Here is a 56151-nt window from a genome sequence, read left to right as displayed (position 1 = left end):
CGGCCTCGACCGGCCCGAGGGCGCTGGGGGCGGACGCGGCGGCGGCCGGGGCGGCGGGCTCGACGGTCGGCTGCCGACCCGTCACGGGCTCGGGCCAGACGTACTCCCGGGTCGGCTGGGGTCCGGTTCCGCCGGACGTCTCGGTCGCGGAGGGGATCCGCGTGGTCTCGGCGTCGCTGCTCCAGGTCACCCGGACAGCATAGGCACGCCTTCCGCCGCGCCCGGTGCGCCGCGCGGCTCCCCGTCGACGGGGGACAGCGCCGACCGTCTACTCGAGCGGGTGGAGGAGGCGGTGCAGGAACTGCCGTGTGCGCGGCTCGCGCGGCTCCCGGAGGATCTCCGCAGGGGCGCCCCGCTCGACGACCACGCCGTCGGCCATGAAGACGACCTCCGAGGCCACCTGCCGGGCGAACTCGAGCTCGTGCGTCACGACGAGCATGGTCCAGCCCTCCCCCGCCAGCTCCCGCATCAGCGAGAGCACGTCGCCGACCAGCTCCGGGTCCAGCGCCGAGGTGGGCTCGTCGAAGAGGAGCAGATCGGGCCGCAGCGCGAGCGCCCGGACGATGCCCACGCGCTGCTGCTGACCGCCGGAGAGCTCGAAGGGGTAGGCGCTCCCCCGGCCGCCGAGGCCGACGCGCTCGAGCAGGCGCTCCGCCTCCGGGACCACCTCGGACGCGGGACGGCGCTGCACTCGCAGCGGCCCCTCCGTCACGTTCTGGAGGACGGTCAGGTGCGGGAAGAGGTTGAAGTGCTGGAAGACCATCGCGGAGTGGTCGCGCAGCCCGGTCAGCGCCTTCCGTCCGACGCCGCGGTCGAAGTCGAGGACGCTGCCGTCGGCGAGCTCGACCACCCCGCCGTCCGGCACCTCGAGGCTGTTCAGCGAGCGCAGGACGGTGGTCTTGCCCGAGCCCGAGGGCCCGATCAGGGCGACGACCTCGCCGCGGCGGATCTCCAGGTCGATGCCGCGCAGCACCTCCACCCCGCCGAACGACTTGCGGAGGCCGCGGGCCGTGAGCACGGGCCGCGCGTCGGTCGGAGTGTCAGCGGGCGACATAGCGGTCCAATCGCTTCTCGAGCAGGCCCTGGCCGCTGGAGAGCACCAGGCAGATGAGCCAGTAGATCAGAGCGGCCTCGAGGTAGAGGAGCATGAACTCGCTCGACGCGGTGGCGATCTTCTGCGCCTGCCGGAAGAGCTCGGTCACCAGGATGAGGGAGGCCAGCGAGGTGTCCTTCACCAGCGAGATGAAGGTGTTCGACAGCGGGGGGACGGAGACGCGCGCGGCCTGCGGGAGGATGATGCGCCGCAGCGAGAGCGAGCGGCTCATGCCGATCGTGTGCGCCGCCTCCCACTGCCCCTTCGGGACGCTGAGGATCGCCGCGCGGATCACCTCCGCCGCGTAGCCGCCCACGTTGAGGGCGAACGCGATGGTGGCGCTGGGCCAGGGGTCGATCTTCAGTCCGAGGCTCGGCAGCCCGTAGAAGATCACGAACAGCTGCACCAGGAGCGGCGTGCCCCGGATGACGGAGATGTAGGCACGCGCGATCCAGGAGAGGATCCGCACCCGGGAGAGCCTCATCAGGGCGACCGCCAGCGCGAGCACGAGCCCGATGGCGAAGCTCGCCAGCGCGAGCGGGATCGTCCCGACGATGCCCCCGGAGAGGATCGGCCAGAACGACCGGAGGACGAGGTCCATTGTGTTCTCCCGCCTTCGCGGGAGGATCCGCGGTCGGCTCGATCGGGTGGTGGCGTCGGGGGCGGATCGTCTCCGCCTCCTGGGAAATGCTGGCACGCTTCGCGCCGGGGCGGGCGCCCTTGCGGGCGGACCCGCTGCCTGAGCCGCTCCGCCGCTCCCCCGCGCCGGAGCCGCTCACGCACGAGACGGCCCCTCCCGGAAGGGGAGGAGCCGCCTCGGGGTGGGGCTACTGGGAGACGTCGGCTCCGAAGTAGCGCTCGGAGATGGAGGCGAGGGTGCCGTCCTCGCGCAGCTCGTCGAGGGCGGAGTCGACGGCCTCGACGAGGTCGTCCGAGCCCTTCGGGAAGGTGAAGGCGCTCTCGGAGGTGTCGTCGGTGGTGACGGCGACCTTGAGGCCCGCGGCCTGGTCGGGGTAGCTCGTGGACCAGTCGAGCCAGGTGAGGCGGTCGTTCACGGTCGCGTCGACGCGGCCCTGCTCGACGAGGGCGATGGCCTGCGCCCAGCCCTCGACGCCCTCGACCTCGGCGCCGTTCTCCTGCGCGACGGTGTACCAGTTGCTCGAGAGCGACTGCGCGGTGGTCTTGCCGGAGAGGCCGGCGAGGTCGGTGATCGAGGTGTCGCTCGAGGGGACGATCACGACGCCAGGGCTGACCGAGTACGGCTCCGAGAAGTCGTACTTCGCCTCGCGCTCGTCGTTGATCGAGACCTGGTTCGCGATCACGTCGAAGCGCGCTCCGTCCAGGCCCGCGAACATCGCGTCCCACTGCGTCTCCTGGAAGTCGGGCTCGACGCCCAGCTTCTCGGCCACGGCGGTGATCACGTCGACGTCGTAGCCGGTGAGGGCTCCCGTCCCGCCGTCGGCGTGGAAGGAGAAGGGCGGGTAGGTGCCCTCGGTGCCGATGGTGAGCTTCCCCGAGTCCTCGACCTCGGCCAGGGTCAGGCCGGAGCTCGCGGAGGCGGTGCCCTCGCCGCTCGAGCCGGAGACCACGTCGTCGGTCGAGGCGGGCGCGCAGCCGGCGAGGACCAGGGCGGCGGCGGCGGCGGTCGTGCCGAGCAGGACGCGCAGGGAGGTGCGGGCGGAGAGGGTCACGGTGTTGTCCTTCGGTGCATCACGGAGTCGTGGCGGTCCCGCTGCGCCGGATGCGGCGCGGGGATCGACGAGGGGACGGGTCGTCCCGGGGCGGACCGCTGCTCGGCGGAACCGCCCGGAGTGACGATAACCAGTGGAGGGGGCGGCCCTATTCCCGGATGTCGCCGTGTGACGCCGGGAGTCCGGCCAGGAAGTGCTCGGCACCGGCGACCTCGTCGCTCGTGAGGCCCGTCGCCGACTCCGGACGCACCAGGTGGAAGGGGGTGCTCTGCTCGCGGGCCCAGTCGTACGCGTCCTCGTGAAGGTTGTCGTCGATCCACACCACGGCGCCGATCGCGCCGCGCTCGGCGGCCGCCTCCAGCCACACCGCGACGGGCTGGAGCTTGCCCGTCCGGCCCGGGAACCGCGGGTCGCTCGGGAGGCCGCCGTCGAAGACGATCGCCTCCGTGCCCGCCGGCAGCCCGAGGTCCTGGGCGAGGACCCGCGTCAAGCGCGGCGGCCAGGTCGTGGCCCACACGATCGTGCCGACCGCGGCCAGACGGGCGACGAGCGCCGCCCGCTCCGGCTCGAGCTCCAGGCGGTGCGAGCCCGAGGCGCGATCGCTGCGGACGGAGGGGTTCAGGACGCCGTCGACGTCGAGCAGGATCAGGGCGGCCATGCCTGTCACCGTAGCGGCGGCGGGGCGGATCGCGCGAGGAGCGCTAGCGTGACGGGATGCCTCCGTCCCTCCTGCTGCCGGGAGGCCGCACAGCCGTGCTGGGGCCGGATCCCGTGCGGCCGGAGGCGCTGCTGCTCACGGTCGACGGCGCGGAGCAGTCGCTGATCGATCCGGGCGATCCCCGGGCTCTGCACCTCGAGTACCTCGCGCGCCTCGGCGCGGTGGTCGACGCCGCCGCCCCTCCCGGCGAGCCGCTGCGCGTGCTGCACCTCGGAGCCGGAGCCCTGGCCCTGGCCCGGTACGTCGCCGCGACCCGGCCGGGCTCCGAGCAGCTCGCGGTGGAAAGCGCGGCAGGACTCGTGGAGTTCGTGCTCGAGCACGCGCCGCTCCCCCGCGGCGCGCGCGTCCGACTCCTCACGGCCGACGCCGCAGGGCCCCTGCCGCCCTGGAGCGCCGACCTCGTCGTGCTCGACGTCTACGACGGGGACGAGATCCCGGGGCCGTTCTACCGCGCGTCCGTCCTCGCTCCGCTCGCCGCCCGCGTCGGCGCCGACGGGCTCCTCGCGGTCAACGTCGCCGACGACGCCGACCACCGGAGGCTGGACCGCCTGCGCGGGGTCGTCCGGGAGCTGCTCCCGGTCACCGCAGCGGTCGGATCGACGGCCTTCGTCGAGGGGCGCACCGGCGGGAACGCGATCCTGCTCGCCTCAGGCTCGGCGCTCGCCGACCACGTCGCCGGCCGCCTGCTGCGCGCCGGCCCGCACCCGGTCTCCGCCGCGGCGGATGGCGACGTCGTGGTCGCCGAGGTGGCGGTAGAAGTCGACCCGTGAGTCGAGAGTGACGCCGGTCTCGAGGTACTTGGCGCGGATCCGCTTGATGTAGGTGCGGACGGTGTGCTCGGCGACGCTGAGGTCGACCGCGACGGTGCGGACCGCGGCACCCGCTCCGTAGGCGCGCATCACCCGGCTCTCCTGCGGGCTCAGCACCGGGCGGCGCTCCTCGCGCCCGTGCACGAGCCGGTGGCGGGCGGTGTCCGAGATCCAGGTGCGGCCGGAGGCGACCGAGACGACCGCCGCCGCGAGCTCGCTGGGGTCGTCGCCCTTCCAGACGTACGCCGCCCTCTCCCGTCGCAGCACGGCCCGCACCGGCTCCAGGGAGTCGGAGGAGGAGAGCACGACGAGGCCGACGGTCCAAGCCGCCGCACGCTCGAGGGCGTCGGCCACCTCCTCGCCGGGCACGCCGTCCAGGTCGAGGACCGCGATGCGGTCGACGCCCTCCTCGTCGTGCGAGAACTGCGGCAGCAGCTGCGCGAGCAGCGCCTGCAGCGCGGCACGCTCGATCGCTGGTCCGTCGACGACGGCCAGCGTGAACCGATCGAATCCGGTCACGGGGGTCCCCTAGCAGGGGCAGGTTCGGGTCCGCCCCGGCTGCAACGTAGCGGTCCGCGACGTCGTCGTGCACGTGATGGGACATTCCGTCTCAGTGGGAGGACGCCCCAGAGCACTCCGGATCGGCTCACGGAGCGCGTGGAGGACCACCCGCGGCACCGTCTCCGGCTAGTGTCCCTCTCCATGGACGACAGCGCAGAGGGCTCCCGGCGGGCCCGGAGGATCCCCGCGGAGCAGGTCCGCAGCCGCATGATCGCCACGGCGCGCGACGTCGTCTCGAACCACGGCCTCACGGTGAGCTTCGCGCACCTGCCCATGGAGGAGTACATCCGCCTGGCCGGCGTGCCGCGCAGCTCCGTCTACCGGATCTGGAGCACGCGCGAGGAGTTCGTGGCCGACCTGGTCGGCGAGGTCTTCGTGCGGGACCGGTACGCGGAGGGCGCCGATCCCGAGGCCCAGCAGGAGATGCGCGAAGTCTACGAGCGCTCCACCGATCTGCTCTCCACGGCCGCCGGCCGCCGCCGGGTCGCCTGGGAGACCATCCGCATCGGCGCGCGGGCCAATGCCGAATCGCTCCGCCGCTCCGCCGACTGGTCGTCGTACAACGCGCTGCTCGCCTGCACCTTCTCGATGGAGGAGGGGCCTGCACGCGACGCCGTGCGCGCCACGGCGAAGCGGATCGAGGGCATGCTCACGCGCCGGATGCGCGACTTCTACGAGGAGACGCTGCAGGTCTTCGGCGGGACGATGCGCCCGGGATTCACGACGCTCCAGCTCGCCCACCTCACCGCGATCGTGATCGACGGGCTCGCCCACCGCGGCCGGCTCCTCGACGACGACCTCGACGCTCCGGTGACCGCCCCCGGCCTCGACGGCGAGCCGGTCGAGTGGACCCTGGCGGCCTGGACGATCCGCTCGATCGTCGACGGGATGCTGGAGCCGGTCGCGGAGGACTGAGCGGACCACGCGACCCGGATCACTCGTCCGGTTCGGTGAACCCGTCGATCAGCAGCAGCACCGACACCACCGCCAGTGACGGTCCGTCGGGATCGGCCGGGTCGAGCGGGCCGGTCACCAGCTCCGGTGCCGCGATCCGCGCGATGCACAGACCCTCGATCAGGGCCGAGACGGCGGAGGCGAGAGCGGCGGCGCCGCGGTCCGGGCGCAGCCGGAGCCCCGCCTCGGCGAGGGTGTGCTCGTAGTACTTCGCCATGTTGTCGATGAAGTGCAGCTGGCGGGACCGCAGAGCGGATCCGATGGCGGTCCGCGCCGGCTCCTCGTGCGAGCCCACCGCGCCGGCGAGAGCGATGAAGTTGCGCCAGTGCTGCGACGAGAAGATGTTGTCGACGTTCGCGTCGACGGCGACCCGGACGGAGGCGATCAGGGCCTCGCGGCGCTGCGCCGGGGTCGGCTCGGGGTCGAGGCTGCGGTGGAGGTGGGAGTTCCCGGCCCGCAGGGACGGCTGGTCGAGGCGGGTGGCGAGGACCCGCTCCGGGATCGCGGCGATCAGCTCGTCGTAGAACGACTGGCGAGTGGGCCAGATCCGGTAGACGGTGCTGCGCGGAACACCCGCCGAGCGGATGACGTCCTCGAGGGGCAGGTGGGCGACTCCGACGCGCAGGCCCTCGGCGCGGACGACCGCGAGAGCGGCGTCCAGCAGGCGGGTGCGGACCTGCTCGCGGGTCAGGCGGGGAGGACGCGCCGGCTCCTCCGCATCGAGGGGGTCGTCGCTCATCAGGCCTCCGGCGCCGGGATGCACGGAGGAGCCTCCGACATCTACTGTCCAGCCGAGCGTACCCGGAGGGAGCGCGGAACGTGAGAGGAGATCGGAGACGGGCGCGGCCCGCGCATGCGGCTCGGGTGCCGCGCGGGCCGCGCTGCCTGTCCCCCAGGCGGCCTCCCCATGGGCCGGTCCGACCGTATGCTTCCCGACAGACGTCCGTCAACTGACGCGACATGGTGTCTCCTCGGCGGTGTCCGCCGACCGGTCACGAGGACCGCCTCCGGGACTCCTCCGCCGCCGGGAGCGCCCTCGCCGCGGTCTGCGCTCGAGAGGCGTGCGGAGCGGACAGCTCGCCCGCGACGACGTCCGACACGACGCCGGTGGCGTGCTCGACGAGGTCGACGTTCCGGGTCAGCCGCGCGTGGTGGCACGGGCTCGCGTCGACGTCGACCACGAGCTTCGCGAAGCGCAGAGCGTCGCCGAGCCGCGCGAACGGCGAGAGCTCGGCGACGAGGGACGGCACGTCCGCCGCGGCGAGGTAGGTGTAGCGGCAGGTCGAGACCACGTAGTCGTCGACTCCGGCCGTCGCCGATCCGATTGCGACCATGATGTCGCCGAGGTCGACCGGCGCGGTGGCGAGGCCGAGCGCCACCGCGGCGGTCACCTGGATGTCACCCACCAGTGCCGTCACGTGCACGCCGGCGGGCCAGGGCGGCAGGGAGCCGAGCTCGGTCGATCCCGTCCGCAGGCCCTTGCCCGCCGCCGAGGCGAGGGCGTCGATCATCGGCACTCCCGTGCACTCCCCCGCGTGCTCGGCGTCCTCGGAGACGGCGTCCCCGCAGGAGGCGAGCATCGCCGAGACGCTCAGCCGGCTCTGCGGGTCCAGTCCTGCGATCACCGCGGGGCTGACCTGGCCGGAGTCGTCGACCATTCGTCCGAGGCGCTCCGCGACGTCGGATCCCGTGTTCGGGGTGCCGAAGGTGAGGACGGACGAGACCATCGAGGCGACGGCGGTCCCGTCGACCGAGCCGCTCAGCGCCTGGCGGGCGGCGAGCCCTCCCATCGAGTGCGCGACGACGACGGCGCGGTGCCCGGTCGCGGAGACGAGGCAGGCGATCGAGGAGGCGAGCGCGTCGCTGATCCCCGGGTCGGTGACCCAGCGCGCGGCGAGCCGGCGGTAGTCGAAGGTGTAGACCGCGGCGCCGTCGATCTGCTGCAGCCGGCCGAGGAGGGACGGCTCGGGAGCGTCGAGCGGAGCGGTCGCCGACTCCGACGACACCATGTCGACGAGATGGGAGAAGGCCCCTGTGCGGTCGGCGTCGTGCGTCGCCGTGCCCAGCCAGCCGTGCAGCATCACGATGGGGACCAGCGCGGCGGCGGAGCGCGGCCGGACGTCGTCGCCCGCGAGCACGGGAGCCAGCTCCGCGACGCCACAGGACGAGGGTGCGACCGCCTCTGCCGCCTCCGCCCGCACCGCGGGCACCACGACGACGCCGACCACCACGAGCAGTGCAGCCAGCACGACGATCACGAGTCTCATCCGCGCGTTTCCTCACGTGCCGCGACCAGGACGGGGAACGGGTACAGGCTCGACCCGACGAGCACCCATCGAGTCAATCACCCCGCTCCTGCGGGGAAGGCCGCTCGTCGCGAACGGGCGGCCCCCCGTGCGGGTGACCGCGGGTCGGGGACGCCGAAGGCCCCGCCGGTGTCCCGACGGGGCCTTCGATCGTTCAGCTCACCTGGATCAGCTGTAGTTGCCCGGCTCGTAGCCGTCGCTCGAGAACGAGTCGAAGTCGACGAACGAGAGGTCGGCGTCGCTGAACGCGGCGTCGTCCGCGAAGATGCGGTTGGGGTACCGCTCGGCCTTCGCCTCCTCGGTCGCCTCGACCGACACGTTCCGGTACTTGGGCAGACCGGTTCCCGCCGGGATCAGCTTTCCGATGATCACGTTCTCCTTCAGGCCCATCAGCGGGTCGCGCTTGCCCTCCATGGCCGCCTGCGTCAGGACGCGGGTGGTCTCCTGGAAGGACGCGGCCGACAGCCACGACTCGGTCGCGAGCGAGGCCTTGGTGATGCCCATGACCTCCTGGCGGGCGGACGCGGTCCGCTTGCCCTCGGTCAGAGCCGCACGGTTGACCTCGCTGTAGCGCGAGCGGTCGACGAGCTCGCCCGGCAGCAGCTCCGTGTCGCCGTGGTCGACCACGGTGACCTTGCGGAGCATCTGACGCACGATGACCTCGATGTGCTTGTCGTGGATCGGCACACCCTGCGAGCGGTAGACGCCCTGGACGCCGCCCACCAGGTGCTTCTGGACCTCGCGGACGCCCAGCACGCGCAGGACCTCCTTGGGGTCGACCGTTCCGACGTGCAGCTGCTGCCCGAGCTCGACGTGCTGGCCGTCCTCGATGAGGAGCTGCGAGCGCTTGAGCACCGGGTAGATGACCGCCTCGTCGCCGTTGTCCGGCTGGAGGATGACGCGGCGGGCACGGTCGGTGTCCTCGATGGTGATCCGGCCGGCGGCCTCCGCGATCGGCGACGCGCCCTTGGGGGTGCGGGCCTCGAAGAGCTCCTGCACGCGGGGAAGACCCTGCGTGATGTCGTCGGCCGAGGCCGATCCACCGGTGTGGAAGGTGCGCATCGTGAGCTGCGTGCCGGGCTCGCCGATCGACTGGGCCGCGATGATGCCGACGGCCTCTCCGATGTCGACGAGCTTGCCGGTGGCGAGCGAGCGGCCGTAGCAGGCCGCGCAGACGCCGACGGCGGACTCGCAGGTCAGGACGGAGCGCACCTTGATGTGGCGCACGCCCGCTCCGACCAGCTTCTCGATGAGCACGTCGCCCACGTCCTCGCCGGCCTCGGCGACGAGCTCGCCGGCCTCGTTCGACGCCGGGGTGGCGAGCGAACGGGCGTAGACGGAGTTCTCGACGTTGGAGTCCTTGATCCAGGCGCCGGTGGCGTCCTGGAGCATGATCGGCAGGTCGAGGCCCTTCGAGGTGCCGCAGTCCTCCTCGCGGATGATGACGTCCTGCGAGACGTCGACGAGTCGACGCGTCAGGTAGCCCGAGTCCGCGGTGCGGAGCGCGGTGTCGGCCAGGCCCTTGCGGGCACCGTGCGTGGCGATGAAGTACTCGGCGACCGACAGGCCCTCGCGGTACGAGGAGATGATCGGTCGGGCGATGATCTCGCCCTTCGGGTTGTTCACCAGGCCTCGCATGCCGGCGATGTTGCGCACCTGCAGCCAGTTGCCGCGGGCACCGGAGGTGACCATGCGGTTGATGGTGTTGTCCGTCGGGAAGTTCGCGCGCATGGCCTTGGCGACCTCGTCGGTCGCCTCGGTCCAGATCTTCACGAGCTCCTGGCGGCGCTCGGCCTGAGTGGTCAGACCCTTGTCGTACTCGGACTCGACCTTCGCGGCCTTCTTCTCGTAGCCCGCGATGATCTCGGGCTTCGACGGAGGCGTGAGGATGTCGGACAGCGCCACGGTGACACCCGAGCGGGTGGCCCAGTAGAAGCCGGCGTCCTTGATCCGGTCGAGGGAGGCGGCGACCTCCACCTTCGGGTAGCGCTCCGCGAGGTCGTTGACGATCCCGGAGATGGTCGTCTTGTCGGCGACCTGCTCGAAGTAGGGGTAGTCGACCGGCAGCGCCTCGTTGAAGAGGGCGCGGCCGAGCGTGGTCTCGAGGAGGACCGGCGCGATGACCTTGCCGTTCTCGTCGATCTCGACGCCCTCGGGTGCCTGACCCTGCGCGAAGTACACGTCCGACATGCGGATCCTGACCTTCGAGTTCAGGTGCAGCGAGCCCTGGTCCTTCGCGAGGATCGCCTCCGAGACGGAGGAGAACGCGCGGCCCTCGCCGGCGGCGCCCTCGCGGATCGTCGTCAGGTGGTGGAGGCCGATGATCATGTCCTGCGTGGGCAGGGTGACCGGACGGCCGTCCGAGGGCTTGAGGATGTTGTTCGACGCGAGCATCAGGATGCGCGCCTCGGCCTGGGCCTCGACGGACAGCGGCAGGTGGACGGCCATCTGGTCGCCGTCGAAGTCCGCGTTGAACGCGGCGCAGACGAGCGGGTGCAGCTGGATCGCCTTGCCCTCGACCAGCTGGGGCTCGAAGGCCTGGATGCCGAGACGGTGCAGCGTGGGCGCACGGTTCAGCAGGACGGGGCGCTCGCGGATGATCTCCTCGAGCACGTCCCACACCTGCGGGCGCGAGCGCTCCACCATGCGCTTGGCGGCCTTGATGTTCTGCGCGTGCGACAGGTCGATCAGGCGCTTGATCACGAACGGCTTGAACAGCTCCAGCGCCATCTGCTTGGGCAGACCGCACTGGTGCAGCTTGAGCTGCGGGCCGACGATGATGACCGAGCGGCCCGAGTAGTCGACGCGCTTGCCCAGCAGGTTCTGGCGGAAGCGACCCTGCTTTCCCTTGAGCATGTCGCTCAGGGACTTGAGGGCGCGGTTGCCGGTTCCGGTGACGGGGCGGCCGCGGCGGCCGTTGTCGAAGAGGGCGTCGACCGCCTCCTGGAGCATGCGCTTCTCGTTGTTCACGATGATCTCGGGGGCACCGAGGTCGAGCAGGCGGCGGAGTCGGTTGTTGCGGTTGATCACGCGACGGTAGAGGTCGTTCAGGTCGCTGGTCGCGAACCGGCCTCCGTCGAGCTGCACCATCGGGCGCAGCTCCGGCGGGATGACCGGGACGACGTCGAGGACCATCGCGGCCGGCGAGTTGCCGGTGGCGAGGAACGAGTTGACGACGCGCAGGCGCTTGATGGCGCGGATCTTCTTCTGACCCTTGCCCTCGGCGATCTGCAGGTGCAGCGTCTCGGCCTCGGCCTGGAGGTCGAACTGCTCGAGGCGCTTCTTGATCGCCTCGGCGCCCATGTAGGCCTCGAAGTAGACGCCGTACCGGTCGACGAGCTCGTTGAAGACCGCGTCCTCGGGCTTGAGGTCGCCGACCTTGAGGGTGCGGAACTGCTCCCACACACTCTCGAGCCGCGCGATGTCCTCGTCGAAGGACTTGCGGATCTGGCCCATCTCCTTCTCGGCGCCGTCCTTGGTGCGGCGCTTCTGGTCGCTCTTGGCGCCCTCCGCCTCCAGGGCGGCGAGGTCGGTCTCCAGGCGAGCCAGTCGGTCCGCGATGCGGGAGTCGCGCTGGTCCGAGAGGGTCTTGATCTCGAGCCGGAGCTCGTTCTCGAGGCCGGGCATGTCGGCGTGACGGCCGTCGTCGTCCACGTCGATGATCATGTACGCCGCGAAGTAGATGACCTTCTCGAGGTCCTTCGGCGCCATGTCCAGCAGGTATCCGAGGCGCGAGGGGACGCCCTTGAAGTACCAGATGTGGGTGACGGGGGCGGCGAGCTCGATGTGGCCCATCCGCTCGCGGCGGACCGAGGACTTGGTGACCTCGACGCCGCAGCGCTCGCAGACGATGCCCTTGAAGCGGACTCGCTTGTACTTGCCGCAGGAGCACTCCCAGTCGCGAGAGGGTCCGAAGATCTGCTCGCCGAACAGGCCGTCCTTCTCGGGCTTCAGGGTGCGGTAGTTGATGGTCTCGGGCTTCTTCACTTCACCGTGCGACCAGCGACGGATGTCATCGGCCGTTGCGAGGCCGATGCGCAGCTCATCGAAAGTGGTTACGTCGAGCAATGTTTTCTCCTTGTCGGAAAACAGGGTGTCTCGTCAGAGACGGGAGGTCGTCAGATGCTGGCGCGGATCAGATGTCGTCGACGGAGGACGACTCGAACCGGGAGGAGATGTTGATGCCGAGCTCTTCCGCGGCGCGGTAGACCTCGTCATCGGTGTCGCGCAGGCTGACCGCGGTGCCGTCGGCCGAGAGGACCTCGACGTTCAGGCACAGGGACTGCATCTCCTTGATGAGGACCTTGAAGGACTCCGGGATGCCGGGCTCCTGGATGTTCTCACCCTTGACGATGGCCTCGTACACCTTCACTCGGCCGAGGATGTCGTCCGACTTGATGGTGAGGAGCTCCTGGAGGGCGTAGGCGGCGCCGTAGGCCTCGAGGGCCCACACCTCCATCTCGCCGAAGCGCTGTCCGCCGAACTGCGCCTTACCGCCGAGCGGCTGCTGGGTGATCATCGAGTACGGGCCCGTCGAGCGCGCGTGGATCTTGTCGTCGACCAGGTGGTGCAGCTTCAGGATGTACATGTAGCCGACCGAGACCGGGTCCGGGAAGGGCTCCCCGGAGCGGCCGTCGAACAGCTGCGTCTTGCCGGACGAGCCGATCAGGCGCTCTCCGTCGCGGGTCGGGGTGGTGGAGTCGAGGAGCCCTGCGAGCTCCTCCTCCGCCGCGCCGTCGAAGACGGGGGTCGCGACCTTGGTGCCGGGCGCCGCCTCACGGGCGTGCTCGGGCAGGCGCGCGGCCCACTCCGGCTGGCCCTCGACCTTCCAGCCCTGCTTCGCGATCCAGCCGAGGTGGATCTCGAGGACCTGGCCGAAGTTCATGCGGCCGGGGACGCCGAGCGGGTTGAGGACGATGTCGACCGGGGTGCCGTCGGCGAGGAACGGCATGTCCTCGACCGGCAGGATCTTCGAGATGACGCCCTTGTTGCCGTGGCGGCCGGCGAGCTTGTCGCCCTCGGTGATCTTGCGCTTCTGGGCGATGTAGACGACCACGCGCTGGTTGACGCCCGAGCCGAGCTCGTCGTCGCCGTCCTGCGCGTCGAACACCTTGACGCCGATGATCGTGCCCTGCTCGCCGTGGGGCACCTTCAGCGACGTGTCGCGGACCTCGCGGCTCTTCTCGTTGAAGATCGCGCGGAGCAGGCGCTCCTCGGCCGAGAGCTCGGTCTCGCCCTTGGGCGTGACCTTGCCGACGAGGATGTCGCCGGGGCGGACCTCGGCGCCGATGCGGATGATGCCGCGCTCGTCCAGGTCGGCCAGGAGCTCCGGGCTGACGTTGGGGAGGTCGCGGGTGATCTCCTCCTTGCCGAGCTTGGTGTCGCGGGCGTCGACCTCGTACTCCTCGATGTGGATCGAGGAGAGGACGTCGTCCTTCACCAGGTTCTGGCTGAGGATGATCGCGTCCTCGAAGTTGTGGCCCTCCCACGGCATGAACGCGACGAGCAGGTTCTTGCCCAGCGCGAGCTCGCCGTTCTCGGTGGCGGGGCCGTCGGCGACGACCTCGCCGACCTCGATGCGCTCGCCGGCCGAGACGACCACGCGGTTGTTGTACGAGGTGCCCTGGTTGGAGCGGTCGAACTTGCGGAGGAAGTAGGTCTGCGTGCCGCCCTCGTCCAGCTGGACGGTGACGGAGTCGGCGGAGACCTCCTGGACGACACCGGCCTTGTCGGCGGTGATGACGTCGCCGGCGTCGATGGCCGCGAAGCCCTCCATGCCGGTTCCGACGACGGGCGACTCGCTGCGCAGCAGCGGGACGGCCTGACGCTGCATGTTCGCTCCCATGAGCGCGCGGTTCGCGTCGTCGTGCTCGAGGAACGGGATCAGCGAGGTCGCGACCGAGACCATCTGGCGCGGCGAGACGTCCATGTAGTGGACGCGCTCGGCGTCGACGAGCTCGACCTCTCCGCCCTTGGGGCGGACCAGGACCTTGCCCTCCGCGAAGCGGAAGTCCTTCGTGAGGGGGGCGTTCGCCTGGGCGACCAGGTACTCGTCCTCCTCGGACGCGGTGAGGTAGTCGATCTGCGAGGTGACGGTGCCGTCGACGACCTTGCGGTACGGGGTCTCGATGAAGCCGAACGAGTTGATGCGCGCGAAGGACGCGAGCGATCCGATCAGGCCGATGTTCGGGCCTTCCGGGGTCTCGATCGGGCACATGCGGCCGTAGTGCGAGGGGTGGACGTCGCGGACCTCGACGCCGGCGCGCTCGCGGGAGAGTCCGCCGGGGCCGAGCGCCGACAGGCGGCGCTTGTGGGTCAGACCCGCGAGCGGGTTGTTCTGGTCCATGAACTGCGACAGCTGGCTGGTCCCGAAGAACTCCTTGATCGCGGCGACGACGGGGCGCACGTTGATCAGGGTCTGCGGGGTGATCGCCTCGATGTCCTGCGTGGTCATGCGCTCGCGGACGACGCGCTCCATGCGGGACAGTCCGGTGCGGACCTGGTTCTGGATCAGCTCGCCGACCGCGCGGATGCGGCGGTTGCCGAAGTGGTCGATGTCGTCGACGTCGAGACGCAGCTCGACCGGCTCGCCGTCGCGCACGCCGGGGAGGGCGGTGCGGCCGTCGTGCAGGGCGACCAGGTACTTGATGGTCGCGATGATGTCCTCGACCGTGAGCACCGAGTCGGACAGCGCCTTGTCGATGCCGAGCTTGCGGTTGATCTTGTAGCGGCCGACCTTCGCGAGGTCGTAGCGCTTGGAGTTGAAGTAGAAGTTGTCCAGCAGCGCGCGGGCGGCCTCGGCGGCGACCTGCTCGCCCGGACGGAGCTTGCGGTAGATGTCGCGGAGTGCGTCCTCCTTGGTGAGGATGTTGTCCTTCTCGAGGGTCAGCTCGATCGACTCGTAGCCGGCGAACTGCTCGAGGATCTCCTCGCTCGTCAGGCCGAGGGCCTTGAGGAACACGGTGACCGACTGCTTGCGCTTGCGGTCGATGCGCACGCCGACCTGGTCGCGCTTGTCGATCTCGAACTCGAGCCAGGCGCCGCGGCTCGGGATGACGCGGGCGGAGTAGATGTCCTTGTCGGACGTCTTCTCCTGCTGGCGCTCGAAGTAGACGCCGGGGCTGCGCACGAGCTGGGACACGACGACACGCTCGGTGCCGTTGATGATGAACGTGCCCTTCTCGGTCATCAGCGGGAAGTCGCCCATGAAGACCGTCTGGGTCTTGATCTCACCCGTGAGGTGGTTCATGAACTCGGCCTCGACGTACAGCGGAGCGGCGTAGGTCTTGCCGCGCTCCTTGCACTCCTCGATCGTGTACTTCTCGGGCTCGAGGTACGGGTTCGTGAAGCTCAGCTGCATCGTCTCGCTGAGGTCCTCGATCGGGGAGATCTCCTCGAAGATCTCGTCGAGGCCGGAGTTGGCGGGGAGGTCCTCCCGGCCGGCGGCCTTCGCCTCGGCGACGCGGGTCTTCCACGCCTCCGAGCCGACGAGCCAGTCGAAGCTCTCGGTCTGCAGCGCGAGCAGATCCGGAACGGTCAGGGTGTCGCTGATCTTGGCGAACGAGAGACGCGAAGCTCCGCGTCCGTTCTTGGGTGAGGTGGTGGTCGCGGTGGACGCAGCAGCCAAGGAAGGAACCTCCGTAGACCCTCGCGGGTCTCAATCTGTGGGATGTGTGGAGTGGGCTCCCGCCGGACGGGCCGCCACCCCTGCCCGCACGCCGTGCGGACCGAGGCGACTCGGTCTTGGGGGCGGGGCTAGAGTGTGGCAACGGCATCCACCATCTGATGCCGGGTTCCGGTGACCTGCCGACCGCGATATGAGGGCATGGGTACTCGGGAGCGCAAAGTACGAATATAGCCGCATCGCGCCACGCCGCGCAAGTGCGGATGCTTGCGCCGCCCCGCGGGGTCCGGTATACGAGGCCACGGCCTCCCGGATCGATCCGACCGGGCCGGGCGCGGAGCCCAGCCGTCCCGCCGCCGCGGCAGACTGGTCGGATGCAGGAACGCACCGGCCGCCGACGCGGAGACGACTCCGAGCACCCCCGCGCCGTGCTCGCCAGCGGGTACACCGCGCGGATCGAGCCCGACCGCCACTCGCCCGAGGCGGCGACCCTGGTCGTCGACGGCACTCCGCAGTCGCACGTCGACCTCGCGGATCCGACGCACCTCTCGTTCGAGTACGTCCGCCGGATCGGCCACGCGATCGACCTCGTCGCCCCCGAGGGCGAGAGCGTCACGGCGCTCCACCTGGGCGCCGGAGCGCTGACCCTCCCCCGCTACGTCGCCGCGACCCGGCCGGGCTCGCGCCAGCAGGTCGTCGAGATCGAGGGCGCTCTGGTCGAGCTGGTGCGCGAGGCGCTCCCGCTCCCCCGCGGGGCGCAGATCCGCATCCGCCAGGGCGACGCCCGCGAGGTGCTCGGCAAGCTGCCGCCCGGGCTGCGCGGCACGGTCGACGTGGTCGTCGTCGACATCTTCTCGGGCGCGCGCACTCCCGCGCACGTGACCAGCGCCGAGTTCTACGGGGCGATCGCGCCGCTGCTCGCCCCCGGCGGCCTGGTCGCGGTGAACGTGGCCGACGGCGGCGCGCTCGCCTTCGCCCGCGCCCAGGCCGCGACGCTCGCCTCCGTCTTCGCGCACACCGCGATCATGACCGACACCCAGATGCTCAAGGCCAAGCGCTTCGGGAACGTGGTGATGCTCGCCTCGGCCGATCCGCTGCCGCTCGACGGCCTGCCGCGGCGCCTCGCCTCCGACCCCGCGCCCTCCAAGCTGGTGCAGGGGCGGGAGCTCGAGAACTTCATCGCCGGCGCCCTCGTCGTCACGGACGAGACCGCCACCCCGTCGCCGCTGCCGGCGCGGAGCATCTTCCAGGTGCGACGGGGCTGACCCGGGCCGCGCGTCGGGGCGCCGTCCGGGGACCCGCCGGTACACTCGACGCCGGGGTCAGCGACCCCGACCGTCCTCTCGTCCGCCGCGCGCGACGATCCGGATCCGCACTCCACGAGGAAGCATCGCCCTGAGCATCATCATCCGCCACGACCCCGCGACCCTCCACGAGGAGATCGACGTCGACGCCGCCCAGGAGCGCCTGGAGGAGATCGGCGCGCTGCGCAGCCTCGCCGCGCTCACCGAGAAGGCGGAGCTGCTGCGCCTGCTCGGGCGCGTCGACGAGGCGTGGGACCTCGCGAACGAGGCCGTCCGCCGCACCCGCTTCTCCGGCGACCGCGCCGAGCTGCTCACCGCCCGCGTCCGCCGCGCCCGCCTCATGCAGCTGCGGGGCCGCACCGACGAGGCCCTCTCGGAGCTCGCGCTCTGCGTCGAGGAGGCCCGCACGCACGAGTGGCACCTCGAGCACTCCTTCGCGCTCAAGCACCGCGGCCTCACCTTCTTCGAGCTGGGCGAGTACGGCCGGGCGATGCGCGACTTCGACGCCGCGACCGCCCTCGGCGAGCGCGTCGGGGTCCCCGAGGAGGAGCTCGAGGTCGCGCGCCTGGGCTACGCCGCCGCCTCCGAGTTCCAGGACGGGACCGACCGCGAAGCCCGCACCGACGGCACCGCCCGCGGCCGACGCCGCGCCGACGGCGACGAGTCCTAGGCAGCGCCACCGGTGGCCGACCTCGAGGACGTGGCCCGCTGGGCCGACGCGCTGATCGAGGAGCACCTCGACCCCTCCTGGTCCTTCGCGCTCGACCACGCGCGCACCCGCGGCGGCGCCTGCCACTGGACGCGCCGACGGATCACGGTCTCGCGCCACCTCGTCGCCCGCTGGAGCGACGAGGAGGTCCGGCAGACCCTCCTGCACGAGGTCGCTCACGCGCTCGCGGGGCCCGACGCCGGGCACGGACCGCAGTGGCGGCGGATCGCGGCACGGCTCGGCTACACGGGATCGCGCACCCACAGCAACCCGACCGCGGACGAGCTCGCGCCGTGGGTCGGCACCTGCCCGGGCGGACACCTCTTCTACCGCCATCGCCGGCCCACCCGGCCCCTGGCCTGCGGCCGCTGCGCGCGCCGGTTCGAGCCCGCGAACGCGATCCAGTGGCGGCGCCGACCGGTCCCGGCGCCGTGACCGCGGACGAGGCCCCGCACGGCGGGCGCACGCCGGTCACCGGGCAGTGGCTCCCCGAGGCCGACGGCCGGCGCTGGTGGTTCGACTCCGGAAGCCTCGCACTCGACTTCGCCACGACGGGAGCACTGCCTCCGGGAGCGGCCGAGCACCTCGACTCCGACGCCGCCCTGGCCGCCTGGCTCGCCGAGCGCTTCGAGGCGGTCGGCCCCGAGAGCCGGGACGCGCGCCTCGACGACGCGCTGATGCTCCGGGGCGCGATCGCCCGGCTGGCCGTCGCGGCCGAGGCCGGCACCGCGCCCGACCCGCGCGACGTCGACGTGGTCAACCTGGTCGCGGCGATGCCCGACATCCCACCGGTGCTGGGCGGAGGGTCGCGGCAGGCAGGACGGCTCCATGCGGCGGGCAGGCAGGCGCTCGCGTCCATCGCCCGGGAGGCCGTGGGGCTGCTGGGCCCGGCCGTGGCCGGACGGCTGCGGCGCTGCGCGGATCCGGAGTGCCGGATGCTCTACCTCGACACGTCCCGAGCCGGGTCGCGCCGCTGGTGCTCGATGCAGCGCTGCGGGAACCGGTCGAAGGTCCGGGCCTACCGCGCGCGCGCTGCCGCCCCGCGCGGCTGACGCACCGCCGCGGCACCGGGAGCGGCACCGCGGCGGGACGGGTCAGTCGGAGACGCGGACCGAGCGGTCGAAGGCGACGTAGCCCGAGAAGTCCTTGCCGACGCGGTCGAACGCCGTCGGGTAGGGGTGCGGATACGACCAAGCCTTGTCCTTCTGCAGGCCGTCGCCGGTCTGCACCGAGAAGTACTGGCACTCGCCCTTCCACGGGCAGGTGTAGGGCGTGGGGCTCTCGACGAGCACGCCCTCGGCGATGCTCGACGGTGGGAAGTACCAGTTGCCCTCGATCGAGATCAGGTCGGAGTCGGGGGCGTCGGCGAGGACGACGTCGTTGAGGACGGCTTTCATGCGGGCCAGCTTTCGGTCGGGGCGGGGGGCGGAGGGACCGCCTCCGCCGAACGCTACGCCGGGGGCGTGCGACTGGTCGAGGCGGCGGCTCGGATCCGCAGGGGCTTGTGCGCTCCGCGGACGCCCTGCACCGCTCGGAGGCCGCGCCCGCCGGAGCGGCGGGTCAGCGGAGGACCGACACCTCGTCGACGGCGTCGACCCGGGCGGCGGCGCGGACCTCGTCCGCCCGCCCCTCGGCGGCGAGCAGGCGGCCGGACTCGGACGCGGTGAGCAGGTGCGCGCACGCCCGGCGCAGGCCCTCGTAGGACGCGCAGGCCACCGCGGCCTCGGGCGAGACGTGGTCGATGCCCAATCCGATGAGCGCGTCGACGACGGCGCCGGCCGCCAGCTGGTCCTCCATCGCGAACCGCGCCGCTCCGCTGTCGTCGATGTCGCCGAGTGCGATCACGTTGACGCTGGTGCGCCCGCCGTTCTCGTGCTGGCGCTCCAGGATCCAGCGGGCGACGGCCGAGCGGTCGGCCAGGCCCGCGCGGACGACGCGGCCCTCCACTCCCCCGAGGTCGGGGCTCTCGCCTCCGGGCAGAGCGTCGACGAGCACCGTGACGTGGGCGGGGGCGAGCACGCGGAGGGCGCGGGCCCCCCACTCGAAGCGGATCTGGTAGGTCGACTGGTCGACGGAGGCGGCGGGAGCGGTCACCCTGACACGGTAGCGAGCCCCGGAGGCGCATACACGTCCGGGGCTCCGCGCGCACCCGGTTCCCGCGCAGGGGCGGGCGGAGGAGGATGTTCCTCGTGAAGGTAATGCTCAAGCACGTGCTCGACACCGACGCAGACTCCGCCTGGCGCGCCCTGCAGAGTCCGGCCGTGTTCCGGGAGGTGATGTCCCCGCTCCTGACCGCCGCGTCGCTGGACGAGGGCGGCTTCCGCCCGACCTGGGGGCTCGGCTCCCACGAGGTCGCGATGGACGCCCTCGGGATCGTGCCGATGGGCGCGCAGGAGATCGACCTCTCCTACCGCCGCGTCCCCTCGATGCCCGACGTGCGGATCCTGCGCGACAGCGGCGGGCCCCTCACCGGCTCCCTCCGACTGATCACCGCGTGGGACCACCGCATGGCCGTGGCCCCGCTCCCTGACGGGCGCACGCTCTTCCGCGACCGCCTCGAGTTCTCGGCGGGTCTCGCCTCGGCCGCGCTCTGGCCTTCGATGTGGGCGTTCTGGCAGTGGCGCGGCATCCGCATCCGCTCCCTCGCCCCGTCCTGGCGCCACGATCTCGGTGCCGACACCCGCCCGCGCGGGGAGTCCGCCGCATGAGCCCCGACGGTGTCGCCGAGGAGGAGACCGAGCTGTCGCGCTCGGAGCTCCTGCGCCTCCAGTGGCCCTCCGCCGACGAGGAGGAGCAGGACGACGACGGCGTCTCGCCCCGCCGCCGCCTCACGACGGCGGTCGAGGTGTCGGACTGGCGCCGCCATGTCCAGGCCCTCTACGCGGAGGTGCGCCGGCTCTCGAACGTGGACCTGCTCGCCGCGCACGCGTCCTGGATCCGCGGGCGCAACGCGCTCTTCGCGCAGCACCCCTCCACCCCCCTCCTCCCGGCCGACCGCGCGCACTTCCGCTCGCTGCCGATCGCGCCCTACGACGCGGCCTGGCGCTTCGAGCTCGAGGTGGCTCCGGCCGAGGAGGCGCGGCGGATGGACGTGGAGACCGGCACCGACGGCACCGTCCCCTTCGAGCTGGTCGGCACGGTCGAGGTGCCGGACGCCGGCAGCCTCGACGTCTGGCGCCTCGCGTCCTACGGAGGAGGACTGTTCCTGCCGGTCAAGGACGCCCTCGCGGGGACACCCGGCGGCACCTACGGCGGCGGCCGCTACCTCCTGGACACCGTGAAGGGCGCCGACCTCGGCCCGGGCTCCGCCCCGGGGACGCTGGTCCTCGACTTCAACTTCGCCTACAACCCCTCCTGCGCCTACGACCCGGCCTGGGCCTGCCCGCTCGCCCAGGCGGGCAACCGGCTGCCGGTCGAGGTGCCGGTCGGCGAGCGCTACCGGGGCTGACACCGACCCTGGACGTTCTCGGAGGGGCGGCCGATAGCCTCCGGGCGGCGCCGTCGTGCGCCGGAAAGCAGGAAAGCCGCATGCCCCGTCCCGTCCTCCTCGTCACAGGAACCTCCACCGGCATCGGCCGCGCCACCGCGATCGAGGCCGCGCGCGCGGGCTGGCGGGTGGTCGCCACCGTGCGGGATCCGGAGCGGGCGGAGGGCCTGCGCGCCGCCGCCGCCGAGGCCCGCGTCGAGCTCGACCTGCGATCGCTCGACGTGACCGACGCGGACTCCGTCGCCGGCTGCCTCCGCGCCGTGGAGGAGGAGCTCGGCGGTCTCGACGCCCTCGTGAACAACGCCGGAGCCGGCCACCTCGGCACCCTCGAGCTGGAGGATCCGGAGGAGCTGCGCCGCGTGATGGAGGTCAACTTCTTCGGCACCGTCGCGGTCACCCGCGCCGCGATGCCGATGCTGCGCTCGTCCCGCGGTCGCATCGTCACCGTCTCGAGCGTCGGCGGCGCGATCGGGCAGCCGTTCAACGAGGACTACTGCGCGTCGAAGTTCGCGGTCGAGGGGTTCTTCGAGGCGCTCGCCCCGGTCGCCGCCTCCGTCGGCGTCCACGTGTCGCTGATCGAGCCGGGAGCGGTCCGCAGCAGCTTCGTCGAGAACGTCGGCATCGACGCGGCGGCGATGCTCGCGCAGGCCGGCCCCTACGCGCCGGCGCTCGGCGCCTACCTCGACCGCGCCGCGTCGTCCTTCTCCTCGACCCACGCGCAGGACCCGTCCGACGTCGCCGCCGTCATCCTGAAGACCCTGCGCGACCCGGAGCCGGCCTTCCGCGTGCAGACCTCGGACTGGGCGGGCGACTTCGTCGGGACCAAGCTGAGCGACCGCGACGGCTCCCGCGTGCAGGCCGCGATGCGCGGATGGATCGGCATCCACTAGAGTGGGATGGTGCGAGCGCAGCGACTGCGCTCCCCCGCGTCGTAGAACGCCCCTTGTCCCCTAGGACTCTGACCGTCGAGGATCCGTCCCGACCATCTGGCGCACGTGCATGAGGCCCCCGGCCGCGCGCACCGAATCGTACGGCGAACGGATGTGACCACCGTCACCTTCGCCCGAACGCCGATCACCCGCGCCCCGGCCACCGCCCGCGCGTCCTCGATCGGCATGATGCCCCCGAAAGGCACCACTCCATGTCGAACACCCCCCTCTCCTTCAGCGCCCTCGGCGTGCCGGCCCCCCTCGTGGCTGCGCTCACCGCGAGCGGCATCACCGAGCCCTTCCCGATCCAGGTCGACACGCTGCCCGACACCCTCGGCGGACGCGACGTCCTCGGCCGCGGCAAGACCGGCTCCGGCAAGACCCTCGCCTTCTCCATCCCGATGATCGCCCGACTCGGCGGCTCGCTCGCCGGCGGACGCCGCCGCCCCGGCCGCCCGCTCGGACTCGTCCTCGCGCCGACCCGCGAGCTCGCCACGCAGATCACCGCCGCGATGCAGCCCCTCGCCGACGCGTACGGCATCGTCACCACCACGATCTTCGGAGGCGTCTCGCAGCAGCGCCAGGTCGCCGCGCTCAAGCAGGGCGTCGACATCGTCGTGGCCTGCCCGGGCCGCCTCGAGGACCTGATGAAGCAGGGCTTCGTGAACCTCGACGCCGTCGAGATCACCGTCCTCGACGAGGCCGACCACATGGCCGACCTCGGCTTCCTGCCGGTCGTCACGCGCATCCTCGACAAGACCCCCCGCGGCGGGCAGCGCCTGCTGTTCTCCGCGACGCTCGACAACGGCGTGGACAAGCTGGTCAAGAAGTACCTCCAGAACGAGGTGCTCCACTCGGTCGACGAGGCCAACTCGCCGGTCGCGCTGATGACCCACCACGTGTTCGAGGTCGACGGCCTCGACGCCAAGAACGCTCTCGTGAAGACGCTCGCGTCCGGCACCGGCCGCCGCATCCTCTTCATGCGCACCAAGCACCACGCGAAGAAGCTCGCCAAGCAGCTCACCGGCCAGGGCATCCCCGCGGTCGACCTGCACGGCAACCTCTCGCAGGTCGCCCGCGACCGGAACCTCGCCGCGTTCGGCGCCGGCACCGTCAAGGTCCTCGTCGCCACCGACGTCGCCGCCCGCGGTGTGCACGTCGACGACGTCGAGCTCGTCATCCACGTCGACCCGCCGATGGAGCACAAGGCGTACCTGCACCGCTCGGGCCGCACCGCCCGCGCCGGCAGCGAGGGAGACGTCGTCACCGTCGTCCTGCCCACGCAGCGCAGCGACGTGAAGACCCTCCTCCGCAAGGCCGCGATCCAGGTCGCGCCCCAGCAGGTGACGGCCGACTCGGCCGCCGTCGCGAAGCTCGTCGGCGACGTCGCTCCGTACGTCACCCCCAGCGCCGTCGTCGAGCCCGTCCGCGGCCAGTCGCAGGGCGGACGCTCGCAGGGCGCCAACGCGCAGCGCAAGCGCGCGGCCCGCACCGAGGGCACCGCCGCACCCCGCGGCGGACGCTCGACGGGTGCCGCGACCGGCGGAGGCGACCGCCCCCGCCGCGACCGCACCGCCGCCGAGGGACCCGCCCGCGGCGGCGCCCGCGGAGGCCGCAGCCGCTCGGCCGCCGGTGCCCCCTCGACCTCGGGCGGATCGCGCTCGTTCTACAGCACCGCGACCGGCGGAGCGGCCTCGGCCGCTCCCGCCCGCGAGTCCGCCGGCGGCGGCGCCCGCCGCGGCGGCCGCCGCGCGCAGGGCTGAGTCCGATTGTGCGCCGCGGAGCGGCGCACCGCGGTCGGCTTCAAGCATGGTCGCGGCGCGCAGAGCGTGTCGCGACCGGCTAGGCCGATCCGCTCGCACGCGGATCGACCGTTCGCCTCGCGGGCAGCCGCGGAGCGGCGCACCGCGGTCGGCTTCAAGCACGGTCGCGACGCGCAGAGCGTGTCGCGACCGGCTAGGCCGATCCGCTCGCACGCGGATCGACCGTTCGCCTCGCGGGCAGCGGCTGGTCCGGGGGCTGGGCGTTCGGTGATCGCACCTCAGCGCTCGTCCTGATCAGGGCGCCGACATCACGAAGGGCCGGGGCCCGCGACTTCTGGTCGCGGGCCCCGGCCCTTCGTCGTTCACGCTTCACCTCTTCGAGCGGAGTCCCGCACAGGGAGCTCCGGAAGTCCTCACCGCGTCATGATCAGGCGATCCCCTGCTGCGCCGTCGTCGGGCAGGGGCGCCGCCTTTCCTCGCCCGGTCACAGAGGTCCGGTGGACGCCGGATCCACGAGCCGAACGGCCGGGTCGCGTGCCGGCGGATGGGTCCAGGCGGACGCCCGACACTCCAGCCGGCCCGCCATCCTTGCGCACCGATAGCGGCGCGCAGAAGGGAGCGCCGCGGCCGATCCGCGCCGCTAGGACAGGCGGCCGACGGAAGCGAGCGCGGCGCGGATCAGCGCGCCCCGCCCGCCCTCCATCTCGGCGGAGATCGCGTCGGAGCAGGCCTCGTCGGGGGTCATCCAGGTGAGCTCGAGGGCGTCCTGGCGGGGGTCGCAGGTGCCGGTGACGGGGACGACGTAGGCGAGGGAGACCGCGTGCTGGCGGTCGTCGGTGAACGGTCCCATGCCGGGCATCGGGAAGTACTCGGCGACGTGGAAGGGGAGCGGGCTCGCCGGGAGGAGGGGGAAGGCCATCGGGCCGAGATCCTTCTCGAGGTGGCGGAACAGCGCGTCGCGCAGCGTCTCGCCGTACATCACGCGGCCCGAGACGATCGTGCGGGTGATCTGGCCGGAGGGGGTCGCGCGCAGGAGCACGCCGACCTCGGTGACCTGCCCGAGCCCGTCGACCCGGACGGGCACGGCCTCCACGTACAGCAGCGGGAGCCGCCGGCGGATCTCGGCGAGTTCGTCGTCGGACAGCCACCCGGAGTTCGGGTCAGGGGTGCGCACGCTCATGCAGCCATTCTCACCCTTCGCGGCTGGTGTTCCGACCGGCGGCGGCGATCCCGCACTCAGGGGGATGATGGTGCGATGGGAATCGACGCGAACGCGGTGCTGTGGTCCTCCTCCGAGCGCGACCGCGTCGGCAGGCCCCTCCTGGTGCTGCTGCACGGCTACGGCTCGCACGAAGGGGACCTGTTCTCGCTCGGCGCCTACCTGCCGCTGGAGCCGGTCCTCGCGTCCCTCCGGGCGCCTCTCGCCCTGGGCGGCGGGGCGAACGCGTGGTGGCCCCTCCGTGTCCCGCTGGTGCCGGACGAGCCGCGGGCCGATCCCGAGGCCGTCGAGGCGGCGGCGGCCGGTGTGATCGAGTGGCTCGACGGTCTGGAGCACCCGGGCCCGGTGGGGCTGCTGGGCTTCTCCCAGGGCGCCGCGCTGGCGGTGCAGCTGCTGCGGCGCGCGCCGGGCCGCTTCGCCTTCGCGGTCGCTCTGTCCGGGTTCGTGGTCCCGCTCGCCGAGGGCGACGACGCGGACGAGCGGCTCGCCCGCGAGCGTCCTCCGGTGTTCTGGGGCCGCGGGACGCTCGACACGGTGATCCCGGAGGAGCTCGTGCGGGACGCGGCGGCCTGGTTCCCGGAGCACACGGCGCTCGACGCCCGGGTCTACGAGGGCGTCGCCCACGGAGTCGGGCAGGCCGAGCTCGCCGACATCGGCACGTTCGTGCGTCTCTGCTTCGCCTGACGGGCGGGCTCCCCCGCGTCAAGGGCTCGCCCCCGGGCCGCGACCCCGGCAATGTCGGAGGTGGCAGGGAGGATGGGTGCATGCCGGACGTCCTCGAGCGCTTCTCCCCCGCCACGCGCGCGTGGTTCGAGGGCGCGTTCCCGGCGCCGACCGCCGCCCAGGAGGGCGCCTGGTCGGCCATCTCGAGCGGAGCGCACGCCCTCGTGGTCGCTCCCACCGGCTCCGGCAAGACGCTCTCGGCCTTCCTCTGGGCGATCGACCGGCTCGTGCAGGGCCCGCCGCCGGAGGATCCGCAGCACCGCACGCGCGTGCTCTACGTCTCGCCGCTGAAGGCTCTCGGCGTCGACGTCGAGCGCAACCTCCGCTCGCCGCTCGTCGGCGTCACTCAGACGGCGCTGCGGCTGAGCGCCGAGGGCATCGGCACCGCGCCGGCCACGGTCACCGTCGGGGTGCGGTCGGGAGACACGCCCGCCGCCGAGCGGCGCGTGCTGCAGAAGACGCCGCCGGACATCCTGATCACGACCCCCGAGTCGCTCTACCTCATGCTCACCTCGGCGGCGCGCGAGTCGCTCCGCGGCGTCGAGACGGTCATCGTCGACGAGGTCCACGCGGTCGCGTCGACCAAGCGCGGGGCGCACCTCGCCGTCTCCCTCGAGCGGCTCGACGCCCTGCTCCCGAAGCCGGTGCAGCGCATCGGCCTCTCGGCGACGGTGCGCCCGCGCGAGGAGGTGGCCCGGTTCCTCGCCGGCCGCTCCCCGGTCGCGATCGTGGCTCCGGCGTCCGAGAAGCAGTGGGACCTCAGCGTCGTCGTCCCGGTCGAGGACATGTCCGAGCTGGGGACGGCGGCTCCGCAGGACGGATCGACGATGGGGGCCACCGGTCCGCAGAGCGGGTCGATCTGGCCGCACGTCGAGGAGTCGATCGTCGACCGGGTCCTCGCGCACACCTCCTCCATCGTCTTCGCGAACTCCCGCCGTCTCGCCGAGCGGTTGACCGCCCGGCTCAACGAGATCTACGCCGAGCGCCGCGAGCTCGCCGCGGAGCGGGCGCGCGAGGCGGGCGAGCCCGTCGCAGTCGGGGCCCTGCTCGCCGAGGCGGCCTCCTCCTCCGTCCGCCGCTCCCCGGCCGAGGCGATGGGAGCGGCCGGGGGCACGAGCGGCAGCGGGCAGTCCGCGCCCGACGAGGAGCCGCTGCTCGCCCGCGCCCACCACGGCTCGGTGAGCAAGGAGCAGCGCGCGATCATCGAGGACGACCTGAAGTCCGGCCGCCTGCGCTGCGTGGTCGCGACCTCGAGCCTCGAGCTGGGGATCGACATGGGCGCGGTCGACCTCGTCGTCCAGGTCGAGACGCCGCCCTCGGTCGCGAGCGCCCTGCAGCGCGTGGGTCGAGCCGGCCACCAGGTCGGCGAGGTCTCGCGCGGGTCCTTCTACCCCAAGCACCGGGCCGACCTTCTCCACTCCGCCGTGACGACGGAGCGGATGCGCTCGGGCCTGATCGAGGCGATCGCCGTCCCCGCGAACCCGCTCGACATCCTCGCGCAGCAGACCGTCGCCGCGACCGCCCTCGAGAGCCTCGACGTGGACGACTGGTTCGACACCGTCCGCCGCAGCGCCCCCTTCGTGTCCCTGCCCCGCTCCGCCTACGAGGCGACCCTCGACCTCCTCTCGGGCCGCTACCCCTCCGACCAGTTCGCGGAGCTGCGGCCGCGCCTCGTCTGGGACCGCGACGCGAACACGCTCACCGGCCGGCCCGGCGCCCAGCGCCTCGCCGTCACCAGCGGCGGCACCATCCCCGACCGCGGGCTCTTCGGCGTGTTCATGGTCGGCGAGCCGGGCTCGACCGGCAACCGCGTCGGAGAGCTCGACGAGGAGATGGTCTACGAGTCCCGCGTCGGCGACGTCTTCGCGCTCGGAGCCACCAGCTGGCGCATCCAAGAGATCACCTACGACCGCGTGATCGTGACGCCGGCGTTCGGCGAGCCCGGGCGCCTCCCGTTCTGGAAGGGCGACTCGCAGGGGCGCCCCGCCGAGCTCGGCGAGGCGATCGGGGCGTTCACCCGCGAGGTGGGCGCCGCCGCCCCCGAGACGGCCCTCGAGCGCTGCACGGCGGCCGGGCTCGACGAGTACGCGACCAGCAACCTCCTCTCCTTCCTCGACGAGCAGCGCCTGGCCACAGGGCAGATCCCGGACGACCGCACCCTCGTGCTCGAGCGCTTCCGCGACGAGCTGGGCGACTGGCGGCTGGTGCTGCACTCCCCGTACGGGATGCAGGTGCACTCGCCGTGGGCGCTCGCCATCGGCGCTCGCGTCCGCGAGCGGCACGGCGTCGACGGAGCGGCCATGGCCGGGGACGACGGCATCGTCGTGCGGATCCCCGACACGGAGTCGGAGCCGCCGGGCTCCGAGCTGTTCCTGTTCGAGCGCGAGGAGCTGGAGCAGCTGGTCACGAGCGAGGTCGGCGGCTCCGCCCTCTTCGCCGCCCGGTTCCGCGAGTGCGCGGCGCGGGCGCTCCTGCTCCCGAGGTACAACCCGGGCAAGCGCTCCCCGCTCTGGCAGCAGCGGCAGCGGGCGGCGCAGCTGCTCGACGTCGCCCGCACCTACCCGACCTTCCCGATCATCCTCGAGACCGTCCGCGAGTGCCTCCAGGACGTCTACGACCTGCCCGCGCTGCTCCGGCTCGCCGCGCGGCTGGACGGGCGCGAGCTGCGGATCCTCGAGGTCGAGACGCCGACCGCCAGTCCGTTCGCGCGGTCCATGCTCTTCGGCTACGTCGCGGCCTTCATGTACGAGGGCGACAGCCCGCTCGCCGAGCGCCGTGCCGCGGCGCTCTCGGTCGACGCGACGCTCCTCGGCGAGCTGCTCGGCCGGGCGGAGCTGCGCGAGCTGCTCGACCCGGCCGTCCTCGCGCAGATCGAGCGCGAGCTGCAGCGCGTCGAGCCCGAGCGCCGCCTCCGCGGGCTCGAGGGCGCCGCCGACCTGCTCCGGCTGCTCGGCCCGCTGACGCTCGACGAGCTCGGGGAGCGCCTGGTCGACGAGTCGGTCGCCTCGGCGGACGTCGCGAAGGCGCCCGCGATCGAGCGCGCGGTGCTCGAGGCCGACGTGGCCGCGCTCGTGAAGGCCAAGCGCGTCCTGCCCGTGGGCCTCGGCGGTGAGCAGCGGTACGCCGCGATGGAGGACGCCTCCCGGCTCCGCGACGCTCTCGGCGTGCCCCTGCCGATCGGCGTCCCCGTCGCCTTCATCGACCCGGTCCGCGATCCGCTCGGCGACCTCGTCGCCCGCTACGCGCGCGCCCACGGCCCCTTCACCGCCGCCGCCGTCGCCACCCGCCTGGGCCTCGGAGTCGCGGTCGTCACCGACACCCTGCGCCGCCTCGCGGGCGAGCGCCGCGTCTCGGAGGGCGAGTTCCGCCCCACCGGCACCGGGACCGAGTGGTGCGACGCCGAGGTGCTGCGCCGCCTGCGCAGCCGCTCTCTCGCCGCGCTCCGCAAGGAGGTGGAGCCGGTGGACGCGGCCGCGTACGCCCGCTTCCTCCCCGCCTGGCAGCACGTCGGCGGCTCGCTCCGCGGTATCGACGGCGTGGCCTCCGTGATCGACCAGCTGGCCGGCGCGCCCATCCCCGCGTCCGCCTGGGAGTCGCTGATCCTGCCCGCCCGGGTGCGCGACTACTCCCCCGCGATGCTCGACGAGCTCACCGCGACCGGCGAGGTCCTCTGGGCCGGCGCGGGCACCCTGCCCGGCAACGACGGCTGGGTGAGCCTCCATCTCGCCGACACGGCAGGGCTGACCCTCCCCGTCCCCGCCGCCGAGTCCGTGACCCTGACCGAGCTCCAGCAGGAGATCGTCGGCGTGCTCGGCTCGGGCGGCGGCTACTTCTTCCGCCAGCTCTCCGACGCGGTCGGCTCCACCGACGACGCGGGTCTCGTCGAGGCCCTGTGGGAGCTGGTCTGGGCCGGGCTCGTCACGAACGACACCCTGGCGCCGCTGCGCACCCTCGTCGGCTCGACCGGCGGCGCCCACCGCCAGCCGCGCGCCCCCGCCCGCGCCCGCGCGCCCCGGGGCCGGATGACCGCCCGCCCCACGATGGCCACCCGCGTGGGGCCGCCGACCGCCGGCGGCCGCTGGTCGATCGTGCCGCTCGCGGAGTCGGACGCGACGATCCGCGGGCACGCGCTCGGCGAGACGCTGCTCGAGCGGTACGGGATCGTCACTCGCGGCTCCGTGCAGGCCGAGGGCGTCCTGGGCGGCTTCGCCCTCGCCTACAAGGTGCTGAGCGGCTTCGAGCAGCAGGGCCGCGCCCGGAGGGGCTACTTCATCGAGAAGCTGGGAGCAGCGCAGTTCGGCACCGCCGGCAGCGTCGACCGGCTCCGCACGTTCGCCCCGCAGGACGAGGCGCAGGAGCGCTCACGTCCGGTGCTCGCGCTCGCGGCGACCGACCCCGCCAATCCGTTCGGCGCCGCTCTGCCGTGGCCGCAGGGCGAGGGGCACCGCCCCGGTCGGAAGGCCGGCGCGCTGGTCGCCGTCGTCGACGGAGCGCTCGCGGTCTACCTCGAGCGCGGCGGCAAGACCGCCCTCACCTTCACCGCCGACGAGGCGGCCCTCGCCGACGCGGCCGGCGCCCTCTCGCAGCTCGTCCGCTCCCGCGGGGTCGAGAAGCTGACCGTCGAGAAGATCGACGGCGTCTTCGCGCTCGGCACGCCCTTCGGCGACGCCCTCGTCGCCGCCGGCTTCGTCGCGAATCCGCGCGGCCTGAGGATGCGCTCGTGAGCGCCGGAGGGAGCCCGCGTGCCCGAGGGTGACACCGTCTACCGATCCGCCCACAACCTCGCCGAGGCGCTGGACGGCGAGGTCCTGACCCGGTGCGACGTCCGCGTGCCGAAGTACGCGACGGTCGACCTCACCGGCGAGACGATCGACGAGGTCGTCCCCCGCGGCAAGCACCTGCTGATGCGGGTCGGCGACGCGCTGATCCACTCCCACCTCAAGATGGAGGGGAGCTGGCACCTCTACTCCCGCGGCGAGGGCGAGCGGCCGAAGTGGCACCGGCCGGCGTTCCAGGCCCGGATCGTCCTCGAGACCGAGGACTGGCAGGCGGTCGGCTTCGAGCTCGGGCTCCTCGAGATCGTCCCGCGCTCGGCCGAGGAGGACGTGGTCGGCTATCTCGGCCCCGATCTGCTCGGCGCCGACTGGGACGCGGACGAGGCGCTGCGACGCCTGTCCGCCGATCCGGAGCGGCCGATCGGGCTCGCGCTGCTCGACCAGCGGATCATGGCCGGACTCGGCAACGTCTACCGCGCCGAGCTGTGCTTCCTGCGCGGCGTGCTGCCCACGCGCCCGGTCGGCGGGAGCGGCGACCTCGTGCGCACCATCGCGCTCGCGAAGCGGCTCATCACCGTGAACCGCGAGCGGATCGAGCGCACGACGACCGGCAACCTGCGCCCGGGCCAGCAGCTCTGGGTCTACGGCCGCGACCGCAAGCCGTGCCGGCGCTGCGGCACTCCGATCGAGCGCGGTGAGCTCGGCGACGACGAGCTGCAGCTGCGGGTCACCTACTGGTGCCCGCACTGCCAGAGCTGAGGGGCTACTCCTCGACCGCGGAGCGGCGCCCGGGGACGTGCTTCTCGTGGACGCCGACGTCCGTCAGGCGCTCGATGCGGTCGACGTGGCGGCCTGGCTCGCCGCCGTCCGCGACGATCCAGCTGCCGACGAGGAGGAACCCGTCGCGGCCGCCGGCCGTCAGCGGGCCCGTGATCGTGAACGACCCGAGCGCCGGAGTCGAGAACGCCACGCGCACCGGATCCCCGTGCTCGAGTCCCTCGGCCGAGCGCTCCCCGCCGACCTCGTCGGCGTCCGGAGCCAGGGCGATGCTCTGGATCTCGGTCCCCGTGCCGAGGAAGACGTCCGCGACGACGAGCTCGCCGCCGACGGCCTGCCGGACGACCCCCTCGATCCCGTAGAGGCCGTAGCGCGGGGAGCGGACGAGGACGCGCACCGAGTCGCCGATCGCGACCTCGGCGAGAGCACCCCGGATCGAGGCGACGTCCCTCCGCGCGGGAGGGGCGGACAGGGCGTCGAGGATCGGGCTGGGCATCCGATCAGGGTAGCCGCTCCGGGAGCGCACCCGCCCGGCGGATCGGCGGCGGATCCCGGCGGGCTGAGGCGCCGGATCGCATCGGCCGCCGACGCCGCGCGCGAGCGGCGGAGCACCGGCCGGAAGGCTCCGGCACCGCGAGACCCCGGCACTGCGGCGACACCGGCACCGCCGGGAGACGCCGGTACTGCGGCAGGCACAGGCACCGCCGGGAACGACGAAGGCCCCGCCTGAGCGGGGCCTTCGGACGATGCGGAGTCGGTGGGATTTGAACCCACGGAACCCAATAAAGGGTTCTCCACCTTAGCAGGGTGGTGCACTCGACCGGACTATGCGACGACTCCCGAGCGCCCGCTGGCGGACGCACGACGACCATCATAACCGCACCCGCGAGGGCCTCGCGACACGGGCGCCCGCCCCTCCGCGGGAAGGCGAGAAGCCGCCTACTGGTCCGACAGGGGTCGGCCGATCGTGCAGGTCTCCTGCTGCGCGGTCTGCCCGGAGACGTCGCTCGGGAGGGTGACCGGCCCGTCGGGTGCGCTCGTCGCGGGGGCGTCGGTGGCCGGCGACTCCGTGGCCGCCGGAGCGTTGGTCGCCCCGGGCTCCTCCCCCGTCGACTGCGAGCCGCCGCCGGTGGTGCCGCTCAGCGCGATCGGCTGGTCGGCGAGGAGCGCCGCGTTCAGCGCCGCCGCCGCGTCCTCGCTGGGGTACACGCCGTTGCCGTCGATGAAGGTCGGGTACTGCACGAAGACCACGTTCGCGAGGTCGACGTCCTTCACCGCGAGGCCGATCGACACGAGGGTGTTCACGTTCTCGAGCGAGGTGGAGAGCTGCATGTTCGAGACGGCCGCCTTCGCGAGGCCGTAGAGGTTCACCGGGTTCGAGAGCGTCGACGCGCTCTTCACCTTGCGCACCAGCGATGAGAGGTACACCTGCTGGCTCGAGATGCGGGTGAGGTCGCTGCCGTCGCCGACGCCGTGCCGGGTGCGGAGGAACGCCAGCGCCTCGGCGCCGACGAGCGTGTGCGTGCCCGCGTCGAGGTTCAACCCCGTGTACTCGTCCTGGATCGGGGTGGCGACGCAGACGTCCACTCCGCCGACCGCGTTCGACATCTCGATGACGCCCTCGAACTGGATGAGCGCCGCGTAGGGGATCTCGAGCCCGGTCAGCTGCTCGACCGTCTGCACGGTGCACGCCAGCCCGCCGGCCTCGAGCGAGGTGTTGATCTTCGCCGAGTCCACCGCGTCCGAGACGGCGCCGGTGGCCGGGTCGGTGCAGGAGGGGATCGGGACGTAGAGGTCGCGGGGGAAGCTGACGACCTCCACGGTCGAGTGGTCGGCCGAGATGTGCATGAGCATCGTGACGTCGTTGAGGTTCTCGGCACGCTCGCCGTAGGCCCCGGCGGCCGATCCGTCGGCGCTGTCGCTGCCGGCGAGCAGGATGTTGACGCCGCCCTCGATCGCCCCGATCTCGGGCACGTCGCCTCCGCCCGAGTCGATCCCTAGGTCGACGGACGGACGCGCGCTCCCGGCGATCAGCGAGGCGGCGATCGCCACGATGCAGACCGCGCTGAGCACGCCGACGCCCACGCAGGCTGCGAGGATCCGCGCGGCGAAGCGCACGCCGCTCGGGCGGCGCAGGCGGCCGTGCCGTGCTGCTGTGGTCCGGGTGGACGCGCGTTCGCTCATCGGGTCGTACTCTCTCTCGGCTGCGGGACGCGTGTCGTCCCGGAGTCAGCGCGCGAGGTGGAGAGCACCCGTGGTGCCGCCCGCCCTCGGCTCAGCCGAAGAAGCCGACCGAGCAGGTCTGCTGGTCGGCGCTCTGGCCGGTGACCGATTCTGGCAGGGCAACCTTGGATCCGTCCTCGGGAGTCGCTGCAGGAGTGCCGGCTGCAGGAGTGCCGGGTGCCGCCTCGGCCGTCGCCAGCGGATCCGCGGTCGCCGGGCCCGACGGAGCGGCGGTGTCGGCCGGGGCCGCCGCCTCGCCCTCCACGGTCGCGCCGGCGCCCGTGCCGCCGGTGATGGCGATCGGCTGATCGGTCTGCAGGGCGCTCGCCAGGACGTCGCCCGCGGCGCGGTCCGGCTCCACTCCGCTCGGAGTCGCCCCGGTCGGGTACTGCGCGAAGACGACGTCCGCGAGGTCGACGTCCTTCAGCGCGAGTCCCATCTGGACCATCGTGTTCACGTTGTCGAGACCGGTCGAGAGCGTCATGTTGCCGAGCGCCGCCTTCGCGAGACCGTAGAGCGCGACCGGGTTGAGGAGGGTGTCCGCGCTCTTGATCCGGCGCACGAGCGCCGAGAGGAAGACCTGCTGGTTGCTGATGCGGGTCAGGTCGCTGCCGTCGCCGATGCCGTGGCGGCTGCGGAGGAACTGCAGCGCCGCCATGCCCTCGAGCGAGTGCACGCCCGGCTCGAGGTAGGTGTTCGTGTAGGGGTCCGCGATCTCGGTCGCGACGCAGACGTCGACTCCGCCGACCGCGTTCGACATCTCGATCACGCCGTTGAACTGCACGACCGCGCCGTAGTCGACCCGGACGCCCATGAGGTCCTCGACGACCCCTGCTACGCAGCCGAGGCTGACGTCGCTGCCCATCGCCTCGTTGATCTTGGTGTCGTACCGGGCGGGGATCGTCTCACCCGTGGCGGCGTTCACGCACTCCGGGATGTCGACGTACATGTCGCGGGGGAAGCTCACGACCGTCGCGTTGCTGTGGTCGGCCGAGACGTGCATCAGCATGTTGACGTCGTTGAGGACGCTCGTCTCCTCATCGGGGTCGCCGTAGGCGTCGCCCTGGCCCTTCCGCGAGTCGCTGCCGACGACGAGGACGTTGAAGCCGCCCTCCAGTGCGCCGATCTCCGGGGCGCCTCCGGCCTCGACGCTGGAGCCGGCCGCGCCCGGGTGCAGGTCGACCGAGGGCTGCACGGACTGGACGATCAGCGTCGCCGCGATCGCGACCACCGACACCGAGGCGACCACGCCGACACCGCCCACGAGGGCGGCTCCCTTCACCAGGGTCCGCGCGAGGGTGTGCCGGTTCTGGCGGCCGTGCCGCACGAAGGGGCGCGGCGTGCGCGGAGTGTCGCGAGTCTGTGTCGAAGGGCCCGTGCGGCGCATCCGTCTCCCGGTGTCGAGGCGTCAGTGGTGCGGAGGTGAGGGCCGGGCGTCGATCCCGGGCGTCGCGCAATCCTATACAGAGGGCTGGCGCGTTCCGAAGGAGAGCGGGCAGGCCTCCGTCGTCGCGCGCCAGGACGTGCGTCGGAAGTCGCCGGCGAGAAGCGACGCGAAGAACGGGACTCCGTGGCGGACGGCGTGGCGGAGGGCGTGGGATTCGAACCCACGAGACGTTTCCGCCCACCAGTTTTCAAGACTGGCTCCATCGGCCGCTCGGACAGCCCTCCCGGCCGCTCCCGCAGGAGCGACACCCGATAGTAACCGCCGAGCGCGCGGGACCGTGATCAGCGCAGCGCCGAGAGCGCGACCGCCACGCCGTCCTGGTGGACCGAGGGGATCACGGCGGAGGCCACGGCCCGCACCTCGTCGGGCGCCTGCCCCATCGCGAGCCCTGCGCCCTCGGCGGCGGCCCAGGTGAGCATCTCGATGTCGTTGCGGCCGTCGCCCAGCGCGACCACGTCGCTCCGCTCGATGCCCAGCTCCTCGCGGACGACCTCGAGCGCGGTGGACTTGTTGACGCCGTGCGGGGCGATGTCGAGCCAGGCGGTCCAGCCGATCGCGTAGCTGACCTGGTGCAGGCCCATCTCCTCGACCAGAGAGGTGAACTCCTCGATCCCGGTCTCGGGCGAGATCACGACGACGCGGGTGCACAGCCGGCCGAGCAGCTCCTCGAAGGGGACGTGGGTCGTCTCGGCACCCATCACGGCACCGCCCGGGAACGCCTCGGTGTAGAAGAAGGCGCCGTCCGCGTCCTCGACGGCGTAGTGCGCGTCGGGGAGGGAGCGGCGGATGGTCTCGAGGACCTCCGTCGGGTCGAAGGTCTCGACCGTCTCGGGGACGTACGCACCGGACGCGTCGCGGCGGAGCGTGACCGCTCCGTTGCAGCAGATCACGTACTCGGGCGAGATCCCGAGGCGCTCGACGACCGGCAGGGTGGAGGAGGGCGAGCGCCCGGTGGCGAGCATCACCTCGTCGCCCTGGGCGGCCACGCGGGTGATCGCGTCCGTCACCGCGCGGGTGATGGTGCCGTCCTCGTGCATGACGGTGCCGTCGATGTCGAGGGCGACGAGGCGGCGGCCGGAGGCGCGGGCCGCGCTCATGCGACGGGCTCGAGCACCTCGAGGCCGCCGAGGTGGGGCCGCAGCGCCTCGGGGACGAGCACCGAGCCGTCCGCCCGCTGGTGGGTCTCGAGGAGGGCGACGATCCAGCGGGTGGTCGCGAGCGTGCCGTTGAGGGTTGCGACCGGAGCCGTCCTCCCCGACTCGGTGCGGTAGCGGGTGTCGAGGCGGCGGGCCTGGAACGTGGTGCAGTTCGAGGTCGAGGTCAGCTCGCGGTAGGTCTCCTGCGTGGGGACCCACGCCTCCACGTCGAACTTGCGCGCCGCGCTCTGGCCGAGGTCGCCGGCCGCCGTGTCGATGACGCGGTAGTGCAGGCCGAGGCTCTGCAGGACGTCCTCCTGGTACGAGAGGAGGCGCGCGTGCTCCGCCTCGGCGTCCTCGGGGAGGGTGTAGACGAACATCTCGAGCTTGCTGAACTGGTGCACGCGGATGATGCCGCGGGTGTCCCGTCCGCCCGAGCCCGCCTCGCGGCGGTAGCAGGTGCTCCAGCCCGCGTAGCGCTTCGCGCCGCCGGAGAGGTCGAGGATCTCGTCGGCGTGGTAGCCGGCGAGGGCGACCTCGCTGGTGCCGGTGAGGTAGAGGTCGTCGTCGCGGAGGCGGTACACCTCGTCGTCGTGCTCGCCGAGGAAGCCGGTGCCGTCCATGATCTCGGGGCGCACGAGGGTCGGCGTGATCAGCGGGGTGAAGCCGGCGGCGAGCGCCTTCTCGAGGCCCAGGTTCATCAGCGCGATCTCGAGGCGGGCGACCAGGCCCTTGAGGAAGTAGAAGCGCGCGCCGCTGACCTTCGCGCCGCGCTGCATGTCGATGCCGTCCAGCAGCTCGCCGAGCTCGAGGTGGTCGCGCGGGGCGAAGTCGAAGACGGGGCGCTCGCCGACCGTCCTGACGAGCTCGAACGACTCCTCGCCGCCCGCGGGGACGCCCTCGATGATCGGGTTGGCGATGCGCTTCACCAGCACGGTGAAGGCGTCGTCGGCCTCGGACGCCTCCTGCTGGGCCTGCTTGGCGGCGGCGGCGAGGCGCTGGGCCTCGGCGACGAGGGCCGCCTTCTCGTCCTTCGGAGCCTTGGCGACGGTCTTGCCGAAGGCGTTCTGCTCGGCCCGGAGCCGCTCCGCCTCGGTGATCGCCGCACGGCGCACGCGGTCGGCCTCGAGCGCCTCGTCGACCAGCTCGACGGAGTCGCCGCGCGCCTCCTGCGAGCGCTTCAGGACGTCCGGGTTCTCGCGCAGAAGTACGGGATCAATCACCCCAGCAGTGTAGAGGAGGGCCGGGACGGGCCGCCGCCCGCGCGTACCCCCGGGGCCGGCTGAGCATCGGCCGCGAGGAGGCATCCGATCGCGCGGACGGCTGCGAATCTGAGTCATCCCCCGAGAACGTCCCCCCGCGTTCGACACCCCTGCTCCCCTGAAGGCTCTTCCATGCACGCCACCCCCCTCATCGACGCGACCCCCGGCGTCGTCCTCGAGCGCGACGGCTCCGGCGCCCGGATCACCCTCAACCGCCCCGACGCCCTCAACGCGATCGATCTCGGCACCGCGCGACTGCTGCTGAGCACCGTCGCCGACCTCGACGCCGACGCCGGCTGCTCCGTCATCGTGATCGCCGCGGCCGGCCGCGCGTTCTGCACGGGCGGCGACATCTCGGCGATCATGGGGTCCGAGAACCCGGACCACTACCTGCGCGACGTCGCGACCACGACCGCCCAGGTGATCCGCCTGCTCGAGGACAGCCGCGCCGTCGTCGTCTGCGCGATCGACGGCATGGTCGCCGGCGCCGGCATCGCCTTCGCTCTGGCCGCCGACATCGTGATAGCGACTCCCGCCGCCCTCTTCCTCAGCGCGTACGGCGACGTCGGGCTCGTCCCGGACGTCGGAGTCACCGCCGCGCTCCCCCGCGTCGTCGGCCGCCGCCGCGCCCTGGACTTCGTGCTGTCGGGCCGCCCGGTCCGCGCGGCCGAGGCGCTGGAGTGGCAGCTCGTGACCGAGGTCGTGCCGCGCGCCGACCTCGCCGGCCGCGTCGACGAGCGCGTGCGCGCCCTGGCGGCGAAGCCGGCGCACGTCGCGTCCGCCGCCCGCCGCCTCCTGCGCACCGACCCGCTCGACCGCGCCGAGCGCATCGTCGAGGAGACGGACACCCTGGTCGAGTTCCTGGCGGTCCCCGCCACGCGCACGCTCCTGGACGCCGAGCACGAGCGCCAGGCCCGCCGCGCCGCCCGGGCGACCGCCTCGCTCTGACCCGGGGCGAGCGTCCGCGACGACGCTCCGGCCCGGGCCGGGCGGACGTCCGCCCGACGGCCCGCGGATCGGCCGGGCGTTCTCCTCCGATCTCGGCTACGGTGGTCCCCGCGAAGGGGAGTAGTTCCCACCGTCCGCCGAGCGGACGACGAGGCGCGTCGACATGCTGGTCCGGGACGATCCGGGCCCGGCGCTCCACCCCGGCTCCGGCCGGGGCGAACGAGACCTTCGGTCAGTCGACGCACGTCCTGACCGGTCCTCTCGCGCGGGTCGGCGGACCTGAGCCAGGAGATCGCATGGCGACCACCGCCCCCACCCCCAGTCCCGCACAGGTGCGCCGCTGGCGCCGCTACCTCGCCGACGAGCTCGCCGAGGCCTCCGTGTACCGCGACCTCGCCGGCCGCCGCTCCGGCGAGGAGCGGGAGATCCTGCTCGCGCTCGCCGTGGCCGAGGGACGCCACGAGGAGCACTGGCGCGAGCTGCTCGGCTCCGCGGCGGAGCCCGCGCCCCGCCCGGACCTCCGCACGCGCTTCCTCGGCTTCCTCACCCGCCGTTTCGGCTCCGTGTTCGTCCTCGCCCTGATCCAGCGCGCCGAGGCCCGCTCCCCCTACGCCGACGACGACGACGCCACCGAGGCGATGGCCGCCGACGAGCGGATCCACGGCGAGGTCGTCCGCGGGCTCGCCGAGCGCGGTCGCAACCGCCTCTCCGGGACGTTCCGCGCGGCGGTCTTCGGAGCGAACGACGGCCTGGTCTCGAACCTCGCCCTCGTGCTCGGAGTGGGAGCGAGCGGAGTCGGGACGGGCGTCGTCCTGTTCACGGGCATCGCGGGCCTGCTCGCCGGCGCCCTCTCGATGGGCGCGGGCGAGTTCGTCTCGGTGCGCTCGCAGCGCGAGCTGCTCTCGGCCTCCAGCCCGGACCTCGACGCGAACCGCATCGTCCCCGATCTGGACGTCGACGCGAACGAGCTCGCCCTGGTCTACCGCGCTCGCGGGATGACCCAGGAGCAGGCCGACGCGCGTGCCGCCTCCGTCTTCACGGGCCTGCGCGGCGGCGCCGTCACCTCCCCCATCACGCTGGGCGGTCCCGCAGGAGACCCCGACGTCGACGAGCACGAGTCGATCGGCACGGGCATGGGCGCGGCGCTGTCGAGCTTCTGCTTCTTCGCCTCGGGCGCGATCATCCCGGTGCTGCCCTACCTGCTCGGCCTGACGGGGCTCGCCGCGGTGGTCGTCGCCTGCGTGCTCGTGGGCATCGCCCTGCTCGCCACCGGCGCGGTCGTCGGGCTGCTCTCAGGCGCCCCGCCGCTGGCCCGGGCGCTGCGCCAGCTCGGGATCGGCTACGGCGCGGCCCTGGTGACCTACCTCCTCGGCCTGCTCTTCGGCGCGTCCGGAGTCTGAGCCTCGGCCTCGAGGAGCTGCGCGGACTCGCGCGGCTCCTCGGCGCGGGGCCGCACGACGACGCCGCGCCACCGCAGCGCGGCCACTCCGACCGCCAGCAGCAGCGACGCCGGCAGGCAGCCCAGCAGGGGGATGCAGGAGTAGTAGAGGAGTTGCCGCTGGATCCACGCGGGCGAGGGCACGTCGGAGTCGCCGTAGTAGGGCGGAGGCGGCGAGGAGTAGCCGGTGTAGAGGAGCGCGAGGCCGATCAGGGTCCCCGCGAGGCCGGCGAGCAGGAGCACGAGGAGCCACGGGTTCCGCAGCAGGGGCGCCTCGCGCACGGGCTCGGCGGGAGCAGCGGGAGCGGGGTCGGCGGCCGGCTCCGGCAGGGGTGCGGGCGCGGTCTCGGCGCCGAGGCGGTGCGACCGCCGGCCCTCGGCGGCTCCGGCGATGTCGGGCAGGGCCATGATGCGGCGCGGTCCGGGCACGGACGAGGAGCCGGGGCGGACCACGCGCGACTCCGGGGGCGCGGGACGAGCGGCGGCTCCGGACGTGGCGGCGGGAGCGCCGGGGGCGGCACCCGTGCCGGGCCTGGCGAACGCCCGCTCGTCGCCTCTCAGACGCTCCACCGGTCCCGAGAACCCGCGCTGGAAGGCCGGGTCGTAGCGCGGGTCGACCCGTTCGTCGTCGTCAGTCATCGTCGCGACCCGTCATCGTCGTCCCCGGTCATCGTCGACCTCCGGCTCGTGGGAGAGGATCCCGCGCAGCCAGTCGCGGGCCTCGAGGAACACCTCGTCGTCGTAGCGTCGCACGGAGGTGACCGGGCGGCGGTCAGCGCGCGGATACGAGCCGAGGAAGATCACCTTCGGGCTGAAGCGCCGCAGCCCCATCAGCGCGTCGGCGACCCGCTCGTCCTGGACGTGCCCGTCGAGGTCGATGACGAACCGGTACCGGCCGAGGGCATCGCCGATCGGCCGCGACTGGATCATGCTCAGGTTCACCCCGCGGGTCGCGAACTGCTCGAGCATGTCGAGCAGGGCGCCCGGCTGGTCGGCCGGGAGCTCGGCGATCACGCTGGTCTTGTCGGCGCCGGTCGGCTCGGGCAGCGCGTGCGAGCGCGAGACGTGCACGAAGCGCGTGACGGCGTTCGGGTTGTCGCCGATCCGCTCCGCCAGCACCACGACGTCGTGGTGGGCGACGATCCCGGGAGGGGCGATGGCCGCGTCCGCGGGCGATCCGCCCAGCAGGTCGACGGTGGCCTGGACGTTGCTGGAGGCGGGCAGGTGCTCGTGGCTGGGGATCTCGCGGTCGAGCCACACCCGGCACTGTCCGTAAGCCACGGGGTGCGCGGCGACGGTGCGCACCTCCTCGAGGCTCGTCCCCGGGCGGCCGACCAGGATGAACGACACCGGCACCAGGTACTCGCCGACGATGCGCAGCCCCGGGATCCGCGCCAGCGCGTCCTGCGCGGCCGTCACTCCGCCCTCGACCGAGTTCTCGATCGCGATCACCGCGCCGTCGCTGCGTCCGGTGACCAGATCGCTCAGCGCCTCCCCCACGTTCGCGACGCTGCGCCACAGCTGTCCGCGCGCCTCCGGGACCTGCGCGAGGGCCGCCTCCGTGAACGTGCCGCTGGGCCCGAGATAGCTGTAGGCACGGGTCTCGGGGGCGCTGTCGGGCATGGCGCAAGCCTAGCCAGCCGCGGTACCCCTGGAGGGGGCCGGACTGCCACTATGGACCGCATGACCGATCGCGCAGGGAAGCCGGCACAGGCCTCCGATCTCATCGACGTCGAGGCCCTCGTGAGGGCGTACTACGAGAAGAAGCCGGACGTCTCCGACCCGGCTCAGAAGGTGGTGTTCGGCACCTCGGGCCACCGCGGATCCTCGTTCGACACGGCCTTCAACGAGGACCACATCGCCGCCGTCACCCAGGCGATCGTCGAGTACCGGACGGAGCAGGGCATCACCGGCCCGCTGTTCATCGGCGCCGACACGCACGGGCTCTCCCGCCCGGCCCTCACCACCGCCCTCGAGGTCCTGGTGGGCAACCAGGTCCGCGTGCTCGTGGACGAGTTCGACGACTTCGTGCCGACCCCGGCGCTCAGCCACGCGATCCTCCGCTACAACAACGACCCCGCGCACACCGACCGGGCCGACGGCATCGTGGTCACCCCCTCGCACAACCCGCCCCGCGACGGCGGCTTCAAGTACAACCCGCCGCACGGCGGCCCCGCCGACTCCGACGCGACGACCTGGATCGCCGACCGGGCCAACGAGCTCATCGCCGACGGCAACCGCGGCGTGACCTCGGCCGAGCCCTCCGCGGTCGAGACCTACGACTACCGCACGCACTACGTCGCGGACCTGGCGAACATCATCGACCTCGACGCGATCCGGAAGGCCGGCGTGCGGATCGGGGCCGACCCACTCGGCGGCGCCTCCGTGCACTACTGGCAGCTGATCTCCGAGATGCACGGCCTCGACCTGACCGTGGTGAACGGGGAGGTCGACCCGGCCTGGGGCTTCATGACCCTCGACTGGGACGGCAAGATCCGGATGGACCCGTCCTCCCCCAGCGCGATGGCCTCGGTGGTCGCGCGCGCCGGCGACTTCGACATCCTCACCGGCAACGACGCCGACGCGGACCGGCACGGCATCGTCACCCCCGACGGCGGGCTGATGAACCCCAACCACTACCTGGCCGTCGCGATCGACTACCTCTACCGCCACCGCACCGGCTGGCGCGATGACGCGGCGATCGGCAAGACGCTGGTCTCCTCCTCGATCATCGACCGGGTCGCGGAGTCGCTGGGCCGGCGCCTCTGGGAGGTCCCGGTGGGCTTCAAGTGGTTCGTCCCCGGGCTGGTCGACGGCTCGGTCGGCTTCGGCGGCGAGGAGTCCGCGGGCGCCTCGTTCCTCCGCTTCGACGGCACCGTCTGGACCACCGACAAGGACGGCATCCTCCTCGCGCTGCTCGCCTCCGAGATCGTGGCGGTCACCGGGAAGAGCCCGTCGGCGCTCTACCGCGAGCTGACCGAGCGCTTCGGCGACCCGGTCTACGAGCGCGTGGACGCGGTGGCGACGAAGGCGCAGAAGGCGGCCCTCGGCAAGCTGGACGGCGACGCGATCGCGGCGACGACCCTCGCCGGGTCCGAGATCACCGCGAAGCTCTCGAAGGCGCCCGGCAACGGCGCGGCCGTCGGAGGCGTCAAGGTCGTCACCGAGGACGCCTGGTTCGCCGCGCGCCCCTCCGGCACCGAGGACGTCTACAAGATCTACGCCGAGAGCTTCCGCGGCCTCGACCACCTGCACGAGGTCCAGGCCGAGGCGCGCACGATCGTGGACGCGGCGCTGAACTCCTAGGCGCTGCGCTCAGTCGCCCGAGAAGGCTCGTTCTCGGAGTGGAGAACGAGCCTTCTCGGGAGACTGAGCGGCGGTGAGGAAAGGGCCGGCTACCAGCGCGGGTGGACGGTGGGGCGGAAGTGGGTGTCGTAGAGGGCGTTCACGGCCTCCATGAAGGCGGGGCCGAGGGGCGCGGCGGAGGCGGCGGCCGCGTTGGCGCGGGCCTGCTCGGGCGAGCGGGCGCCGGGGATCACCGAGGTGACGCCCTCCTGCTGGATGATCCAGGCGAGCGCGGCCGCCGCGGGGGCGAGGCCGTGGTCGTCGGCGAGGCGGGAGAACTCCTGCGCGGCCTCCACGCCGGTCGCGAAGTCGACGCCCGAGAAGGTCTCGCCGACGTCGAAGGCGGAGCCGTCGCGGTTGTAGCTGCGGTGGTCCTCCGGCGCGAACACGGTCTCGGTCGTGTAGCGGCCGCTGAGCAGGCCCGAGGCGAGCGGGACGCGCGCGAGGATGCCGACGCCGGCCTCGCGGGCGGCGGGCAGCACCTCGTCGAGCGGCTTGAGGCGGAACGCGTTCAGGATGATCTGGACGCTCGCGACGTTCGGGCGGGCGATCGCGGTCAGCGCCTCCTCCGTGCGCTCGACCGAGACGCCGTAGGCGGCGATCGCGCCCTCGGCGACGAGGGTGTCGAGGGCGTCGTAGACGGCGTCCTCGGAGTAGACGGAGGTGGGCGGGCAGTGCAGCTGCACCAGATCGAGGGTGTCGACGCCGAGGTTGGCGCGCGAGCGGTCGGTCCAGGCGCGGAAGTTGTCGAGCACGTAGTTGGCGGGGATCTGCTCCGCGCGACGGCCCATCTTGGTGGCGACGAAGACCTGCGCGTCGGGGTGCGCCGCGCGGTAGGCGCCGATCGTCCGCTCGCTGCGGCCGTCGCCGTAGACGTCGGCGGTGTCGAAGAGGGTCACCCCCGACTCCACTGCGGCGTCGAGCACGGCGAGGGCGTCGGTCTCGGCGACGTCCCCCCAGTCGGCACCGAGCTGCCAGGTTCCGAGGCCGACGACGGAGACGGGGGCGCCGGTGCGTCCGAGGATTCGAGTTTCCATGCCTCCACCGTAGGTGCGGCCGAGCCCGCGGCGGACCCCCTTGCGCGTGCTCTAACGTCGAGGGCATGCCCCTCCTCGTGCTCGGAAGCGCCAACCTCGACCACGTCCACCGGGTCGCCCGCATCCCCGCCCCCGGAGAGACGGTGCTCGCCCTCGACGCGAGCACCTTCCCGGGCGGCAAGGGCCTCAACCAGGCCGTCGCGGCCGCACGGACCGAGCCCGGCACCGTCTTCGTCACGAGCCTCGGACGCGACTCGGCAGGAGACCGGCTCGCCGCGGTCCTCGGCGAGGAGCCGCTGGAGCTGCGCGCCCGCCGCGGCGACGTCCGCACCGGCACCGCGCAGATCACCGTGGACGAGCGCGGGGAGAACGCGATCGTCGTCGACTCCGGGGCGAACGCCGCCCTGGTCGGGTTGACCGCCGAGGAGTCGGCCCTTGTGGCGGCGGCCGACGCCCTGCTCCTCCAGCTCGAGATCCCGACAGCGACGGTGACGGAGGCGGCCCGCGCCGCGCGCGCCGGCGGCACGGTGTCGATCCTGAACGCCGCCCCGATCGGCCTGCTGCCGGAGGAGCTCCTCGCGGTGCTCGACGTGCTGATCGTCAACGAGCACGAGGCCCGCGAGCTCGCCGCCGATCGCGGCATCACCGCCGCCGACGACGACGCGCTCGCCGCTGCCCTCACCGCGCTGGTGCCGCTCGTGCTGGTCACCCTCGGCTCCGACGGCGTCGTCGTGGCGGTCCGCGACCGCGAGTCGGTGCGCACCCCGGCCTTCCGGGTGGAGGCCGTGGACACCACCGGCGCCGGCGACACCTTCTGCGGCGCCTTCTCGGCCCGGCTCGCCGCCACGGAAGCACGGCTCGACGATCCGGAGCAGCTGGTCGCCCTCACCCGCTGGGCGAGCGCGGCCGCGGCGATCTCGGTCACCCGCGCCGGAGCGGCGGTGTCCGCGCCGACGGCGGCCGAGACGGACGCGTTCCTCGCCGAGCGCGCCTGAGCGGGAAGCTCTTCGGGGAGGCTCGCCTGAGCGGGAAGCTCCTCAGGGAGGACGGAGCGGACACCGACCCCGGCGGCCCGCAGCACCGTCGCTCCGGTCGGCACGGTGCACTCCGGAGAAGCACGAGAGCGCTCGGCCCGGCTCCGCTCCTCGCGGCGGGGCGTCCAGTCCTGCGGACAGCCGCGCCCGCTCCCCGATCCGGCTAGTCGATCGCGGCGACCCGCACGGTCACCCGCGGCCGCAGCTCCGGATGCACCCGGACGCACCACTCGCGCACCGCGGCTCCGATCGCGCGCGCCACGTCCGGCGCGGACGCCTCCGCGGTCACGCAGAGGTCGACGGCCACGGACACCTCGTCCCCCGCGACGCGGACCAGGACCGGATCGGCGAACGTGCCGCCGCTCGCGGTGCCCAGCGGCTCGACCACGATCCCGGTCGCGCTCAGCGCCGTCGCCGCGTGCGCGAGCACGTCGCGCACCTCGGGCCTGGCCGGCATCAGGGTCGCGACACCGTCCAGGGCGCGCAGCTCCGCAGCGAGCGCGGACACCGGATCGACCGGGGCCGCCGCCTCGAGGCCGCTCACGACTCCTCCGTCCCGGGGACGTAGACGTCCTCCACGCGGACGTCGATCCTCGACACCCGCAGCTCGGTCTGGGTCAGCAGCCGCGAGTGCACGCGCTCGCGCACCTGCTGGGCCGCCTCGGCGATCGGCACCCCCCAGAAGACCGAGATCGTCAGCTCCACCACGACCTCCGCGCCCGGCTCGGCGATGTCGCCGACCAGGCGGCAGCGGCCGACCAGCACGCCGGCGACGCTGTCGCCCGCCTCGCGCACGAGTCCGCGGACCGCTCCCTCGGTGATCGTGAGCGCCACGTCGGGCTGGACGCTCGCCAGTGGGATGTCGCGTCCGGCCCGCGACTCGCGGCGCACCTGGGTGAGGATCGAGCCGAACCAGCTCTCCTCCGGCGCGGGCAGGCGCGCGGCGTCGTCGTCGATGAGCGCGCCGGAGAGGGCGCGCACGCGCTCGAGGGCGCGCAGAGTGCGCCGGTGCTCCGGCGACTCCTCGATGGCGGGGTCGTACGGCGTGCGCCCGCGGTCGAGGTAGTCGCTCAGCTCGTCGATGCCGATGCCGTCGCCCTCCTGCTCCGTCGCGTCCGCCTCCTGCTCGAGCGCGGGCGGCAGCACGACGTCGTGCTCCCCCGCGCGCTCCGGCCCGTCGCCGGGACCCTGGTCCGCGTTCATCGCGTCTGCTCCCTCATCGCCAGTCCTCCATCGCCACGACCAGCGACTCGCGCGCGCGGGCGAGCTTGCCCCGCACGGCGGTCACCGTGAGACCGAGGTGATCGGCGATCTCGTTGTACGACTCCCCGCCGACCTCGCGCAGCACCCAGCACTGCCGCTGCGACTCCGGCAGCTCGGACAGGGCGTGCGCGAGAGCCCGCATGGCGTCGCTCTGCTCGGCGGCCTCGAACGGGCCGGGCTCTCGGGCCGGGGGATGCTCCACGGCGTCGACGTCGTCGGTCGGGCGGCGCTGGCGCAGCAGGTCGACGCTGGAACGGCTGACGATCCGCATCATCCAGCTGCGCACGCTCGCCGGCTCCTTGAGCTGCGGGAGCTGCGCCCAGACCGTGATCAGCGCGTTCTGCACGGCGTCGGAGGCGTCGGCCTGCGAGCCGGTGAGGCGCCAGGCGTAGGCGCGGAGGATCGACTGGTGCCGCTTGACGAGCACCTCGAAGGCGCGCACGTCGCCCTCGGCGGAGCGCTCGGCGAGCAGCGCGTCGCTCGCCGCTTCCAGTCCGGGCACGGCGCCTCCTCCCTCTCCGCTCACGCGGCCTCGGGCCGCCTCTCAGGTGACGCTCAGGAAAAAGTCCGCCGAGCACCGTGACGAACGCCGTCCGGGCTCCGTCTCACTCATGAAAGCACAGCCCGACCGGATTTCCGCCGGGCCTTCGACCCCGGTCTGCTCAGCAACGGCAGCCGATGAGACGTCCAGGAGACCTCATGAGCGACACCACGCGCACCCCCTCCACCACCCGCGTCGACAAGACCTCCGTCGACACGGTCACGACCCTCGGCGGCTCGCGGACCTCCGGCACCGCTCAGGGCACCACGGTCATCGACGACAGCGTCGTGGCCAAGGTCGCCGGCATCGCGGCCCGTCAGGTGCCCGGCGTCTTCGCCCTGGGCAACAACGCCGCCCGTGCCTTCGGTGCGATCCGCCAGGCCGTCGGCGGCGCCGACCACGCCCAGGGCGTGAGCGTCGAGGTCGGCGAGACCCAGGTCGCGGCCGACGTGACCATCGTCGTCGAGTACCCCGTGCCGATGCAGAAGGTCGCCGACTCCGTCCGCGCCGCCGTCTCCGAGGCCATCACCGAGCTCGTCGGCATGGCCGTCTCCGAGATCAACGTCGCCGTCGTCGACGTGCACATCCCCGGCGACGACAAGGACGACGAGGCCACCGAGAGCCGCGTCCGATGAGCGACTTCCAGCGCCCCGCGCCCACCGCCCCCGGCGGCCGCAGCACCGTCCTCGGTGTCGTGGTCGGCGCGATCCTCGCCTTCGCGGCCCTGATGTTCGGATTCTGGGGCTTCGTCCTCACCGCCCTCTTCATGGCCCTCGGCGTCGTGATCGCCCGCATCGCCGACGGCACCCTCGACGTGCGCAGCCTCGTGGACGTGTTCCGCGGCCGCACCACCTCCCGCTAGGAGCCCACCGTGACCGCTCTCGACACGCGTCCCGCATCGCCGGTGGCGGGCACCGTCACCATCACCGTCCGCTCCATCGAGCGCGCCGCCGTGGCGATCGTCCACGAGGAGCTGGGCGTGGAGGTCTCCGCGATCCGCGTCCGCCTCTCCGATGACCGGGGCGGCCTCGCCCTCGCGGTGACCGCGCCGGTCGTCGTCGAGCCGGGCACCGCCCCGGCCGGCGGCTCCCTGCTCGAGCGCCTGCACGGCGATCGCACCCGCATCGCCTCCCGCATGGAGGCGCTGACCGGGCGCACCGTCAGCCGGATCGACATCCGGGTCACGGGCACCCGCACCCGAAGCACGAGGAGAGTCGCATGAGCCCCGCACCGTCGGCGCCCGACACCCACTACAGCCGCTACCTTCGTCGCGAGACCCACAAGTCCCGCTCCGCCGCGCAGATCGTCGTCCTGGTGCTCATCGCCCTGGTCGCGGCCTATGTCGGCACGGAGGCGGTGCTCGCGATCCTCGGCGCCGCGCCCCTGCTCGCCGCACCGTCCGCCCTGCTGGGCGCGATCGTCGGAGTCGCGTCGCTGGCGAACCCCGCCCTCATCGGCGTGGCCGTCGGCGCGGGCGTCCTCGCCCTGGTCCTGCTGGTGCTCGCACTGGCGCCCGGGGCCCGGGCCCGCCACACCGTGGACGACGACCGCCTCGCCGTGGTCGTGGACGACGGCGTGATCGCCTCCTCCCTGGCCCGCGCAGCCCGCACGGCCGCCCACTCCCGCCGCGAGGACACCCGCGCCTCGCTCGGGCGGCGCACCGCACTGGTCGAGGTGACCCCCGCCTCCGGCATCGCGGTCGACCGCGACGCCGTGCAGAGCGCCGTCGACGAGGAGCTCGCCCGCATCGGCGCGAAGCCCGCCCCGCGCTCCACCGTCCGCGTCTCGACCTCCGGGAGGATCTGATGACCACGAGCAACCGCTTCGTCAACCGGCTCGTCCTGCTCGTCGTGGGCCTCGTGCTCGCGCTGGTCAGCGCCGGAGCCGTCCTGATCGCCGTCTCGCAGCCGGTCCGCGACTCCGTCCTCTCCTTCGCCGACGGCGAGGGCGCGGCCCTGGTCTCGCGCCTCTCCCCCGAGGAGGGCACCGCCTGGAGCGATGCCGCCGTCCTGTGGCCGCTCTACGCCGTCGTCGGGATCTGCCTCCTCGGCATCGTCCTCGCGCTGGTGATGGCCTTCGCCCACGGTCACGGCCGCACCGGCACCGTCCTCCGCGACGAGGCCGAGGGCGCGCCCGCCGGAGGGATCGAGATCGCGACCGGCTTCGCGGAGGACGTCCTCGAGACGGCTCTCGCCGGGCGGACGGAGCTCCTCGACGTCACGGTCGCGGCCTACCGCCACGGCTCCGAGACGGCGCTGAAGGTGCGCGTCCTCCCCCGCGGCGGCGTCTCGCCCCGCACCGTGGTCGACGCCGTGCACCAGGAGGTCGACGCGCTCGACGCCCTGCTGGGCGCCCGCCTGCCGGTCCTGCTCGAGGTCGCCTCGAGCGCCCGGGCCGGCTTCTCCAAGGAGGACCGGGTCGCCTGACCCCGGTCCCGCAGCTTCCCCGGCACCCGCCGGCGGATGGTCACACCGAACAGAAGGAGCCCCTCATGGGTGCAGACGACAAGATCCGCAACGCAGCCGAGAACCTGGTCGGCAAGGCCAAGGAGGCCGTCGGCAAGCTGACGGACAACGAGCGCCTCGAGGCCGAGGGCCAGGCCGACCAGACCAAGGCCCACACCAAGAAGGTCGGCGAGGACGTCAAGGACGTCTTCAAGAAGTGATCTGACCGGAACCTCGACGGGGCCGTCACCGCATCAGCGGTGGCGGCCCCGTCGTCGTGCATGGGGCGGGTGCGTCGAGCGTCAGACGCCCCAGAACATGATCCGGCCGGCGGAGGCCGCGTCGATGCTCTGGTCGTGGTTGTCGGCGGTGTGCGAGGAGTAGAGGATCCTGTCGCCGTCGACGCTGGTCACGACGCCCGTGTGGTCCCAGTCGCCCGAGCCGTCCCAGTCGAACTGGACGATGTCGCCCGGCTTCACCCGGCTCCGCTCGGAGTCGGGGATCGCGGTCGCGCGCTCGGGGTGCGCGGCGAGGTAGGCGTTGAACGCTGTCGACGACGCCCAGGCGGAGCTGTACCCGCCGGAGGAGGAGTAGCTCCATTCGCCGTCCATCTCCCAGCCGCGGGCGATCAGCGACTGCGAGGTGAAGTTGACGCAGTCGTTGCCCGAGATCACGCCGTACTGGGCCGAGTTGTAGTCGTTCCAGTAGGTGGAGAGGTAGTCGAGCTGCGAGGCCAGGCGGCTCGCGTCCAGCGCGGCCTGGGCCTTCGCGGCCTCGATCGCCGGGTCGGGCGTGTAGGCGAAGGTGATCGCCGAGGCGACGACCTTCGTGCTGGCGAGCACGCCGGTCGCGGCGGGGCTGGGAGTGGCGGCCGCGGTCGGCGCGGCGAGGTCGGTCGAGGCCTCGGCCGTCGTGCCCTCTGCGGCGCCCGACGTGTCGACGGCCGGCTGCACCGCGTCGGCCGGGGTCCCGTCGACGGTGACCGCCGCGGCGGAGTCGGTGACCGCGTCGAACGTGATGGCCTGACCGTCGGCGTCGAAGAAGGCGACCGGGACCTCGCCCGCTGCCTCTCCGTCGGCCGGAGGGGCGGTGACCGTGATCTGGTCGGGGTTGTCGACCGCGACGCTGCCCTCGGCCTCGCCGAAGCGGACGGTGGCGACCGAGTCCAGGTTCGATCCCTCGAGCGTCACGCTCGTGCCGCCGGCGACGGTGCCGGAGGTGGTGGAGACGGAGCTGAGGACGACCCGGGCGGAGGCGGTGGTCGCGGGGAGCACGGCGACGCTGGTCGAGGTCGGAGCAGCGGAGGGCGTCGCGGTGGCCGACTCGGCCGAGGAGCCGGTGCCGACGGTGAGGCTCAGGCTCGACGCGACGGCCACGACGACGAGCCCGCCGGAGACGGCGAGCGCCAGCGTGCGCGGGGACGGGCGGAAGAAGGAGGCCCCGCGGCGGGCAGGGTGGAGCGGGTGGAGCGAGGGGGCACAGAGAGGTCTCACGGGTCGGCGGCTCGGCGGGGGACCGGGCTCGGGAGCAGGGGAAGCGGCTATGTCACCAGGCGGGGGTGGGAGATCCGTCAGACGGGCCTCCGAAAGCGCTCCGAATAACAGTACGGTAACGAGCGGCGCGTGTCACGCCCGATCGTGTCCGTCTGTGATCGCTAGACCGCCTAGGAAGTGGTCCCCGGTGCGTAATCGGGCGCATCCGGAAGGCCGAAGGCGCGCTCGAGCGTCTCGATGCCGGAGTCGTGCAGGTACCCGGAGAGCTGGGTCCCGACGTACCGCAGGTGGTACGGCTCCGACTCGTACCCCGTGATCGGAGTGGCGTCGGGCTTGTAGCGCACGAGGAAGCCGAAGCGATGGGCGTTGGCGCCGACCCACTGCCCCTCCGGAGTGTCGCCCCAGCAGATCTCGAGCGCGCACGCGCCCGACGCTCCCACCACGTCGACCGCCCAGCCGGTCTGGTGCTCGCTGTGCCCCGGGCGCGCACTCGTCGCATCCGCTCCCGCCTGCCCGCGCGAGGACACCCAGCCCGCGTAGACGCTGACCTGGGTGTCGTAGGAGCGGTAGGCGCTCTGCACCGCCAGCGAGAGGCCGGCCTCGGAGCGGGCGGCGGCGAAGAGCGGGACGAGGGCGTCCGCGGTCGCCTGGCGCATCGGCTGCCGGTTGACGTAGGGCACGTCGGGGAAGGTCAGGTCGGCGGGGACGTAGTCGACCGGCGCGAGCGTCCGCAGCTTGTTGACGACGACCCAGGTGCTCGCCGGGTCGTCGACGGACTGCGCGGTGAGGTCGATCCCGGGGGCGGTGGGAGTGGGTGTGGGAGTCGGAGTGGCGGTCGGCTCCGCTGTGGGCGCCGAAGTGGTCGCGGCGGCGGAGGGCGACGGAGCGGGCGGCGCCGTCGAGGGGGTCGGCGAGGGCGCCGGCGCTCCGTTCCCGATGGCGGCTCCGACCCCCAGCGCGGTCAGGCCCGCCGCGGCGGCCACACCCCCGATGACCAGGGCTCGGCGGCGGACGGGGCGCCCATCGGTCGGCTCGTTCTCGTTCGACGTCATCCTCCGAGCCTAGACAGACCCGTTCCTGCGCATCTGCTGAAGCACCGGCGATCGGTTCTGTCCACCCGTGCCCCTCCACGCGGGTCGCGCATATCCTCTAAGGATTCACATAAGCAGACCCCCTAGCTTGAGTGACAGCCACGACTCCGTGTGCGACCGCCCCCTCGGCCGCACGGCCCCCCACGGAGCCGTCGATGGAAGGACCCCATGCTCCGACCCCTCACCGCACCCTCCGTCCCTCTCGCCGCCCTCGCTCGGACGCTCGAGATCGGCGACGAGGGCGGCCTGACGGCCGAGATCAGCGGAGTGACGCTGATCGCCTCCGACGTCGAGCCCGGCGACCTCTTCGTCGCCCTGCCCGGGGTCAACCGCCACGGGGCCGAGTTCGTCGAGCAGGCCGTGGCCCGCGGCGCCTCCGCCGTGCTGACCGACACCGCGGGCGCCGATGCCGCGCGCGCGACGGGTCTGCCCGTCCTCGTGGTCGACGACCCCCGCTCCCGCCTGGGCGCCGTCGCCGCCGCCGTCTACGGGACGGCCGAGCGCTCCCCCGTGCTGCTCGGCGTGACCGGCACCAACGGCAAGACGTCGACCGTCCACATGCTCGAGGGGATCCTCCGCCAGCTCGGCGTCGTGCCCGGCCTCAGCTCGACCGCGGAGCGTCACATCGGCGACACCTCGGTGACCAGCGGCCTGACCACCCCGGAGGCGACGGAGCTGCACGCGCTCGTCGCCCGCATGGAGGAGGAGGGCGTCGGCGCGGCCGCGATCGAGGTCAGCGCCCAGGCGCTCACCCGCCACCGCGTCGACGGCGTGGTCTTCGACGTCGCCGGCTTCACGAACCTCAGCCACGACCACCTCGACGACTACGGCGACATGGACACCTACTTCGGCGAGAAGGCCCAGCTGTTCCAGCCCGATCGCGCGCGCCGGGCCGTCGTCTCGCTCGACTCCCCCGCGGGCGCGCGCCTCGTCGAGGTCGCCGGCGTGCCGGTCACCACGATCACCTCCCTCCCGGGCGTCGACGCCGACTGGACCGTGACGGTGCTCGAGCAGGAGTTCGGCCGCACCCGCTTCCGGATCGGCAACCGCGAGGGCCGTGCCATCACGACCTCCGTCCCGATCATCGGCACCCACATGGCCGCCAACGCCGGTCTGGCGATCGTGATGCTGATCGAGTCCGGTCGGCCGATCGGCGAGATCCGCGCCGCGCTGCACCGCGACGGCGGAGTGGACGCCTCCCTCCCCGGCCGCACCGAGCGCGTCTCCGGCAACCGCGGCCCCACGGTGTACGTCGACTTCGGACACAGCGCCGACGCCTTCGCCCGCACCCTGGAGGCCGTCCGCGAGGTCACTCCCGGCCGCGTGGTCATGGTGTTCGGCGCCGACGGCGACCGGGACGCGCTCAAGCGCCCGGCGATGGCCGAAGCCGCCGTCCTGGGCAGCGACGTGCTGATCGTCACCGACCACCACCCGCGCTTCGAGGACCCGGCCTCGATCCGGCGCACCCTCGTCGAGGCCGCCCGCGCCGCACGTCCGGACGCCGAGATCCACGAGGTCGACGACCCCAAGCGCGCCATCCGCGTCGCCGTGTCCCTGGCGCACGAGGGCGACGCCATCCTCTGGGCCGGCCCCGGGCACCAGAACTACCGCGACATCCTCGGCGTGCGCACGCCGTACTCGGCCCGAGCCGAGGCCCGCGCAGCGCTCCGCGAGGCCGGCTGGGCGGACGAGGCGGTCCCCGCTCCGGCCTGAGGCACGGCCCCGGCACGGCGGCCCTGAGATCCCGTTCAGGCTCGCCGGACGCTCTGTCGCGCTCTCCGCACGCGGTGTAACTTTGCGCAGCACGCAACGTTTGCGGCGGATCGCCGTGCCTGGACGCGTCCGCCAGACAAGGGGACCACCGTGGCCGACTCCGCCTCCGCTCCATCCGCTCCGACCTCGACGCCGTCCGGCGCCGTGATGTCGCACCGGCAGATCCTGTTCGTCATCTTCGGCCTGATGGCGGGGATGTTCCTCTCCTCGCTCGACCAGACCATCGTCGGCACCTCGATGCGCACCATCGCGGACGACCTCGACGGCCTCTCGCAGCAGGCGTGGGTGACCACCGCCTACCTGATCGTCTCGACGATCGCGACGCCGATCTACGGCAAGCTCTCCGACATCTTCGGACGCCGCCCGCTCTACCTGATCGCGATCGTGCTGTTCCTGATCGGCTCGACGCTCGCCGGCTTCTCGACCTCGATGCTCGGCCTCGCGGGCTTCCGCGCCGTGCAGGGCCTCGGCGCCGGCGGACTCATGTCGCTCGCGCTCACGGTGATGGGCGACATCCTGCCCCCGCGCGAGCGCGCCAAGTACCAGGGCTACTTCCTGGCCGTCTTCGGGATCTCCAGCGTCGTCGGACCGCTCATCGGCGGCCTGCTCGCCGGCACCCCCGAGATCCTCTTCATCACCGGCTGGCGCTGGGTCTTCCTGATCAACCTCCCGATCGGCGCCGTCGCGCTCTTCATCGTCGTGCGGTTCCTCCACCTGCCCAAGCCCGCCGGCAAGCGCTCGGTGCGGATCGACTGGTGGGGCGCCTCCCTCGTCGTCATCGCCGCGGGACCGCTGCTGCTGATCGCCGAGCAGGGCCGCGAGTGGGGCTGGGGCTCGCCGATAGCGTGGGTCTGCTACATCGTCGGCGCGCTGGGCGTCATCGGCTTCATCGCGGCCGAGCGGATGATGGGCGACGACGCGCTCATCCCCCTCAAGCTCTTCCGCTCGCCGACCTTCTCGATGGCGACCGTGCTGGGCGTCCTCGTCGGCTTCGGCATGTTCGGCGGCATGATGGCGATCCCGCTGTACCTGCAGCTGGTGAACGGCGCCACGCCGACCGAGTCCGGCTTCCTGATGCTGCCGATGATCCTCGGCCTGATGATCGCCTCGATCGTCTCGGGTCAGATCATCTCGCGCACGGGCCGCTACCGCGCCTTCCCGATCGTCGGCACGTTCCTGATGTCGGCCGCGTTCTTCTACTTCACCTTCGTGACGATCGACAAGCCGGTGATCTTCATGATGGGCGGGATGCTGATGCTGGGCCTCGGGCTCGGGCAGATGATGCAGACCCTCACCCTGGCCTCGCAGAACTCGGTCGACGTGGCGAACATGGGAGTCGCGACCAGCGCCTCCACGTTCTTCCGCCAGATCGGCGGCACCCTGGGCACCGCCGTGATCTTCTCGGTGCTGTTCAGCCGGATCCCCGACACCATCGCCGCGGCCTTCAAGAACCCGGCGCTCGCGGCGGATCTGCAGCGGGCCGCCACCGACCCCGCCGTCGCCGCGGACCCGGCCAACGCCGGGATCCTGAAGCTGCTGCAGTCGCAGGACACCGCCGCGATCGGCTCCGCGCTCGACGGGGACACGTCGTTCCTGAACACCGCGGACCGCGCCCTGTCGGCCCCGTTCCTGACCGGGTTCAACGACGCGACCGTGACCGTGTTCCAGGTCGCGCTGGGCGTGGTCCTGCTGGCCTTCGTGCTCTCGTGGTTCCTCAAGACCCCGCCGCTGCGGGCGAAGTCAGCCATGCAGGAGGCGCACGACCTCGCGGCCGAGGACAGCGCGGAGGAGCTGCGCCGCACGGACCCGCAGCTGGCCGCGCGCGCCGGGGCCGACCTGGCCGCGGGCAGCATCGAGCCGGACGTCCGGACGGACTCGATCCGCACCGCTCCTCCCCGCGACGGGCACGGCGCCCACCGGGCCTGATCGGGAAGCGCCGGCCGACCGCGTCCTGCGCTCCGCTGCTCTCCTCCGAGGCGCCGCCTCCGCCGGCCGGACACCGCCCTCACCGCGGTGTCCGGCCGGGGAGGCGGCGCCTCGCGGTCGTCCGGGGTGCGGTGTCCCGCGTTCCGGGGCGAGAGAGCGCTCCACCGGGGCTCTAGGATGGTCGGACCGCTGCCGAAGGAGTCCGCAATGAGCGCCAGCTCCTTCATCAGCCGCACGTCCGCGGGCATCCGGTGGTAGTGGTCCACCGCGACCTCGGGGGTGTCGCCCTTCGCGACCGCTCCGGGGAC

The 56151-nt window shown here is 72.9% G+C and carries 50 protein-coding genes and 2 tRNA genes (1 of these 52 only partly in view); 24 read left to right on the top strand and 28 right to left on the bottom strand.

Features of this window, described 5'->3' with window-relative positions; translation table 11 throughout:
• The 6 genes from C5C54_RS12490 to C5C54_RS12465 all read right to left on the bottom strand — a co-directional run.
• Positions 1-190 carry the 5' end (the start) of a hypothetical protein gene (locus C5C54_RS12490; protein ID WP_104269385.1) on the bottom strand. It extends 518 nt beyond the left edge of the window, so only the first 190 of its 708 coding nucleotides appear in the window; the start codon lies at positions 188-190; the stop codon falls past the left edge of the window.
• 78 nt (positions 191-268) lie between these two features.
• The gene (locus C5C54_RS12485) at positions 269-1054 is read right to left on the bottom strand and encodes an amino acid ABC transporter ATP-binding protein (RefSeq protein WP_104288468.1); all 786 of its coding nucleotides are present in this window, start codon (positions 1052-1054) and stop codon (positions 269-271) included.
• On the bottom strand, positions 1041-1694 hold the full coding sequence (locus C5C54_RS12480) for an amino acid ABC transporter permease (protein ID WP_104224574.1): 654 nt from the start codon (positions 1692-1694) through the stop codon (positions 1041-1043). Before C5C54_RS12480 ends, C5C54_RS12485 begins: the two co-directional genes overlap by 14 nt.
• A gap of 226 nt (positions 1695-1920) precedes the next feature.
• On the bottom strand, positions 1921-2784 hold the full coding sequence (locus tag C5C54_RS12475; RefSeq protein ID WP_374953287.1) for an amino acid ABC transporter substrate-binding protein: 864 nt from the start codon (positions 2782-2784) through the stop codon (positions 1921-1923).
• Between the two features lie 148 nt (positions 2785-2932).
• Positions 2933-3442 (bottom strand): HAD domain-containing protein, encoded by a 510-nt coding sequence (locus C5C54_RS12470; protein ID WP_104247593.1) that lies wholly within the window; start codon positions 3440-3442, stop codon positions 2933-2935.
• Positions 3443-4149: 707 nt separating this feature from the next.
• Positions 4150-4830, bottom strand: coding sequence for a LuxR C-terminal-related transcriptional regulator (locus tag C5C54_RS12465; RefSeq protein WP_104247592.1), 681 nt, complete (start codon positions 4828-4830; stop codon positions 4150-4152).
• A 183-nt stretch (positions 4831-5013) separates the two neighbouring features.
• Between C5C54_RS12465 and C5C54_RS12460 the strand changes: the two genes are divergently transcribed.
• The gene (locus C5C54_RS12460; RefSeq protein ID WP_146076607.1) at positions 5014-5787 is read left to right on the top strand and encodes a hypothetical protein; all 774 of its coding nucleotides are present in this window, start codon (positions 5014-5016) and stop codon (positions 5785-5787) included.
• A gap of 19 nt (positions 5788-5806) precedes the next feature.
• Here C5C54_RS12460 and C5C54_RS12455 read toward each other — a convergent pair whose 3' ends face one another.
• The 4 genes from C5C54_RS12455 to rpoB all read right to left on the bottom strand — a co-directional run bounded on the left by C5C54_RS12455 (position 5807) and on the right by rpoB (position 15759).
• Positions 5807-6565, bottom strand: a complete 759-nt coding sequence (locus C5C54_RS12455; protein ID WP_104247591.1) for a TetR/AcrR family transcriptional regulator — start codon at positions 6563-6565, stop codon at positions 5807-5809.
• Positions 6566-6818: 253 nt separating this feature from the next.
• Complete coding sequence (locus C5C54_RS12450) at positions 6819-8093, bottom strand: triacylglycerol lipase (protein ID WP_104288467.1); 1275 nt, start codon at positions 8091-8093, stop codon at positions 6819-6821.
• 207 nt (positions 8094-8300) lie between these two features.
• Entirely contained in the window at positions 8301-12200 is a 3900-nt protein-coding gene (locus C5C54_RS12445; protein WP_104226764.1) for a DNA-directed RNA polymerase subunit beta', read from the bottom strand.
• A gap of 67 nt (positions 12201-12267) precedes the next feature.
• On the bottom strand, positions 12268-15759 hold the full coding sequence (gene rpoB, locus C5C54_RS12440) for a DNA-directed RNA polymerase subunit beta (RefSeq protein ID WP_104224581.1): 3492 nt from the start codon (positions 15757-15759) through the stop codon (positions 12268-12270).
• A 371-nt stretch (positions 15760-16130) separates the two neighbouring features.
• Here rpoB and C5C54_RS12435 point away from each other — a divergent pair, with 371 nt between their 5' ends.
• The 4 genes from C5C54_RS12435 to C5C54_RS12420 all read left to right on the top strand — a co-directional run bounded on the left by C5C54_RS12435 (position 16131) and on the right by C5C54_RS12420 (position 18821).
• Positions 16131-17021 carry a spermidine synthase gene (locus C5C54_RS12435; protein WP_104226766.1) on the top strand — a complete coding sequence of 297 codons (891 nt, stop codon included), beginning with the start codon at positions 16131-16133 and terminating at the stop codon, positions 17019-17021.
• A 379-nt stretch (positions 17022-17400) separates the two neighbouring features.
• A complete protein-coding gene (locus tag C5C54_RS18000) occupies positions 17401-17730 on the top strand; it encodes a hypothetical protein (protein WP_181027192.1) in 330 nt (109 codons plus the stop codon).
• 12 nt (positions 17731-17742) lie between these two features.
• Complete coding sequence (locus tag C5C54_RS12425) at positions 17743-18204, top strand: SprT-like domain-containing protein (protein WP_104247588.1); 462 nt, start codon at positions 17743-17745, stop codon at positions 18202-18204.
• Positions 18201-18821 carry a CGNR zinc finger domain-containing protein gene (locus C5C54_RS12420; protein WP_104247605.1) on the top strand — a complete coding sequence of 207 codons (621 nt, stop codon included), beginning with the start codon at positions 18201-18203 and terminating at the stop codon, positions 18819-18821. Before C5C54_RS12425 ends, C5C54_RS12420 begins: the two co-directional genes overlap by 4 nt.
• A 42-nt stretch (positions 18822-18863) precedes the next feature.
• Here C5C54_RS12420 and C5C54_RS12415 read toward each other — a convergent pair whose 3' ends face one another.
• Positions 18864-19166, bottom strand: coding sequence for a DUF427 domain-containing protein (locus C5C54_RS12415; RefSeq protein ID WP_104224584.1), 303 nt, complete (start codon positions 19164-19166; stop codon positions 18864-18866).
• 163 nt (positions 19167-19329) lie between these two features.
• A complete protein-coding gene (locus C5C54_RS12410; RefSeq protein ID WP_104288466.1) occupies positions 19330-19863 on the bottom strand; it encodes a 2-phosphosulfolactate phosphatase in 534 nt (177 codons plus the stop codon).
• A gap of 104 nt (positions 19864-19967) precedes the next feature.
• Here C5C54_RS12410 and C5C54_RS12405 point away from each other — a divergent pair, with 104 nt between their 5' ends.
• From C5C54_RS12405 to C5C54_RS12390, 4 genes are all read left to right on the top strand, one after another.
• The gene (locus C5C54_RS12405; RefSeq protein ID WP_258063321.1) at positions 19968-20477 is read left to right on the top strand and encodes a hypothetical protein; all 510 of its coding nucleotides are present in this window, start codon (positions 19968-19970) and stop codon (positions 20475-20477) included.
• Positions 20474-21217: a DUF1684 domain-containing protein gene (locus C5C54_RS12400; RefSeq protein WP_104288464.1), complete on the top strand. Its 744-nt coding sequence runs from the start codon at positions 20474-20476 to the stop codon at positions 21215-21217. Before C5C54_RS12405 ends, C5C54_RS12400 begins: the two co-directional genes overlap by 4 nt.
• Before the next feature lie 80 nt (positions 21218-21297).
• Positions 21298-22146: an SDR family oxidoreductase gene (locus C5C54_RS12395; protein ID WP_104288463.1), complete on the top strand. Its 849-nt coding sequence runs from the start codon at positions 21298-21300 to the stop codon at positions 22144-22146.
• A gap of 251 nt (positions 22147-22397) precedes the next feature.
• Positions 22398-23948: a DEAD/DEAH box helicase gene (locus tag C5C54_RS12390; RefSeq protein ID WP_104225114.1), complete on the top strand. Its 1551-nt coding sequence runs from the start codon at positions 22398-22400 to the stop codon at positions 23946-23948.
• A 640-nt stretch (positions 23949-24588) separates the two neighbouring features.
• Here C5C54_RS12390 and C5C54_RS12385 read toward each other — a convergent pair.
• The gene (locus C5C54_RS12385; protein ID WP_104225113.1) at positions 24589-25128 is read right to left on the bottom strand and encodes an NUDIX hydrolase family protein; all 540 of its coding nucleotides are present in this window, start codon (positions 25126-25128) and stop codon (positions 24589-24591) included.
• A gap of 75 nt (positions 25129-25203) precedes the next feature.
• Here C5C54_RS12385 and C5C54_RS12380 point away from each other — a divergent pair, with 75 nt between their 5' ends.
• From C5C54_RS12380 to C5C54_RS12370, 3 genes are all read left to right on the top strand, one after another.
• A complete protein-coding gene (locus C5C54_RS12380) occupies positions 25204-25851 on the top strand; it encodes an alpha/beta hydrolase (protein ID WP_104273246.1) in 648 nt (215 codons plus the stop codon).
• An 80-nt stretch (positions 25852-25931) separates the two neighbouring features.
• Positions 25932-30614, top strand: coding sequence for an ATP-dependent helicase (locus C5C54_RS12375; protein ID WP_104288462.1), 4683 nt, complete (start codon positions 25932-25934; stop codon positions 30612-30614).
• Between the two features lie 18 nt (positions 30615-30632).
• Entirely contained in the window at positions 30633-31424 is a 792-nt protein-coding gene (locus C5C54_RS12370) for a DNA-formamidopyrimidine glycosylase family protein (protein ID WP_104263215.1), read from the top strand.
• A 4-nt stretch (positions 31425-31428) separates the two neighbouring features.
• Here C5C54_RS12370 and C5C54_RS12365 read toward each other — a convergent pair whose 3' ends face one another.
• The 7 genes from C5C54_RS12365 to serS all read right to left on the bottom strand — a co-directional run bounded on the left by C5C54_RS12365 (position 31429) and on the right by serS (position 37471).
• Positions 31429-31938, bottom strand: a complete 510-nt coding sequence (locus C5C54_RS12365) for a hypothetical protein (RefSeq protein ID WP_104233937.1) — start codon at positions 31936-31938, stop codon at positions 31429-31431.
• Positions 31939-32191: 253 nt separating this feature from the next.
• A tRNA-Ser gene (locus tag C5C54_RS12360) sits at positions 32192-32282 on the bottom strand.
• A 99-nt stretch (positions 32283-32381) separates the two neighbouring features.
• Complete coding sequence (locus tag C5C54_RS12355; RefSeq protein ID WP_104288461.1) at positions 32382-33626, bottom strand: LCP family protein; 1245 nt, start codon at positions 33624-33626, stop codon at positions 32382-32384.
• A gap of 91 nt (positions 33627-33717) precedes the next feature.
• On the bottom strand, positions 33718-34947 hold the full coding sequence (locus C5C54_RS12350; protein WP_258063320.1) for an LCP family protein: 1230 nt from the start codon (positions 34945-34947) through the stop codon (positions 33718-33720).
• Between the two features lie 301 nt (positions 34948-35248).
• Positions 35249-35336, bottom strand: a tRNA-Ser gene (locus tag C5C54_RS12345).
• A gap of 57 nt (positions 35337-35393) precedes the next feature.
• Entirely contained in the window at positions 35394-36209 is an 816-nt protein-coding gene (locus C5C54_RS12340) for an HAD family hydrolase (protein WP_104247582.1), read from the bottom strand.
• Entirely contained in the window at positions 36206-37471 is a 1266-nt protein-coding gene (gene serS / locus C5C54_RS12335) for a serine--tRNA ligase (protein WP_104233941.1), read from the bottom strand. Before serS ends, C5C54_RS12340 begins: the two co-directional genes overlap by 4 nt.
• A 171-nt stretch (positions 37472-37642) precedes the next feature.
• Here serS and C5C54_RS12330 point away from each other — a divergent pair, with 171 nt between their 5' ends.
• Complete coding sequence (locus tag C5C54_RS12330) at positions 37643-38458, top strand: enoyl-CoA hydratase/isomerase family protein (RefSeq protein ID WP_104247581.1); 816 nt, start codon at positions 37643-37645, stop codon at positions 38456-38458.
• Between the two features lie 296 nt (positions 38459-38754).
• Positions 38755-39858 carry a VIT1/CCC1 family protein gene (locus C5C54_RS12325; RefSeq protein WP_104224963.1) on the top strand — a complete coding sequence of 368 codons (1104 nt, stop codon included), beginning with the start codon at positions 38755-38757 and terminating at the stop codon, positions 39856-39858.
• Here the strand turns inward: C5C54_RS12325 and C5C54_RS12320 are convergent.
• Positions 39819-40535: a hypothetical protein gene (locus C5C54_RS12320; RefSeq protein ID WP_104288459.1), complete on the bottom strand. Its 717-nt coding sequence runs from the start codon at positions 40533-40535 to the stop codon at positions 39819-39821. The genes C5C54_RS12325 and C5C54_RS12320 overlap by 40 nt on opposite strands.
• Before the next feature lie 12 nt (positions 40536-40547).
• Positions 40548-41519, bottom strand: coding sequence for a prephenate dehydratase (gene pheA, locus C5C54_RS12315; RefSeq protein WP_104226780.1), 972 nt, complete (start codon positions 41517-41519; stop codon positions 40548-40550).
• Between the two features lie 60 nt (positions 41520-41579).
• Here pheA and pgm point away from each other — a divergent pair, with 60 nt between their 5' ends.
• Complete coding sequence (gene pgm / locus C5C54_RS12310; RefSeq protein WP_104288471.1) at positions 41580-43202, top strand: phosphoglucomutase (alpha-D-glucose-1,6-bisphosphate-dependent); 1623 nt, start codon at positions 41580-41582, stop codon at positions 43200-43202.
• A gap of 89 nt (positions 43203-43291) precedes the next feature.
• Here the strand turns inward: pgm and C5C54_RS12305 are convergent, their stop codons facing one another.
• Positions 43292-44278: an aldo/keto reductase gene (locus C5C54_RS12305; RefSeq protein WP_104288458.1), complete on the bottom strand. Its 987-nt coding sequence runs from the start codon at positions 44276-44278 to the stop codon at positions 43292-43294.
• A 65-nt stretch (positions 44279-44343) separates the two neighbouring features.
• Here C5C54_RS12305 and C5C54_RS12300 point away from each other — a divergent pair, with 65 nt between their 5' ends.
• On the top strand, positions 44344-45273 hold the full coding sequence (locus tag C5C54_RS12300) for a ribokinase (protein ID WP_104288457.1): 930 nt from the start codon (positions 44344-44346) through the stop codon (positions 45271-45273).
• Positions 45274-45475: 202 nt separating this feature from the next.
• Here C5C54_RS12300 and C5C54_RS12295 read toward each other — a convergent pair whose 3' ends face one another.
• From C5C54_RS12295 to C5C54_RS12285, 3 genes are read right to left on the bottom strand one after another with little or no spacing between them, the layout of a single operon-like run.
• Complete coding sequence (locus C5C54_RS12295) at positions 45476-45856, bottom strand: hypothetical protein (protein ID WP_104224958.1); 381 nt, start codon at positions 45854-45856, stop codon at positions 45476-45478.
• The gene (locus C5C54_RS12290) at positions 45853-46515 is read right to left on the bottom strand and encodes an Asp23/Gls24 family envelope stress response protein (protein ID WP_104233947.1); all 663 of its coding nucleotides are present in this window, start codon (positions 46513-46515) and stop codon (positions 45853-45855) included. Before C5C54_RS12290 ends, C5C54_RS12295 begins: the two co-directional genes overlap by 4 nt.
• A gap of 13 nt (positions 46516-46528) precedes the next feature.
• Positions 46529-47077 carry an RNA polymerase sigma factor gene (locus tag C5C54_RS12285; RefSeq protein ID WP_104224956.1) on the bottom strand — a complete coding sequence of 183 codons (549 nt, stop codon included), beginning with the start codon at positions 47075-47077 and terminating at the stop codon, positions 46529-46531.
• Positions 47078-47274: 197 nt separating this feature from the next.
• On the opposite strand from C5C54_RS12285, the gene C5C54_RS12280 reads away from it, so the two are divergent.
• The 6 genes from C5C54_RS12280 (at position 47275) to C5C54_RS12255 (ending at position 49781) form a co-directional block, all read left to right on the top strand.
• Positions 47275-47751, top strand: coding sequence for an Asp23/Gls24 family envelope stress response protein (locus tag C5C54_RS12280; RefSeq protein ID WP_104224955.1), 477 nt, complete (start codon positions 47275-47277; stop codon positions 47749-47751).
• The gene (locus C5C54_RS12275) at positions 47748-47978 is read left to right on the top strand and encodes a DUF2273 domain-containing protein (protein ID WP_104224954.1); all 231 of its coding nucleotides are present in this window, start codon (positions 47748-47750) and stop codon (positions 47976-47978) included. Before C5C54_RS12280 ends, C5C54_RS12275 begins: the two co-directional genes overlap by 4 nt.
• 9 nt (positions 47979-47987) lie before the next feature.
• Complete coding sequence (locus C5C54_RS12270) at positions 47988-48338, top strand: hypothetical protein (RefSeq protein ID WP_104224953.1); 351 nt, start codon at positions 47988-47990, stop codon at positions 48336-48338.
• Positions 48335-48922 carry a DUF6286 domain-containing protein gene (locus tag C5C54_RS12265; RefSeq protein ID WP_104288456.1) on the top strand — a complete coding sequence of 196 codons (588 nt, stop codon included), beginning with the start codon at positions 48335-48337 and terminating at the stop codon, positions 48920-48922. The genes C5C54_RS12270 and C5C54_RS12265 overlap by 4 nt, the downstream gene beginning before the upstream one ends.
• A complete protein-coding gene (locus C5C54_RS12260; RefSeq protein WP_104224951.1) occupies positions 48922-49542 on the top strand; it encodes a hypothetical protein in 621 nt (206 codons plus the stop codon). The genes C5C54_RS12265 and C5C54_RS12260 overlap by 1 nt, the downstream gene beginning before the upstream one ends.
• 65 nt (positions 49543-49607) lie before the next feature.
• A complete protein-coding gene (locus C5C54_RS12255; protein WP_104226788.1) occupies positions 49608-49781 on the top strand; it encodes a CsbD family protein in 174 nt (57 codons plus the stop codon).
• An 81-nt stretch (positions 49782-49862) separates the two neighbouring features.
• Here C5C54_RS12255 and C5C54_RS12250 read toward each other — a convergent pair whose 3' ends face one another.
• Together C5C54_RS12250 and C5C54_RS12245 are read right to left on the bottom strand one after the other, a co-directional pair.
• On the bottom strand, positions 49863-51053 hold the full coding sequence (locus C5C54_RS12250) for an amidase domain-containing protein (RefSeq protein WP_104288455.1): 1191 nt from the start codon (positions 51051-51053) through the stop codon (positions 49863-49865).
• 170 nt (positions 51054-51223) lie between these two features.
• A complete protein-coding gene (locus C5C54_RS12245; RefSeq protein WP_104288454.1) occupies positions 51224-52105 on the bottom strand; it encodes a D-alanyl-D-alanine carboxypeptidase family protein in 882 nt (293 codons plus the stop codon).
• Between the two features lie 207 nt (positions 52106-52312).
• Here C5C54_RS12245 and C5C54_RS12240 point away from each other — a divergent pair, with 207 nt between their 5' ends.
• Complete coding sequence (locus tag C5C54_RS12240; RefSeq protein WP_104288453.1) at positions 52313-53857, top strand: Mur ligase family protein; 1545 nt, start codon at positions 52313-52315, stop codon at positions 53855-53857.
• Positions 53858-54064: 207 nt separating this feature from the next.
• Positions 54065-55843, top strand: coding sequence for an MDR family MFS transporter (locus tag C5C54_RS12235; protein WP_104226227.1), 1779 nt, complete (start codon positions 54065-54067; stop codon positions 55841-55843).
• The last annotated feature ends 308 nt before the right edge of the window (positions 55844-56151 follow it).

Origin of the sequence: Rathayibacter sp. AY1F2, assembly GCF_002930885.1 — a bacterium.
Taxonomy (GTDB): domain Bacteria; phylum Actinomycetota; class Actinomycetes; order Actinomycetales; family Microbacteriaceae; genus Rathayibacter.
The sequence above is the reverse complement of the archived record's forward strand: the minus strand, read 5'-3'. Positions and strand labels throughout refer to the sequence as shown.

Bases quoted from the DNA above. Each gene is read 5' to 3' on its own strand.
- C5C54_RS12485 (WP_104288468.1), bottom strand. From the start codon at position 1,054: ATGTCGCCCGCTGACACTCCGACCGACGCGCGGCCCGTGCTCACGGCC.
- C5C54_RS12480 (WP_104224574.1), bottom strand. From the start codon at position 1,694: ATGGACCTCGTCCTCCGGTCGTTCTGGCCGATCCTCTCCGGGGGCATC.
- C5C54_RS12470 (WP_104247593.1), bottom strand. From the start codon at position 3,442: ATGGCCGCCCTGATCCTGCTCGACGTCGACGGCGTCCTGAACCCCTCC.
- C5C54_RS12460 (WP_146076607.1), top strand. From the start codon at position 5,014: ATGGACGACAGCGCAGAGGGCTCCCGGCGGGCCCGGAGGATCCCCGCG.
- C5C54_RS12455 (WP_104247591.1), bottom strand. From the start codon at position 6,565: ATGAGCGACGACCCCCTCGATGCGGAGGAGCCGGCGCGTCCTCCCCGC.
- C5C54_RS12450 (WP_104288467.1), bottom strand. From the start codon at position 8,093: ATGAGACTCGTGATCGTCGTGCTGGCTGCACTGCTCGTGGTGGTCGGC.
- C5C54_RS12435 (WP_104226766.1), top strand. From the start codon at position 16,131: ATGCAGGAACGCACCGGCCGCCGACGCGGAGACGACTCCGAGCACCCC.
- C5C54_RS18000 (WP_181027192.1), top strand. From the start codon at position 17,401: ATGCAGCTGCGGGGCCGCACCGACGAGGCCCTCTCGGAGCTCGCGCTC.
- C5C54_RS12415 (WP_104224584.1), bottom strand. From the start codon at position 19,166: ATGAAAGCCGTCCTCAACGACGTCGTCCTCGCCGACGCCCCCGACTCC.
- C5C54_RS12405 (WP_258063321.1), top strand. From the start codon at position 19,968: ATGCTCAAGCACGTGCTCGACACCGACGCAGACTCCGCCTGGCGCGCC.
- C5C54_RS12400 (WP_104288464.1), top strand. From the start codon at position 20,474: ATGAGCCCCGACGGTGTCGCCGAGGAGGAGACCGAGCTGTCGCGCTCG.
- C5C54_RS12395 (WP_104288463.1), top strand. From the start codon at position 21,298: ATGCCCCGTCCCGTCCTCCTCGTCACAGGAACCTCCACCGGCATCGGC.
- C5C54_RS12390 (WP_104225114.1), top strand. From the start codon at position 22,398: ATGTCGAACACCCCCCTCTCCTTCAGCGCCCTCGGCGTGCCGGCCCCC.
- C5C54_RS12385 (WP_104225113.1), bottom strand. From the start codon at position 25,128: ATGAGCGTGCGCACCCCTGACCCGAACTCCGGGTGGCTGTCCGACGAC.
- C5C54_RS12380 (WP_104273246.1), top strand. From the start codon at position 25,204: ATGGGAATCGACGCGAACGCGGTGCTGTGGTCCTCCTCCGAGCGCGAC.
- C5C54_RS12375 (WP_104288462.1), top strand. From the start codon at position 25,932: ATGCCGGACGTCCTCGAGCGCTTCTCCCCCGCCACGCGCGCGTGGTTC.
- C5C54_RS12365 (WP_104233937.1), bottom strand. From the start codon at position 31,938: ATGCCCAGCCCGATCCTCGACGCCCTGTCCGCCCCTCCCGCGCGGAGG.
- C5C54_RS12355 (WP_104288461.1), bottom strand. From the start codon at position 33,626: ATGAGCGAACGCGCGTCCACCCGGACCACAGCAGCACGGCACGGCCGC.
- C5C54_RS12340 (WP_104247582.1), bottom strand. From the start codon at position 36,209: ATGAGCGCGGCCCGCGCCTCCGGCCGCCGCCTCGTCGCCCTCGACATC.
- C5C54_RS12330 (WP_104247581.1), top strand. From the start codon at position 37,643: ATGCACGCCACCCCCCTCATCGACGCGACCCCCGGCGTCGTCCTCGAG.
- C5C54_RS12325 (WP_104224963.1), top strand. From the start codon at position 38,755: ATGGCGACCACCGCCCCCACCCCCAGTCCCGCACAGGTGCGCCGCTGG.
- C5C54_RS12320 (WP_104288459.1), bottom strand. From the start codon at position 40,535: ATGACTGACGACGACGAACGGGTCGACCCGCGCTACGACCCGGCCTTC.
- pheA (WP_104226780.1), bottom strand. From the start codon at position 41,519: ATGCCCGACAGCGCCCCCGAGACCCGTGCCTACAGCTATCTCGGGCCC.
- pgm (WP_104288471.1), top strand. From the start codon at position 41,580: ATGACCGATCGCGCAGGGAAGCCGGCACAGGCCTCCGATCTCATCGAC.
- C5C54_RS12305 (WP_104288458.1), bottom strand. From the start codon at position 44,278: ATGGAAACTCGAATCCTCGGACGCACCGGCGCCCCCGTCTCCGTCGTC.
- C5C54_RS12300 (WP_104288457.1), top strand. From the start codon at position 44,344: ATGCCCCTCCTCGTGCTCGGAAGCGCCAACCTCGACCACGTCCACCGG.
- C5C54_RS12290 (WP_104233947.1), bottom strand. From the start codon at position 46,515: ATGAACGCGGACCAGGGTCCCGGCGACGGGCCGGAGCGCGCGGGGGAG.
- C5C54_RS12280 (WP_104224955.1), top strand. From the start codon at position 47,275: ATGAGCGACACCACGCGCACCCCCTCCACCACCCGCGTCGACAAGACC.
- C5C54_RS12275 (WP_104224954.1), top strand. From the start codon at position 47,748: ATGAGCGACTTCCAGCGCCCCGCGCCCACCGCCCCCGGCGGCCGCAGC.
- C5C54_RS12265 (WP_104288456.1), top strand. From the start codon at position 48,335: ATGAGCCCCGCACCGTCGGCGCCCGACACCCACTACAGCCGCTACCTT.
- C5C54_RS12260 (WP_104224951.1), top strand. From the start codon at position 48,922: ATGACCACGAGCAACCGCTTCGTCAACCGGCTCGTCCTGCTCGTCGTG.
- C5C54_RS12255 (WP_104226788.1), top strand. From the start codon at position 49,608: ATGGGTGCAGACGACAAGATCCGCAACGCAGCCGAGAACCTGGTCGGC.
- C5C54_RS12245 (WP_104288454.1), bottom strand. From the start codon at position 52,105: ATGACGTCGAACGAGAACGAGCCGACCGATGGGCGCCCCGTCCGCCGC.
- C5C54_RS12240 (WP_104288453.1), top strand. From the start codon at position 52,313: ATGCTCCGACCCCTCACCGCACCCTCCGTCCCTCTCGCCGCCCTCGCT.
- C5C54_RS12235 (WP_104226227.1), top strand. From the start codon at position 54,065: ATGTCGCACCGGCAGATCCTGTTCGTCATCTTCGGCCTGATGGCGGGG.